Origin of the sequence: Gordonia sp. w5E2, assembly GCF_036540975.1 — a bacterium.
GTDB lineage: Bacteria > Actinomycetota > Actinomycetes > Mycobacteriales > Mycobacteriaceae > Gordonia > Gordonia jacobaea.
In genome coordinates, this window is record NZ_CP144213.1 from 748,569 (window position 1) to 805,490 (window position 56,922).

The 56,922-nt window shown below is 65.6% G+C and carries 57 protein-coding genes and 1 tRNA gene (2 of these 58 running past the window's edge); 36 read left to right on the top strand and 22 right to left on the bottom strand.

What is annotated here, in order from left to right; all coding sequences use genetic code 11:
* On the bottom strand, window positions 1–215 hold the 5' portion of the coding sequence (locus tag RND64_RS03345; RefSeq protein ID WP_235434286.1) for an SDR family NAD(P)-dependent oxidoreductase. The gene continues 586 nt to the left of window position 1, outside the view; the window shows 215 of its 801 coding nt (coding positions 1–215); the start codon lies at window positions 213–215; the stop codon falls past the left edge of the window.
* Between the two features lie 90 nt (window positions 216–305).
* Here RND64_RS03345 and RND64_RS03350 point away from each other — a divergent pair, with 90 nt between their 5' ends.
* The 3 genes from RND64_RS03350 to RND64_RS03360 all read left to right on the top strand — a co-directional run bounded on the left by RND64_RS03350 (window position 306) and on the right by RND64_RS03360 (window position 3,473).
* Window positions 306–1,424 carry an ROK family transcriptional regulator gene (locus tag RND64_RS03350; RefSeq protein WP_049697654.1) on the top strand — a complete coding sequence of 373 codons (1,119 nt, stop codon included), beginning with the start codon at window positions 306–308 and terminating at the stop codon, window positions 1,422–1,424.
* A 107-nt stretch (window positions 1,425–1,531) separates the two neighbouring features.
* Window positions 1,532–2,356, top strand: a complete 825-nt coding sequence (locus RND64_RS03355; protein WP_197494476.1) for a transglutaminase-like domain-containing protein — start codon at window positions 1,532–1,534, stop codon at window positions 2,354–2,356.
* A 4-nt stretch (window positions 2,357–2,360) separates the two neighbouring features.
* On the top strand, window positions 2,361–3,473 hold the full coding sequence (locus RND64_RS03360; RefSeq protein ID WP_049697655.1) for a zinc-binding metallopeptidase family protein: 1,113 nt from the start codon (window positions 2,361–2,363) through the stop codon (window positions 3,471–3,473).
* Between the two features lie 7 nt (window positions 3,474–3,480).
* Here the strand turns inward: RND64_RS03360 and otsB are convergent, their stop codons facing one another.
* The 4 genes from otsB to RND64_RS03380 all read right to left on the bottom strand — a co-directional run bounded on the left by otsB (window position 3,481) and on the right by RND64_RS03380 (window position 7,609).
* Window positions 3,481–4,260 (bottom strand): trehalose-phosphatase, encoded by a 780-nt coding sequence (gene otsB / locus RND64_RS03365; protein WP_049697656.1) that lies wholly within the window; start codon window positions 4,258–4,260, stop codon window positions 3,481–3,483.
* Window positions 4,257–5,780, bottom strand: a complete 1,524-nt coding sequence (locus RND64_RS03370; RefSeq protein ID WP_049698023.1) for an alpha,alpha-trehalose-phosphate synthase (UDP-forming) — start codon at window positions 5,778–5,780, stop codon at window positions 4,257–4,259. Before RND64_RS03370 ends, otsB begins: the two co-directional genes overlap by 4 nt.
* A gap of 123 nt (window positions 5,781–5,903) precedes the next feature.
* On the bottom strand, window positions 5,904–6,065 hold the full coding sequence (locus tag RND64_RS03375) for a hypothetical protein (protein WP_005172211.1): 162 nt from the start codon (window positions 6,063–6,065) through the stop codon (window positions 5,904–5,906).
* Window positions 6,066–6,169: 104 nt separating this feature from the next.
* Window positions 6,170–7,609: a threonine/serine ThrE exporter family protein gene (locus RND64_RS03380; RefSeq protein ID WP_049698024.1), complete on the bottom strand. Its 1,440-nt coding sequence runs from the start codon at window positions 7,607–7,609 to the stop codon at window positions 6,170–6,172.
* Between the two features lie 4 nt (window positions 7,610–7,613).
* Here RND64_RS03380 and RND64_RS03385 point away from each other — a divergent pair.
* The 7 genes from RND64_RS03385 (at window position 7,614) to RND64_RS03415 (ending at window position 13,950) form a co-directional block, all read left to right on the top strand.
* A tRNA-Thr gene (locus RND64_RS03385) sits at window positions 7,614–7,688 on the top strand.
* A gap of 138 nt (window positions 7,689–7,826) precedes the next feature.
* Window positions 7,827–8,231 (top strand): carboxylesterase family protein, encoded by a 405-nt coding sequence (locus tag RND64_RS03390; protein ID WP_083444299.1) that lies wholly within the window; start codon window positions 7,827–7,829, stop codon window positions 8,229–8,231.
* The gene (locus tag RND64_RS03395; RefSeq protein ID WP_331436418.1) at window positions 8,228–9,412 is read left to right on the top strand and encodes a carboxylesterase/lipase family protein; all 1,185 of its coding nucleotides are present in this window, start codon (window positions 8,228–8,230) and stop codon (window positions 9,410–9,412) included. The genes RND64_RS03390 and RND64_RS03395 overlap by 4 nt, the downstream gene beginning before the upstream one ends.
* 131 nt (window positions 9,413–9,543) lie before the next feature.
* Window positions 9,544–10,800: a hypothetical protein gene (locus tag RND64_RS03400; protein ID WP_049697657.1), complete on the top strand. Its 1,257-nt coding sequence runs from the start codon at window positions 9,544–9,546 to the stop codon at window positions 10,798–10,800.
* Window positions 10,797–12,161, top strand: coding sequence for a lipase family protein (locus tag RND64_RS03405; RefSeq protein ID WP_083444300.1), 1,365 nt, complete (start codon window positions 10,797–10,799; stop codon window positions 12,159–12,161). The genes RND64_RS03400 and RND64_RS03405 overlap by 4 nt, the downstream gene beginning before the upstream one ends.
* 186 nt (window positions 12,162–12,347) lie before the next feature.
* Entirely contained in the window at window positions 12,348–12,746 is a 399-nt protein-coding gene (locus tag RND64_RS03410) for a RidA family protein (protein WP_049697658.1), read from the top strand.
* Window positions 12,747–12,756: 10 nt separating this feature from the next.
* A complete protein-coding gene (locus RND64_RS03415) occupies window positions 12,757–13,950 on the top strand; it encodes a winged helix DNA-binding domain-containing protein (RefSeq protein ID WP_049697659.1) in 1,194 nt (397 codons plus the stop codon).
* A gap of 42 nt (window positions 13,951–13,992) precedes the next feature.
* On the opposite strand, the gene RND64_RS03420 is transcribed toward RND64_RS03415, so the two are convergent.
* Complete coding sequence (locus RND64_RS03420; protein ID WP_049697660.1) at window positions 13,993–14,382, bottom strand: VOC family protein; 390 nt, start codon at window positions 14,380–14,382, stop codon at window positions 13,993–13,995.
* 77 nt (window positions 14,383–14,459) lie between these two features.
* Between RND64_RS03420 and RND64_RS03425 the strand changes: the two genes are divergently transcribed.
* The 4 genes from RND64_RS03425 to RND64_RS03440 all read left to right on the top strand — a co-directional run bounded on the left by RND64_RS03425 (window position 14,460) and on the right by RND64_RS03440 (window position 18,520).
* The gene (locus tag RND64_RS03425) at window positions 14,460–15,182 is read left to right on the top strand and encodes a TetR/AcrR family transcriptional regulator (RefSeq protein WP_049697661.1); all 723 of its coding nucleotides are present in this window, start codon (window positions 14,460–14,462) and stop codon (window positions 15,180–15,182) included.
* 249 nt (window positions 15,183–15,431) lie between these two features.
* A complete protein-coding gene (locus RND64_RS03430; RefSeq protein WP_049697662.1) occupies window positions 15,432–16,112 on the top strand; it encodes a DUF899 family protein in 681 nt (226 codons plus the stop codon).
* A 102-nt stretch (window positions 16,113–16,214) separates the two neighbouring features.
* Window positions 16,215–16,976 (top strand): response regulator transcription factor, encoded by a 762-nt coding sequence (locus RND64_RS03435; protein ID WP_414652014.1) that lies wholly within the window; start codon window positions 16,215–16,217, stop codon window positions 16,974–16,976.
* Window positions 16,976–18,520, top strand: a complete 1,545-nt coding sequence (locus RND64_RS03440; protein WP_049697663.1) for a sensor histidine kinase — start codon at window positions 16,976–16,978, stop codon at window positions 18,518–18,520. The genes RND64_RS03435 and RND64_RS03440 overlap by 1 nt, the downstream gene beginning before the upstream one ends.
* A gap of 82 nt (window positions 18,521–18,602) precedes the next feature.
* Here RND64_RS03440 and RND64_RS03445 read toward each other — a convergent pair whose 3' ends face one another.
* Window positions 18,603–19,442, bottom strand: a complete 840-nt coding sequence (locus RND64_RS03445) for a hypothetical protein (RefSeq protein ID WP_005207421.1) — start codon at window positions 19,440–19,442, stop codon at window positions 18,603–18,605.
* 47 nt (window positions 19,443–19,489) lie between these two features.
* The gene (locus RND64_RS03450) at window positions 19,490–20,617 is read right to left on the bottom strand and encodes a DNA adenine methylase (protein WP_235434287.1); all 1,128 of its coding nucleotides are present in this window, start codon (window positions 20,615–20,617) and stop codon (window positions 19,490–19,492) included.
* 122 nt (window positions 20,618–20,739) lie between these two features.
* On the opposite strand from RND64_RS03450, the gene RND64_RS03455 reads away from it, so the two are divergent.
* Window positions 20,740–21,165, top strand: coding sequence for an HIT family protein (locus RND64_RS03455; RefSeq protein ID WP_005207423.1), 426 nt, complete (start codon window positions 20,740–20,742; stop codon window positions 21,163–21,165).
* Window positions 21,166–21,264: 99 nt separating this feature from the next.
* Here RND64_RS03455 and RND64_RS03460 read toward each other — a convergent pair whose 3' ends face one another.
* The gene (locus RND64_RS03460) at window positions 21,265–23,397 is read right to left on the bottom strand and encodes a RecQ family ATP-dependent DNA helicase (RefSeq protein WP_049697664.1); all 2,133 of its coding nucleotides are present in this window, start codon (window positions 23,395–23,397) and stop codon (window positions 21,265–21,267) included.
* A 114-nt stretch (window positions 23,398–23,511) separates the two neighbouring features.
* On the opposite strand from RND64_RS03460, the gene RND64_RS03465 reads away from it, so the two are divergent.
* The 7 genes from RND64_RS03465 (at window position 23,512) to purD (ending at window position 32,894) form a co-directional block, all read left to right on the top strand.
* Window positions 23,512–24,777, top strand: coding sequence for a bifunctional glycosyltransferase family 2/GtrA family protein (locus tag RND64_RS03465; RefSeq protein WP_049698028.1), 1,266 nt, complete (start codon window positions 23,512–23,514; stop codon window positions 24,775–24,777).
* A 67-nt stretch (window positions 24,778–24,844) separates the two neighbouring features.
* Complete coding sequence (locus RND64_RS03470; protein ID WP_049697665.1) at window positions 24,845–27,052, top strand: ArnT family glycosyltransferase; 2,208 nt, start codon at window positions 24,845–24,847, stop codon at window positions 27,050–27,052.
* Window positions 27,053–27,207: 155 nt separating this feature from the next.
* Window positions 27,208–28,425, top strand: coding sequence for a low temperature requirement protein A (locus tag RND64_RS03475; protein ID WP_049698029.1), 1,218 nt, complete (start codon window positions 27,208–27,210; stop codon window positions 28,423–28,425).
* A 110-nt stretch (window positions 28,426–28,535) separates the two neighbouring features.
* Complete coding sequence (locus tag RND64_RS03480) at window positions 28,536–29,123, top strand: TetR/AcrR family transcriptional regulator (protein WP_049697666.1); 588 nt, start codon at window positions 28,536–28,538, stop codon at window positions 29,121–29,123.
* Window positions 29,124–29,160: 37 nt separating this feature from the next.
* A complete protein-coding gene (locus RND64_RS03485; protein WP_160318037.1) occupies window positions 29,161–30,468 on the top strand; it encodes an MFS transporter in 1,308 nt (435 codons plus the stop codon).
* Window positions 30,469–30,524: 56 nt separating this feature from the next.
* Entirely contained in the window at window positions 30,525–31,568 is a 1,044-nt protein-coding gene (locus tag RND64_RS03490; protein WP_049697668.1) for an adenosine deaminase family protein, read from the top strand.
* A gap of 72 nt (window positions 31,569–31,640) precedes the next feature.
* Window positions 31,641–32,894 (top strand): phosphoribosylamine--glycine ligase, encoded by a 1,254-nt coding sequence (gene purD, locus RND64_RS03495; RefSeq protein ID WP_200903207.1) that lies wholly within the window; start codon window positions 31,641–31,643, stop codon window positions 32,892–32,894.
* A 1-nt stretch (window position 32,895) separates the two neighbouring features.
* On the opposite strand, the gene RND64_RS03500 is transcribed toward purD, so the two are convergent.
* The 4 genes from RND64_RS03500 to RND64_RS03515 all read right to left on the bottom strand — a co-directional run bounded on the left by RND64_RS03500 (window position 32,896) and on the right by RND64_RS03515 (window position 35,294).
* Complete coding sequence (locus RND64_RS03500; protein ID WP_049698030.1) at window positions 32,896–33,879, bottom strand: alpha/beta hydrolase; 984 nt, start codon at window positions 33,877–33,879, stop codon at window positions 32,896–32,898.
* A 26-nt stretch (window positions 33,880–33,905) separates the two neighbouring features.
* Complete coding sequence (locus RND64_RS03505; protein WP_049697670.1) at window positions 33,906–34,298, bottom strand: DUF302 domain-containing protein; 393 nt, start codon at window positions 34,296–34,298, stop codon at window positions 33,906–33,908.
* Window positions 34,299–34,342: 44 nt separating this feature from the next.
* Window positions 34,343–34,609 (bottom strand): metal-sensitive transcriptional regulator, encoded by a 267-nt coding sequence (locus RND64_RS03510; RefSeq protein ID WP_005207431.1) that lies wholly within the window; start codon window positions 34,607–34,609, stop codon window positions 34,343–34,345.
* Window positions 34,610–34,709: 100 nt separating this feature from the next.
* Window positions 34,710–35,294, bottom strand: coding sequence for a TetR family transcriptional regulator (locus tag RND64_RS03515; protein ID WP_049697671.1), 585 nt, complete (start codon window positions 35,292–35,294; stop codon window positions 34,710–34,712).
* An 88-nt stretch (window positions 35,295–35,382) separates the two neighbouring features.
* Between RND64_RS03515 and RND64_RS03520 the strand changes: the two genes are divergently transcribed.
* The 4 genes from RND64_RS03520 (at window position 35,383) to purB (ending at window position 38,906) form a co-directional block, all read left to right on the top strand.
* Complete coding sequence (locus RND64_RS03520; protein ID WP_049698031.1) at window positions 35,383–36,288, top strand: SDR family oxidoreductase; 906 nt, start codon at window positions 35,383–35,385, stop codon at window positions 36,286–36,288.
* Window positions 36,289–36,367: 79 nt separating this feature from the next.
* Window positions 36,368–36,979, top strand: coding sequence for a TetR/AcrR family transcriptional regulator (locus tag RND64_RS03525; protein WP_049698032.1), 612 nt, complete (start codon window positions 36,368–36,370; stop codon window positions 36,977–36,979).
* Window positions 36,980–36,996: 17 nt separating this feature from the next.
* Window positions 36,997–37,404 carry a hypothetical protein gene (locus RND64_RS03530; RefSeq protein WP_235434289.1) on the top strand — a complete coding sequence of 136 codons (408 nt, stop codon included), beginning with the start codon at window positions 36,997–36,999 and terminating at the stop codon, window positions 37,402–37,404.
* 74 nt (window positions 37,405–37,478) lie between these two features.
* A complete protein-coding gene (purB, locus tag RND64_RS03535) occupies window positions 37,479–38,906 on the top strand; it encodes an adenylosuccinate lyase (protein WP_049697672.1) in 1,428 nt (475 codons plus the stop codon).
* A gap of 91 nt (window positions 38,907–38,997) precedes the next feature.
* On the opposite strand, the gene RND64_RS03540 is transcribed toward purB, so the two are convergent.
* A complete protein-coding gene (locus tag RND64_RS03540) occupies window positions 38,998–39,276 on the bottom strand; it encodes a SelT/SelW/SelH family protein (RefSeq protein WP_049698034.1) in 279 nt (92 codons plus the stop codon).
* A 93-nt stretch (window positions 39,277–39,369) separates the two neighbouring features.
* On the opposite strand from RND64_RS03540, the gene RND64_RS03545 reads away from it, so the two are divergent.
* Together RND64_RS03545 and RND64_RS03550 are read left to right on the top strand one after the other, a co-directional pair.
* Window positions 39,370–40,260, top strand: a complete 891-nt coding sequence (locus RND64_RS03545) for a phosphoribosylaminoimidazolesuccinocarboxamide synthase (RefSeq protein WP_049697673.1) — start codon at window positions 39,370–39,372, stop codon at window positions 40,258–40,260.
* Between the two features lie 7 nt (window positions 40,261–40,267).
* Complete coding sequence (locus RND64_RS03550) at window positions 40,268–42,460, top strand: S9 family peptidase (RefSeq protein WP_049697674.1); 2,193 nt, start codon at window positions 40,268–40,270, stop codon at window positions 42,458–42,460.
* Window positions 42,461–42,535: 75 nt separating this feature from the next.
* Here the strand turns inward: RND64_RS03550 and RND64_RS03555 are convergent, their stop codons facing one another.
* Window positions 42,536–44,101: a DHA2 family efflux MFS transporter permease subunit gene (locus RND64_RS03555; protein WP_049697675.1), complete on the bottom strand. Its 1,566-nt coding sequence runs from the start codon at window positions 44,099–44,101 to the stop codon at window positions 42,536–42,538.
* On the bottom strand, window positions 44,098–44,625 hold the full coding sequence (locus RND64_RS03560) for a MarR family winged helix-turn-helix transcriptional regulator (protein WP_064868884.1): 528 nt from the start codon (window positions 44,623–44,625) through the stop codon (window positions 44,098–44,100). Before RND64_RS03560 ends, RND64_RS03555 begins: the two co-directional genes overlap by 4 nt.
* A gap of 128 nt (window positions 44,626–44,753) precedes the next feature.
* Between RND64_RS03560 and RND64_RS03565 the strand changes: the two genes are divergently transcribed.
* From RND64_RS03565 to RND64_RS03580, 4 genes are all read left to right on the top strand, one after another.
* Window positions 44,754–45,242 (top strand): glutathione peroxidase, encoded by a 489-nt coding sequence (locus RND64_RS03565; protein ID WP_049697677.1) that lies wholly within the window; start codon window positions 44,754–44,756, stop codon window positions 45,240–45,242.
* Window positions 45,243–45,407: 165 nt separating this feature from the next.
* Window positions 45,408–45,647: a phosphoribosylformylglycinamidine synthase subunit PurS gene (gene purS, locus RND64_RS03570; RefSeq protein WP_005207443.1), complete on the top strand. Its 240-nt coding sequence runs from the start codon at window positions 45,408–45,410 to the stop codon at window positions 45,645–45,647.
* Between the two features lie 30 nt (window positions 45,648–45,677).
* Window positions 45,678–46,358: a phosphoribosylformylglycinamidine synthase subunit PurQ gene (purQ, locus tag RND64_RS03575; RefSeq protein WP_005207444.1), complete on the top strand. Its 681-nt coding sequence runs from the start codon at window positions 45,678–45,680 to the stop codon at window positions 46,356–46,358.
* Window positions 46,359–46,363: 5 nt separating this feature from the next.
* On the top strand, window positions 46,364–47,674 hold the full coding sequence (locus RND64_RS03580) for a M18 family aminopeptidase (RefSeq protein WP_049697678.1): 1,311 nt from the start codon (window positions 46,364–46,366) through the stop codon (window positions 47,672–47,674).
* A 52-nt stretch (window positions 47,675–47,726) separates the two neighbouring features.
* Here RND64_RS03580 and RND64_RS03585 read toward each other — a convergent pair whose 3' ends face one another.
* The 3 genes from RND64_RS03585 to RND64_RS03595 form a co-directional block, all read right to left on the bottom strand.
* Complete coding sequence (locus tag RND64_RS03585) at window positions 47,727–48,545, bottom strand: lytic transglycosylase domain-containing protein (RefSeq protein WP_049697679.1); 819 nt, start codon at window positions 48,543–48,545, stop codon at window positions 47,727–47,729.
* Window positions 48,546–48,764: 219 nt separating this feature from the next.
* Window positions 48,765–50,030, bottom strand: coding sequence for a hypothetical protein (locus tag RND64_RS03590; RefSeq protein ID WP_083444303.1), 1,266 nt, complete (start codon window positions 50,028–50,030; stop codon window positions 48,765–48,767).
* Window positions 50,031–50,143: 113 nt separating this feature from the next.
* Entirely contained in the window at window positions 50,144–51,013 is an 870-nt protein-coding gene (locus RND64_RS03595; protein ID WP_049697681.1) for an SDR family oxidoreductase, read from the bottom strand.
* Window positions 51,014–51,126: 113 nt separating this feature from the next.
* On the opposite strand from RND64_RS03595, the gene RND64_RS03600 reads away from it, so the two are divergent.
* Window positions 51,127–51,546, top strand: a complete 420-nt coding sequence (locus RND64_RS03600) for a winged helix-turn-helix transcriptional regulator (protein WP_049697682.1) — start codon at window positions 51,127–51,129, stop codon at window positions 51,544–51,546.
* 73 nt (window positions 51,547–51,619) lie between these two features.
* On the opposite strand, the gene RND64_RS03605 is transcribed toward RND64_RS03600, so the two are convergent.
* From RND64_RS03605 to RND64_RS03615, 3 genes are all read right to left on the bottom strand, one after another.
* Window positions 51,620–52,948, bottom strand: a complete 1,329-nt coding sequence (locus RND64_RS03605; RefSeq protein ID WP_049697683.1) for a VOC family protein — start codon at window positions 52,946–52,948, stop codon at window positions 51,620–51,622.
* A gap of 4 nt (window positions 52,949–52,952) precedes the next feature.
* A complete protein-coding gene (locus RND64_RS03610) occupies window positions 52,953–53,459 on the bottom strand; it encodes an RNA polymerase sigma factor (protein ID WP_049697684.1) in 507 nt (168 codons plus the stop codon).
* A 114-nt stretch (window positions 53,460–53,573) separates the two neighbouring features.
* Window positions 53,574–54,134 (bottom strand): LppP/LprE family lipoprotein, encoded by a 561-nt coding sequence (locus RND64_RS03615; RefSeq protein ID WP_049697685.1) that lies wholly within the window; start codon window positions 54,132–54,134, stop codon window positions 53,574–53,576.
* A 244-nt stretch (window positions 54,135–54,378) separates the two neighbouring features.
* Between RND64_RS03615 and RND64_RS03620 the strand changes: the two genes are divergently transcribed.
* The 3 genes from RND64_RS03620 to RND64_RS03630 all read left to right on the top strand — a co-directional run.
* Window positions 54,379–55,161: a VOC family protein gene (locus RND64_RS03620; protein WP_049697686.1), complete on the top strand. Its 783-nt coding sequence runs from the start codon at window positions 54,379–54,381 to the stop codon at window positions 55,159–55,161.
* 38 nt (window positions 55,162–55,199) lie between these two features.
* Window positions 55,200–55,763: a dihydrofolate reductase family protein gene (locus RND64_RS03625; protein ID WP_049698035.1), complete on the top strand. Its 564-nt coding sequence runs from the start codon at window positions 55,200–55,202 to the stop codon at window positions 55,761–55,763.
* A 261-nt stretch (window positions 55,764–56,024) separates the two neighbouring features.
* Window positions 56,025–56,922, top strand: the beginning of a protein-coding gene (locus RND64_RS03630) for an ATP-dependent Clp protease ATP-binding subunit (RefSeq protein WP_049697687.1). Its footprint extends 1,646 nt past the window's final position; the window shows 898 of its 2,544 coding nt (coding positions 1–898); its start codon is at window positions 56,025–56,027; its stop codon lies beyond the right edge, outside the window.

Consider the following 56,922-nt stretch of genomic DNA (forward strand, 5'->3'; position numbering starts at 1 on the left):
GTGCCGCCGATTTCGGCCGCGAGCTCGGTGATGCGGTCGACGCGACGCGCACCGACGACCACGTGGTAGCCCTGCGCCGCGAGCGTGCGAGCGATCGCCTCGCCGATACCTGAGCTGGCTCCGGTCACCACGGCGACCTTCGCGTCGTCTATGTGCGCTGCGATGGGCTCGACGTCGGGCGAGGTCGTGGTCGGGTCGTCGGAAGGTGTGGTCATGGGCTTCACTTTATCGAGTCCGAGCCGTCCGACCGACGTCGCTGCGCGGGGTGCTGCTGTCAGTCGTCGGTGCGCTGCTACATTCAGCGCATGTTGCGTGGAGTCGTCCCGGCGACATTGCAGATAGGCTCGACGCCTGCTGCAGCCGTGCTGCACGCAATCCGGGTCAGTGCGCCGATCACCCGTGACCGACTTGCCGACATCACGGGGTTGTCCCCGGCAACCATCAATCGCCAGGTCACAGCCCTGGCGGGTCAGGGTTTGGTCACCGAGCGGCCAGACCTCGTCAGTCCCGGCAGTATCGGGCGCCCCAAGAATCCACTCACCCTCGACCGCGACACGCTGTGTGCTGCCGGCATGCATATCGGAGCGCGGCGCACCCTTTTAACCATCGTGGATCTGGGCGGGCGCCCCCTCTACAGCCATGCGGTCCTCACCCCGCACGGCGACGCCGACACCGCCCTCGCCGAACTCTGCGGACAACTTCGCGAACTCGCCGACCGCTTCTCGGGACGACGCCTGCTCTGGGGTGGGGCGGCCGTCGGCGGTTCGGTCGACGCGGCGTCGGGCACGGTCGATCATCCGATACTCGGGTGGCACCGCGCACGGCTCGGACCGGCGCTGGCAGACGCACTGGGCGTGCCGGTGTCGGTCTGCGAACATGTCGAGGCCATGGCGGCGGCCGAACTGCTGCTCGGCCAGACGATTGTCGACGCCGCTTCCGGCCTGTTCTTCTATGCGCGCGAGACCACCGGTATGGCCATGACGCTCAACGGGCGCGTCCACATCCCCGCACGGGGCGCGGGCAGCATCGCGCATGTGAGAGTAGACGCCCCGGTGCTGTGTCCGGGGCGAGCCGCAACACTATCCGACGTCATCGGCAGCGAGCCGACGTTGCGGGCGGCGCGGCGATTGGGGATCTCGCCGGACGCATCACCGATCGTCGACGAACGCGCACGCATTCTCGGCGAGGTTGTCGCGACGTTCCGTGATGCGCTCAATCCGGATTCGGTCGTCGTCGCGGGCGACGCCTTCGCCGCGCATCCCCACGGCCTCGCGCCGGTGCAGGCGGCGTTCGACGCCGCGTCGAAGACGGACTGGCCGATGGAACTCACGCCGTCCCTGTTCGGGGTCACGGTGCCCGAGGGCGCGGCAATTGTGGTGGCGCTCAGCGTGATCTACGCAGATCCGGTCGCCTCGCTCTCGTAGAGGTCCGTCCCGACCCGACGCCCAAACGGCGTGCGGTGCGCAGGGCAAGAGCGCAGATGTGACGCTCGATTACGCGTGATGGGCAATTCGCCCTTACAGTGAGCGATATGTCGAGCTCCCCCCTGACGCTGCCGCGTGACGTCTCCGCAACCATGTCGATTTCTGTGACCGCACCGACCGAACTCGAGATGCAGATTGCCGTGGCGAAAATGCCCGGCATCGAGCTCGACGAGAAGCTCGTCGTAGCCGTCAACGGCGACGAGATCACCCCGGAGGAGATCATCGATCCGCACGGCGGTCGAATCCATCGGCTGAACGTGGAGTCGGGTGTCGTCGCCGTCAATTACACCGCGTCCGTGACCGCACCGGCCGATCCGGTGGCGGTCGCGCCGACGGACCGTTCGATGTACCTGCGCCCCAGCCGATATGCCGAGTGCGACAAGTTCTTCGGGTTTGCCGCCGGACAGTTCGACGCCTCGCTCCCCGCGGGTGAGCTCCTCGATCAGGTGACCGCATTCGTCGAAGACCGCCTCGACTACATCCCCGGTGCCAGCGACCCGATCGACGGCGCCGTCGACACGCTGCTCGCAGGTGCGGGTGTGTGCCGCGACTACGCGCACCTCGTCGTCGCGCTGTTGCGCGCGTTGAACATTCCCGCCCGGTTGGTCGCCGTGTACGCGCCCGGGTGCGACCCGATGGACTTCCACGCGGTCGCCGAGGCGCTGATCGAGGGGCAGTGGGTCGTGGTCGATGCAACAAAGCTGTCACCTCGACAGAGCCTCGTGCGCATCGCCACCGGTCGCGACGCCGCCGACACCGCTTTCCTCGACAACCACAACGGCTCGATCTCGCTGGACAACTACCAGGTCATGGCGACAGTCCGTGGCGAGCTGCCCATTGACAGTGGAAAAGAGCGCATCAGCATACGATGAACCCATGCATGCACTGACATGTCCCATCTGTAATGCGCTGTCGGGCTTTCTCGGACAGCAATGCCCCAACTGCGGCACGACGGTCGGTATCCACCTGCCGAGTAGATCACTGGTCGTCGCCTCCGACGACGGCGTCGACATCGACGGCGCACGCTGGGTGCGCTGCATCAATTGGGACAGCGGCTGCAACTGGATGACCCCTGCCGAGTTCTCCGAGGAGGACGCGGGGATGCGCGGTCGGTGCTTCCCCGATTCGCTGCTGCGCAAGATCCCCGACGCCGACGACCCGATCGGTCGCGAGAAGCTACCATCTGCGCTGTCGGATCTGCGCATGCTGGTCTATCAGCTCGTCGACCTCGGCCTGCCCGTCGAACCGTTCTGGCGCACCGACGGCGGGCTGGCTTTCGATCTGCTGTCGAGCCAGACGCTCGGCAGGCCGGTGACGATCGGGCACGCCAACGGCGTCGTCACCATCGACCTCTCCGAGACCCTTGACGCGTATCGCGAGCGGCTGCGCGTGGATCTGGGCGAGGCGTACCGGACGATGCTCGGACACTTCCGGCACGAGGTGGGCCACTACTACGAGAGCATTCTCGTCGAGAACGGCGAGGGCGCCGACCTATACCTCGAGAAGTGCCGTGAACTGTTCGGCGACGAACGTGCGAGCTACAGCGACGCCATCGACCGTCACTACAAGTTCGGCGCGCCTGCCGACTGGGCCGAGTCCTACATCTCCGAGTACGCGACGATGCACCCGTGGGAAGACTTCGCGGAATGCTTCGCCCACTATTTGCACATCACCGGAACCATCGACACCGCACGGGAATCGGGCGTTCGGCTCGACAATGACCAGGTGCGTTTCGCGATGGACCGCGACATCATCCCGCTGGAGTCCTACGCCGACCAACCCATCGAACGTCTCCTGTACGACTGGAAGTGGTTGGGCACCATGTTCAACCGTGTCAATCAGGCGATGGGTGCGCGGCCCCTGTACCCGTTCGTCATCCCCCAACCGGTCGTCAGCAAGCTCGGCTTTGTCCACAAGGTGATCCGCGAAACCGACAAGCGCTCCGCGCACGACGACCCGCTGATCGACCCGGTCGCCGCACCGGCGTAAGTAGAGCCTAGAGGGCTTGCTTACGTAACTCGACGACGAGCGCGAGAAGTGTTGCGACGTCGTCGGTGTCGGCGATCCGGTAGCGGGCGCCGGTGTCGCCGTCGCCCACCTTGACGCTGATGTCATTCTCGCCGGTGAGGTGCGCGAACGCCTTCTCGTCTGTCACGTCGTCGCCGATGTAGACCGTTGCGTCCGAACCGAACTGGGTCTCCAATATGTCGAGTGCGTGACCCTTGCTGGTCTCGATGACCGCGAGCTCGATGACCATCTTGCCCTCGGTGACCTGAACCCCCGGCCACGACGCGGGCCCGGACCGCGCCTTCGCGAGGGCGTCATCGGCGACGTCGGGTTCCGCATTGCGCACGTGCAGTGCGGCGCTGATCGGCTTCACCTCGACCGTCGTACCCGGATGGGTGTCGGCGATCTCATTGAACGCCTTGACGATTCGATCGAGGAGCGCTCGCTCGTCGTCGGTGACCTGCTCGCCGAACCCGGTGGTGAACTCGGTGCCGTGGCTGCCGACCAAGGTGACCGAGTCGTCGTCGAGACCCGACAGTGCGCGTAGGTCGTGAAGCGATCGGCCAGAGATGACCGCGGCCTCGGTGTCGCGTAGCGCACCCGCGGCGCGGATCGCCGAGATCGACGCCTCGTTGGGCTTGGCGTCTTGCGGACGCGACACGATGGGCGCGATGCAGCCGTCGTAGTCGCTCGACACCAAGAGTCGAGACACGGTGACCGTGTGTGCGACGGCGTCACGCAGGTCGTCGGGAATTCCCGTGTCGCTCACGAATTCTCGTCCCCACGGTCGGTGTCGTCTGTGCTGCCGCTGGAGACGAGTTGGACTCCGCGATTGGCCGACGACGTGGTCTCCGTTGTCGACGTGAGGGTGTCGAGGAAACTCTTCGCCCATTTCTCGACGTCGTGGGTGAGTACCTGCCTGCGTAGGGCCCGCATACGACGCTTGCCTTCGGCCTGTGTCTGCTCGACGGCTGCGACGATCGCGTCCTTCACGCCGTCGAGGTCGTACGGGTTCGCCTGATAGGCGGTGCGCAATTCCGCTGCGGCACCGGTGAATTCACTCAGAACCAGCGCACCACCCAGGTCGCTGCGACATGCGACGTACTCCTTGGCGACGAGGTTCATCCCGTCGCGCAACGGCGTGACGAGCATGACGTCTGCCACCACGTAGTAGGCGAGTAGGTCGTTGCGGGGCACCGACCGATTGAGGTACTCCACCACCGGATGGCCCACTTCGCCGTACTGCCCGTTGATGTTTCCGACGAGCTGCTCGATTCCTGCCCGCATGCGGACGTAGCTCTCGACGCGCTCGCGGCTCGGGGTCGCGAGCTGGATCATGACGGTGTCGTGTGGATCGATGCGACCCTCGTCGAGCAGTTCCGACAGCGCGCGCAGCCGGACGTCGATGCCCTTGGTGTAGTCGAGTCGGTCGACGCCGAGCAGGATGGTCTTGGGATTGCCGAGTTCCTTGCGGATGTCGCGGGCGCGGGATCGGATGTCCTTGGATTTCGACTGGGTGTCGAGTTCTCCGGAGTCGATCGAGATCGGGAAAGCGCCGACGCGAACGGTCCGGAAACCGACCTGCACCACGCCGAAGCGCGACCGGACGCCGACAGTGCCCTTGCTCGTGGCCTGGCCGGCGAGGCGTCGGGCCAGGTAGAGGAAGTTCTGTGCGCCGCCCGGAAGATGGAACCCGATGAGGTCGGCCCCGAGGAGGCCTTCGATGATCTCGGTGCGCCACGGCAACTGCATGAACAGTTCGACCGGCGGGAACGGGATGTGGAGGAAGAAGCCGATGCGTAGATCGGGGCGCAGCATGCGCAGCATCTTCGGGACGAGCTGAAGCTGATAATCCTGCACCCACACGATCGCCCCGTGCGCGGCGGCCTTCGACGTCGCCTCCGCGAATCGGCGATTGATCTCGACGTAGGCGTTCCACCACTCGCGGTGGTACTCGGGCTTGACGATCACGTCGTGGTAGAGCGGCCACAGCGTGGCGTTGGAGAAGCCCTCGTAGTATTCGGCGATCTCCTCGGCCGAGAGCGGGACCGAGCGGATGCTGATGCCGTCGACCTCGGCTTCCTCGGTGTCGGATTCGGCAGCTCCCGACCATCCGACCCATGCGCCCTTGTGCTTGCGCAGGATCGGCTCGAGCGCCGTGACCAGGCCGCCGGGACTGCGCTTCCAGGTGACGTTGCCGTCGGCGTCGACCACCTTGTCTACGGGCAGTCGATTGGCGACGACGACGAACTCAGAACCCGGGTCGTCGGATGAACCGGCCGGACCCAAGCGGGAATCGCCGGGTTCGGGGAGGCGTGCGCCGAAGGTGGCCTCCGTGTTGTGCACGCCTGACGTTGCGGGTGCGTCGGTGTCGGAACGCTCGGATACCTCTTCGGATCCCGGGTTCACGACTCAGGCGTTCTCGCCCGGAGCGATCCCCAACATGGACAGCAGCATCCGGCACTCGTCGGCGTCGGTGGCGTAGGCGGCGACAACGCGGCGTGCGGAGTTGGCGGTCTCGTCGGCCACCGGCTCCAGCTCTTCGTCGGCGATGTCAGTGGTCTTGGGGGGCATCTCGTCCTCTCGGCTTGCTGTTGCGCGAGGTTGTGCTGTGCGCAACACCCGATCTTACCCGCTGGCGATGGGCTGTACTGCAAGACCTCGTCGGGCCGGACACCTTACCAGCGTCGTCGTGCGGCGCGTGCCTCGCGACGGCGGCGCGCCCAGTCGGGTGCGACGGGCAGGCGGGGGCGTCGCAGCGTGCGGGCGACGAACTCTCCGAGCGTGACGCCCGCGGCCAGTGCGCAGCCGACGCCGAGCGCCGCGGCCATCCAGGTGAGTCCGGTGAGCGTCTGGTCGTTGAGCACGCCGTAGAGGGCGCGGTAGACGGCGAGACCGGGAAGCAGGGGAGTGATGCCCGCGATCGCGACGACCAGCGGCGGAACCAGCGCGCGGCGGGCCAGCAGACCGCCGACGAGGCCGACGCAGGTGGCGGCGAGTCCCGCGGCGATGACGTCGCCGACCGGCAGGAACGACGCCGCTGCCGCGACGCCTGCGCCGATGAGACCGCCCAGGAACGCGATGGGCAGCGCACGACGCTCCGCATAACTGGCGAGCGCGAACGCGAAGGCCGCGATTGCGCCTGACGCGACGCGGATGGGGACGTCGACAGGTGCGAACTCCGTCGACGAGGTGATCGTCGGCAGGTAGATGCCGACCGAACTCATCAGGCGCAATCCGATACCGACGCCCGCGATGATGCCGCCGGTCATGAGCAGCAGTTCGAAGAAGCGCGCGACGCCGGTGATCGGCGCACCGGTGATGGCGTCCTGCACCGAACCGACCAGCGAGAGGCCGGACAGCAGCACGACGATCCCCGCGGCGATGACCTGAGACGGGGTGATCGACAGGCTTTGCCACCCGGTCTTCTCGCCGAGTTCGTACACGAGCGCAGCGGGTACGACGGCGATGAATCCGCCTGCGACCTGCTGGAAGAAGATCGGTGTGCCGATCCTGTTGAGTCGGCGGTTGAACGTGACCGTGACGACGGTGGTGAGCCAGGCGAGGACCGCCACGACCACGTCACCGCCGAGAAGCACCGAGATGCCCGACGCCATGAGGCCCCACGCGAACGTCGAGACCCAGTACGGGTAGGGGTGTTTGGCCGCGATGATCTGGTCGACGATCCGGTGTGCCGTCGACGGTGTGATCGCCGAGTCGCGAATGCGACGAACCAGCCGGTCGACGGCTGCGAGGCGCGTGAAGTCGAGCGACCGGTAGTGCACCGTCTGCATCGTCGTGATCGGGGGAAGGGTCGCACCACGTCGGGCTACGACGACGATCGTGTTGTACGTGACGTCGACGTCGACATCCTCGACGCCGTAGATGCTCGCGACGAACCGGATTTGCGAGGAGGTGTCTATCGCGCCGGTTCCCGAGTCGAGGAGCACGGCACCGATCTTGGTCGCGAGGTCGAGCACCTCGGTGATCGCGCCGACGTCGAACCGGTCGATCGGGCGGCGCGGTGCCACCATGATGCTGCCCGGTTCGATCGTGTCGATCGTCGCCTGCCTCGTCCCGGTGAGGCGGCGGACAGCGCGCCCGATATACTCACGCACGCATGCCTCCTTAGCTCAGTGGTAGAGCACTCGCCTTGTAAGCGAGCGGTCGTCGGTTCAATCCCGACAGGGGGCTCCACCCGTCCCGGTTGTGTCTCGCGACGCCTGATTCCCCAGACCGGGCCCCGTATCCGATGTCCCGCGTAAGTGTGGGGTCGGATGATCCTTTGGCACAAACCAGCAGGCCGAACCGCCAACGGCTCCCTATCATTGCGGCGTGAACAGTGCAGCCGACGCAGTGGCCGGCCAGACGGTCTACCGGGGTCAGACGACCGGCAACGTCGATGTCTGGCGTGGCATCCGATACGCAACACCGCCGACGGGCGATCTACGGTGGCGCCGCGCGCGACCGCTCGAGCCGACGTCGGGAACCGTCGACGCGACGACGTTCGGGTCTGTGGCGCCCCAGCAAGTGAACCCGGGCGTCCCCTTGTCACCCGACGCCGTCAAGAGCGAGGACTGCCTGTTCCTCAATGTCTGGGCGCCGCAGGGAGCGGCAGGCGATGGCCGTCGACTGCCGGTCATTGTGTGGATTCACGGTGGCGCATACGTTTTCGGCGCGGGCACACACCCATCTACGACGGCGCGCATCTCGCGTCGACGCAGAACATCGTGGTGGTGACGCTGAACTACCGTCTCGGTGCTCTCGGCTTTGCCGACCTCGGCGCTCCGGGGCCCGGTACGGCTGGTGCGGCCGGTCCCACTGCCTCCGCCGGTGGACGATACGAATCCAACGCTGGCCTCAGCGATGTCCTCACCGCGCTGCGCTGGGTGGCCGACACCATCGACGCGTTCGGCGGCGATCCGGACAATGTCACGGTCGCGGGCGAGTCCGCCGGCGGCGGAATGGTGACGACGCTGCTGACGATGCCGCTCGCTCGAGGACTCTTCCACCGCGCCGTCGCGCAGAGCTCCCCGGTGACCTCGGTGTACGACAGGGCGCGCGCACGGTTCGTCGTCGAGCGGTTGACCGCCGCTGTCGGAGGAACGTGTGGCGACATCGAGAGCTTTGCTGCGTTGGACACCGACAAGTTGGTTGCCGCCACGATGAAGGCATTCACCGGGGTGCCTGCCGCACATCCGGGCACCATCCCCTTCTCGCCGGTGGTCGACGGCGATCTGGTGCCGCGACATCCGATCGACGTCTACCGAGATGGCGAGTCGCTGCCGATTCCACTTCTCATCGGCACCAATCGCGACGAGGCCGCGCTCTTCAAGTTCATGAAATCGCCATTGCTGCCCATCAGTGAGCCCGCGATCGTGCAGATGTTCACCGCGATCGCGTCGGAGTATCCGGAGGTCTCGATCCCCACGGCCGAGCGCGTCGCGGCAGCGTATCCGGGCGCGAAGGCGAAGTCCATGGGCCTCGACGTCGCGCGCGACATGGCGTTCAGGATGCCGACGGTGTGGGCCGCGGAGGGTCACGCGGGAGTCGCTCCGGTGCATCTCTATCGATTCGACTGGTCGACAAGGCTGTTGCGGGCCATCGGGATTCGTGCGTCGCACGCCACCGAGGTGCCGTATCTGTTCGGCTACTTTCCGAGCGGCAAGGCCGGCTTCCAGTTCTGGCTCGGCGGCAGACGGGTCGGTGAGCGGATCGCCGCGGACATGCAGGCTCGGTGGGGTTCGTTCATCCGCGACGGCGACCCGAACTCCCGTCTCGACTCGGCAACGCCCTCGTGGCCGACGTTCACCACCGACCGTCGCGCGACGCTGGTCATCGACGCTCACGACAGCGTCGTCGACGATCTCGACGGACCGCTGCGTGAAGCATGGGGCGACGAGGTTCTCGGGTTTCGCTGAGCAACCGTCTCCCGCAGGCGAAAGATCAACCTGAGCGCAGCAGATTTGCGTTCTCGAATGAGACGGCATTAACCTCGCGTCTCAGACTCTTCTTACTTGCAAGTAAGTAGGGGATGACGTGGAGGGGAACAATGCGCAGATTCTTGGGGACATCTCTGCTCGCAGCAGTGGTTGTCACGCTCGGATTCGTCGGAGTGGTCGCGGCGACGCCGCAGGCGTCGGCGAGTGATCGACTCGACAGAGTTCTGAACCTGCCGCTCGTCAACCGAGACGCGTCGAACGGGCCCGGTGGTGTGAACCCCGCGTTGCCCACCGATCCGACGGTGCTCCGCTCGCTACTCGAAGAAGCGCGTAGTCGCTCGATCGCGCCGTCGTCGTATCGCGCGCTGCTCTTCCAATACTGGCTCGCCGACACCACGAAGGCCGCGGGGATCGATCTCGCGTCGTGGAACCCGCGGGCAGGTGTGAGCGCCAATCGGCAGAATCTGGTTCGCTCGTACCGGTTCTACGAGAACCTGCAACTGTCGCATCGTGAACTGCAGTGGGCGGGAATGGGTGGGCTCGTCGGCGCCGACTTCGGTGGCGGGCTCCTCGACTTCGAGCTCGCGACCAACATCTACGACTTCGCCCGCCTGCAGCCGATCGCCAATGCGATTGTCGGACAGACCAATACGACCCTCGGCCCGGTCTTCGTCGACAAACTGCCCCGCGGCCTGCGTGCGCTGGCACGTGTCGGAGCGACCATCTCCGCAGACGACCTGCGCAAGATCCAGGGCGACATCCTGGTGATGCAGAAGAACATCTTCTCCGACCTCATGCCGATGCACCGCGCCTACGTCGTCGGCGGACTGCCCGCTCTCGACGAGATGCACCGTGCGGGCCTGTTCGACGGCGAGATCCTGCGTGCCTGGCAGCAGATCGCCTCCAAGCAACCCGACGCGATCGCCGCGGGCAACGCGCGACTGCTGCGTCGCGAGCAGGGCGAGGTCATCAAGGCTCAGTGGGACGCGACGCGTGCCTACAAGGGCGACGTCGGCGAGGCGATGACGTATGCGAGCACCGTTGCCGGATCGCCTTCTGTGGCAGGCGTTGTCGCGCCGCGCTCGTTCCGCTCGATCGAGATTCACGGGACCGCGCCGAACGGGCGTCCGGCGACATTGACTGTGCCACTGCCGAATTGGAACTGGTCGGTCTTCCCCGAACGGTGGGCATACATCACCGATCAGTTGCTGCCCAAGTACAAGCTGCAGGTCAACAATCACTGGCCAGAGCTCTCCGCGACGCTGCGCAAACCGTATGACCAGCAGTTGGAGAGCCACCGGCCGATGTGGAACATCGCGCCGATGCTGCAGTCCGCCCTGGAGACGACGAAGGTGAGCTACCAGTGAGTCACACACCAAAGGTGTTGCGCGGCAACCGACGACGCGGCGCACTCGGCGTGGTTCTCGCCGTCGCAGCGCTTGCGGGAGCGGTGCTGTCGGCACCCGCCGCCCACGCCGCCCCACCCAATCGCACACCGGGACTCGATGAGATCTTCAACGGTTACGTCGTCGGCACGTTCACCAACGGCAGGCCGGCGAGTCCCGATGAGGTGATCAAGCCACTCACTTCCGGCGACCCGTTCTACGCCGAGCCGCGTCTGCGTGGCGACGAGAAGCCGGGCACCGTGCTCAAGGCCAAGAAGGTCGACGTCCAGTTCACCGGATTCCGCCCTGGCAACCTCGACGCCTACAAGTTGATGTACGTCACGCGCGGACTGCACGACGAACCCGAGCTCAGCACGGGAATCCTGATGGTGCCGGTCGACGGCCGCGACAACGCGACCCGGCCGCTCGTCGGCTATCAGTTCGCCAATGACAGCGTCGGTGCGTACTGCCACCCGTCGTCGATGTGGACCGGAGCCGATCCGCTCGACGGTGCGTCGTGGTCGGCGCTCGGACCGCTCGCGCAGATGTTCGGCAAGGGCTATGCGGTGATGATCAGCGACGTCGGCAACGACGGTGATCCCAATCCGCACGGCGTCTTTGCGGGCAAGTTCGGTGGAAACGCTCTGCTCGACGGCATGCGCGCAGCGCTCGACCATCGACCGGCGGGACTGTCGAAGAGCGCTCCCAAGGCGATCTTCGGGATTGCCGGGGGCGGCGTCGGCGCTGCGTTCGGCGCAGAGAAGGCCGCGGCTTACGCGCCCGAGTTGAACATCAAGGGCACCGTGCTCGAGGGCATGGTGGTCAACCAGCGCAACTTCATCCGTACCTCCGACGGCTCGGTCGGTTCGGGCTTCGCGTTTGCGACGCTGCTCGGGCTCGAGCCGCGGTACCCGGAGATGAAGATCGACGACAAGCTGACGCCCGCGGGCAAGGCGCTCGCCGACGTGTTCCGCACGCAGTGTCAGACGCCCGCCTACTTCGGCACGCCGTTCGTGCCGCTGCGCACGCTGTTCAAGGGCGGCAAGAGCCCGGCCGACATCCCCGAGTTCCAGCACGTCTACCGCGACAACCTGCTGGGTACACGGTCGCCGAAGTCGCCGGTGCTGATCGCCTCCTGCGCCAAGGACGACTCGCCGATGTCGCTGGTGCCCGCCGCGGATTCGCGCAAGCTCGCCGCGACGTACCGCGCGGGCGGCACCCGCGTCGACTACCAGCCGACGGACTGCAGCATGCTGCACTTCCTGACCAACATGTACGGCTGGGGCACCGACCTCTTTGGGATGCAGACGATCGACTGGCTCGACGCGCGGCTGAAGAGCTGAGGTCTCGCCAGGGGGTGATCTCGACAAGCTCGATCAGCGGTGGGGGCGCTCGATCAGCGGTGGGGGCGCTCGATCAGCGGTGGGGGGTGATCTCGACAGGCTCGATCAGCGGGTAGGGCTCGATCAGCGGGTAAGGCTCGATCAGCGGTGGGGGCGCTCGATCAGCGAGGGGCATACGATCGTGGCATGACCCGGATCACGCTCAACGGCTCGTCGGTGCTCCACAACGGCGGATTCCCCTACAGCGCGACAGTGAGCGCGGGGCCGCTGCTGTTCACCGCGGGAATCTCGCCGCTCGACGAAGAGGGCGTCGTCGTCGCGGCCAACGACGTCGTCGGGCAGACTCGCCGGTGTCTGGAGAACCTGTCGGCACTGCTCGCCGAGCGCGGCGCGACACCCGCTGATCTCGCCAAGCTGACGATCTATGTGGCCGAGCATCTCCAGGCCGACCTCGCCGTCGCGTGGGACGCGGTCGTCGCAGAACTCGGTGAGTCAGTGCCGCCGGCCATGATGGTGGGGGTCACGGTGTTGCCGTACGACGAGCAGGTCGTCGAAATCGACGCTGTCGCTGCACTTCCCGCGTGACCGCGGTCCGATGAGCTCGGCGCACCGACCGCACATCTCCGATTCCGAGCGTCGAGCTCGCCTCATGCGCAGGCACCGACTTGCCGAAGATTTCTCGGCCGCGACGCCCGTCGACGTCGCGCAGTCGATGGTCGGGCTGCACGCGACCACGTGGTCGACGGTCTATCTGTCGACGTGGGCGCGGATGCCGGGCTTCGTGCCCGCCGACCTCGACGCCGCACTCTACGACGACCGCAGCCTGGTCCGACAACTTGCCATGCGCCGCACCATGTTTGTTCTGCCGAGGGAGACCCTGCGCGACGCCGTCGGCGCTGTCGGTCCGCGCGTCACCGCGTCGGAACGGACCAACATGCTGCGAGACCTGCGGCGCAGCAGCGACTTTCCCGATCCCGACGGCTGGATCGACACGGCGCGGGCGGCGGTGGCGCGGCTGGTGTCCGACGGTGTTCCACGCAGCACGACCCAATTGCGCAAGGCGCTACCGGAACTCGATGGTCGAGTGACCGTCGGCACGGGAAAGTCTTGGGGCGGAACGATTCCCATGGCACCGCGTGTCCTGAACATGATGAGTGCAGCCGGCGAGATCGTCCGCGGCCCCAACGACGGTCCCTGGCATCGGTCCAAGCCGCTGTGGGTCGGGATGGAGCAGTGGCTCGAAGAACCGCTCGATTCGCCCGACATCGAGACCGGCCACGTCAGAATGATCGACAGGTGGCTGCGTGCCTTCGGACCGGGTACCGAGACCGATATCGTCTGGTGGCTCGGGAGTACCAAAACCGCTGTGCGAGCGGCACTTGCGCAGCTCGACGTCGTCGAGGTCGACCTCGACGACGGATCGGTCGGCTACGTGCACGCCGACGACACCGAAGAAGTCGGCGCCGTGGAACCGCAGGCGGTGCTGCTCCCCGAGCTCGACCCGACGACGATGGGTCACAAGCAACGCGCCTTCTACCTCGGTGAGCACGGCGAGCACGTCTTCGATTCGAACGGCAACGGCGGGCAAACCGCGTGGTGGGACGGTCGGATCGTCGGAGGTTGGTCGCGCCAGCCGGACGGATCGGTGGAGATCCATTCGTTCGAGCGACTGCCCCGCGCCGCGACTCGGGCACTGACATCGCGCGCGGACACGTTGGCCGAATGGCTCGGCGACGAGAACCCGCGGCCCGCATACCCGGCGCCGTTCATGCGTGGGGCGCCTCGATGAGAGCTACGGGCCGCTGACCACGACGGGTTGGGTGCTCTCGAACTACACCCACTCGACGAACTGCACGATGATGCCGTTCGGATCCTCGATCTGGAAGTAGCGCTCGCCCCAGGGTTCGGTCTCCGGTTCGGTCACCACCTGTGCGCCCGCGTCGCGCACTGCGCGGAAAATACCGTCGACGTCGTCGACCACGAATGCGAGGAGTAGCCCGTCTCCCGCGCTCCCCGCACGATGGGCGGGTTTGAAGGTTTCCAGGCCGGTCTTGAGAAAGATGACGTTCGGTGTCCCCGTCGGCGCATCGTCCGGGGCGGCCAGCGAGATAAAGCCGTCTGCCTGCATGGCGACGGTGTATCCGACGTGGCGGGATAGAAACTCGGCCGACGCCTGTGGGTCGGGCACGTTGAGGGAAATCGCGGTGGCTGTGATGGGCATGTGAGCCTTTCTCGTATGGGGTACGAGATCTAGTATCCGTATAGTGTACGAAAAGTCAAGGAACGGGAGATGCACTGGTGAGCACCATCGAACTGCTCTGGCGCAAGGTGGTGCCGTTGCCTGCGCGGCAGGGGAGGCCGCCGCGGTTCACGGCGGACGCGGTCGTGGACTCGGCCATCGCGGTCGCCGACCGGATCGGGTCGAGATTCACCCTGCGCGACGTCGCGCAGGAGCTGGGAGCGCCGGTGATGTCGCTGTACTCCTACGTCGACAATCGTGAGCAGCTCGTCGAGCTCATGGTCGACCAGTGTCGTGCCGACATGACGCATTCGGTGCTGACCGGAACGTGGCAGTCGCGCCTGCGGCAGGTCGCAGCCGACAACCTGAGCCTGTTCGACCGCCACCCGTGGATGGTCGACGTCGAGTCCGAACGCGCGATTCTCGGACCGGGAACCCTCGGCAAATACGAGCGTGAACTCGGCGCCGTCGAGTCTCTCGAGCTCAGCGACGCGGCGAAAGATGCTGCGCTGCAACTGGTGCTGAACTTCGTTCGTGCGTCGGCTCGTTCGCTGCATCACGCGATTGCGGAGCGGCGAGAAGAGACCCCCGAGCAGTGGTGGGAGCGGGAGGGCGCGCAGCTCGCGAAACTCGGTGTCGAGGAACGCTATCCGCTGGCATCCCGTATCGGTACGGCCGCTGGACAAGCGACCGGGGCGGCCGAGAACGCCGGCGCCGCCCGCGACTTCGGATTGTCGGCGCTGCTTCTCGGCATCGAGGCGATGGAGTCCTCGGGGGTGTGAACGCAGCGAGGAGGCCGCGAGCGCGACAAACTTGCGTACACAATCCGGTCGTCAGCGAGAGGCCACGACAATAATTGTCGCGGCGCCCCGCTGACGTCACAGTTGTGTACGTACCCAGGGGCAACGTGTTCGTGTGTCGGCGCGACGATGAGTTTTCCCGGTCACCGCGGTCAGTCTCTGTGACCGGACTTCTTCTCGGTTGAATTCGGCCCGACTTCCTCGGCCCAACTTCAAGGACAGGAGCACTGAATGTCTGCAGGACTCCCACCCGTCGTCGACGTAGATACCTGGCGTCGCGAACTCGACGAGCTGCGCGCCCGTGAGAAGGCCGCAACTCGTGAACTCGATGCGATTGCGGCGCAACGTCGTCGAATGCCGATGGTCGAGGTCACCGATCACACGCTCACCGGTCCGGGCGGCCCGATCGCGCTCTCGGACATCTTCGACGGTCGCTCACAGTTGATCGTCTACAACCACATGTGGACAGACGGAGCCGCGTTGCAGTGTGGCGGTTGCACCGGGTACACGTCGCAGTTCACCCGGCTCGACTTCCTGGACAACTACGACGCGCGTTTCGTGATCGTCACCAACGGACCGATCGGCGAGGCGCTGGACTACAAGCGGCGGGTCGGCAACCGGATGGACTGGTACTCGGCGGCGGGCACGACCTTCGGCACCGAGGTCGACGCGGCACCCGGCGAGGGCTTCGCCATCAACGTCTTCCTCCGCGACGGGCAACGGGTCTTCCGTACCTGGCACACCGCCGGCCGCGGCACCGAGCAACTCGGTCATAGCTTCTCGCTCCTCGACATCCTGCCGTGGGGCAGGCAGGAGGAGTGGCAGGACGTGCCCGACGGCTGGCCGCAGCGTCCGACGTACTCGGGGTGGGCGAGCTCGGCCGACATCGCACGCTTGTACGGAGAGGCGTAGGCCCAGGGCCCTGGGCCCGGCGTCGCAGAATGAACGCTCCCGAACGTGCAGGTCAACGCTCACAGGAAGCTGCCAGCTCGTCTCCAGACTGATGGCAGAATGCTGCGAGAAGGTGTATCTGTGAACGAGATGGGTCAGGGAACACACCAGTTGATCAGCAGGGGCGCCGGAACTGGGCCGCGAGTGCTCGTCGTCGACGACGAGACCAATATCCGTGAGCTGCTCTCGGTGTCGTTGAAGTTTCAGGGATACGACGTCGAGGTCGCCGCTGGCGGCCCCGAGGCCATCGACAGGTGCCGAACCTACAAGCCCGATGTGCTCATCCTCGACGTGATGATGCCCGGCATGGACGGATTCGGGCTGCTGCGCAGGTTGCGCGCCGACGGCGTCGACGCACCCGCGCTGTTCCTATCTGCCCGCGACAGCGTCGAGGACAAGATCAACGGCTTGACGGTCGGCGGCGACGACTACGTCACCAAGCCGTTCAGCCTCGAAGAAGTCGTCGCGCGCTTGCAGGTGTTGTTGCGCCGCAGCGGATTCGACGCGCAGGCCAAAGAGGCGTCGCGGGTCACCTTCGCCGACATCGAACTCGACGACGAGACCCACGAGGTCTGGAAGGCGGGCAAGCTGGTCTCGCTGTCGCCGACGGAGTTCACGTTGCTCCGCTACTTCATGGTGAACGCGGGCACGGTGCTGTCGAAGCCTCGTATCCTCGACCATGTGTGGAACTACGACTTCGGCGGCGAGGTGAACGTCGTCGAATCGTATGTCTCGTACCTGCGTCGCAAACTCGACTTCGGCGAGAAGCCACTCATCCACACGCTGCGCGGCGTCGGATATGTGATGCGAGAGCCGCGTACCTGATGGTGGCAACGCAGCCGCACTCTGCAGCGGCACGGTCTGCTCCGCAGAGCGCCGAGTCTGCGGGCGGACTATCTGGCGCAGTCGCCAGTCGTGCGAAACGCGGTGTACCACTGCGTATCTCGCTGGTTGCGCTGACGGTTCTGCTGATGGCCGTCGGCCTTCTGGTGTCCGGGATTGCCGTGACGTCGGCGATGAAGAGTGACCTGATGTCGCGCACGGACGCGGGTCTCGTTTCGGCGGTCGACACCTGGGCCAAGCCCCGCATCCACGTCAGCGACTCGCCCGGCCCACCGCCGGGGCCTCGCAGGCCGCCGTCGCCGTACTTCGTGGAGAACACCCTGTCCAACGGGACGGTGATCTCCAGCAATGACTTCGACGACGAGCCCGCCACCTCCGCTCTGCCCCAGGGCGATGACGGCCCGGTGACGGTGAATTCCGCGGACGGCAACGGGCCGCAGTGGCGGGTGATCAAGCGGTCGAGTCCCGAGGGGCAGTCGATCGTCGCGATCCCGCTGACGGATGTGAACAAGACCATCTCGCGTCTGCAGTGGCTCGAGTTCGGGATCGGTGCGGCGATCGTTCTCGTGATCGGGGTGCTGAGCTATCTACTCGTCCGCTCCTCGCTGCGCCCGTTGCGCCGCGTCGAGGAGACCGCGCACGCGATCGCGGCGGGCAACCTCAACATGCGCGTACCGCCTGCCGCGCCGAACACCGAGGTCGGCAGCCTGTCGTCGTCGCTGAACACCATGCTCGGCCAGATTCAGCACGCGTTCGCCAAAACCGCCGCATCCGAGCAGCAGGCCAGGGCGTCCGAAGAGCAGGCGCGCGCATCCGAGGAGAAGATGCGACGTTTCGTCGCCGACGCCTCCCACGAACTTCGTACGCCGTTGACCTCGATCAAGGGGTTCGCCGAGTTGTCGCGCAGCGGCGCGCTCCCCGACACCGGCGACGCACTTCGACGCATCGACGACGAGGCGGGCCGAATGGCTCTGCTCGTCGAGGATCTGCTGGTGCTCGCGCGTCTCGACGCGCACCGGCCGCTGAACTCCGAGCCCGTCGACGTGTTGTCGCTGGCCGCCGACGCCGTGCAGGCGGCGCGCGTCGCGGCACCCGAGCGGAGCATCCGGCTCGAGATCGGCGAGTCCGACGAGCCGCCGATGGTCCTGGGCGACTCACCACGCCTCATGCAGGTGATCCGCAACCTGGTGAACAACGCGGTGGTGCACACCCCGAAGGATGCGTCGATCACCGTCGGAGTCGCCGTCGACCGCGCAGGCACCCACGGCAACGGTGCGCCCGTCGACGACGTGGTGATCACCGTTGCCGACACCGGTCAGGGCCTCGAAGCCGGCGAACTCGAGCACGTCTTCGAGCGGTTCTACCGCGGCGATTCGTCGCGCTACCGCGGCGAAGGCGGCGGCAGCGGACTGGGCCTCTCGATCGTGGCGGCACTCGTCGGGGCTCACGGCGGCCGCGTCGGGGTCGAGTCGACACCCGGCCAGGGCGCGTGCTTCTGGGTGCGCCTACCCCGGCTCGCGGCCTGAGCTGCGCGTCGACCGTGCGCTCGAGACTGTCGACCGTGCGCTCGGGACCGTCGACTGGGCGCTCGGGACCGTCGACTGTGCGTCAGACCAGCCGGTGCAGCCGCGCGAACTCGGCGAGGTCGTCGCGGAATGTGTCGAGCGTTGCGAGCGTGTACATCCCGTCGATCTGGCGGTCGGCCCATAGTTGGTGGATGCGGCGGAGGTCGGACTGCCTCGACTTCCAGCCGATTCCGTCGATGACCGCCAGGACCACCTGGCGCGGAAGCCGGACCTCGGCCATCTCCTCGATCTCGCGCACGGCGTCGGTCAGCTTGCTGCCGGTTGAGTCGAAACCCTTTGCGGCGACGACGATGTCGGCAGCTCCCTCGTGTCCGACGATGAGATCGGCGGGGGCATCGCGCCCGCCTCGTCCGGAGAATCGGGAGCGGGTCACGTAGGGGAGTCCGAGATCGCGGGCGATGGCCTCGATCTCGTCTTCGATGTGTCGCCCCGACGCTCCCGCGCGGGTGGCCGTTGCGCGCGTTCCCGATCGCGCCACGAGGATGTCGGCAAACGTGTACGTCCGTGCCATCTGTACTCGCAGCATCCGGACCAGGTCGAACTCCCGGTCCATCCAACTGACCAGCTCGTATGGCTGTGTGCGCGCAACCTTTTGCCACGACGACGTCCCGAACTCGTGCCGCAGGTTGTTGCGCAACTTCTCTTGCGAGAGGCCGACGGCCAGCCGCAGAATGCTGTCCTCGTCGGCGTGATCGCGCGCCCAGACGGCGAGCCCAGTGAGGTCGGTGTCGAGTACCTCGGTCAGTGTCTCGACGGCGTCGACGATTTTTTCCGCATCGGGGGTCGACGCTGTCGGGTCGACGTGTGCGGTCAGCCGGCCCAGCGTCGACAGATAGTCGTCGAACTCTCCCGCGTCACTCATCGTCGTCGATCCCTGTGTGTCTCAAAGATGTTGTATTTCAACGATGTTCAGTCTCGGCCGATGAACAGGTACTCGCTCACGTCGCGACGGGTCGCGGCGGCGTGGGTGCCGAAGCTGTACTTGTGGTCGATCGCGATGACCTCGACCGACGGCTTGACCTTGCCAAGCAGGTCAACGATGCGGTCCGCGCCGGGCAGGGCGTTCGACGAATAGGACAGCACGATCGCGCCCGCGTCCTCGAAGTGCTCGAACGTGCGGACCAGGGCGTCGTCGATGGTCCGTTTGTAGGCGAACGGGGTGAACCGCTTCGGCAGCTTCTTGGTCTTGGTGTTCTCCATGATGCTCATGCCCTCCCAGTAGACCGAGAGGCCCTCGAGGAAGTGGTAGCGCTTGATGTAGTCGTTGTCGTCGGTGGGCGGTGCGTAGGGAGGATCGAGATAGACGAGGTCGGGAGCGGCGTCGAACAGCGGTGTGACGTCGAGGTCGAAGACGTCATCGCAACTGCTGCGATGCTTGCGGCCGTTGCTGAAGACAGTCGAGTTGTATTCCGACGCCGCGCGCAGCCGGAAGTGATCGCGTAGCGACATGCGCAGATCGCGCCGGCCGTCGGCGTAGCGGGTGGCGTCGGTGAACGTGAAGACGCCGCGTGGCTGCTTACGTGCTGCCGAGAGGACGAGGGCGGAGATGGCAAGGTCGCGGCGGTACCCACGCAGCCGCGCGATGTGTGACCACGCGGAATCGAGGAAGGCGCGGTCGGCGGCGTCGAAGTAGAGGCCGTCGAACGTGCTGCGGATGAAGTCGCGGTCGTCGAGGGGTGGGCCGCAGATCTCGTCGATCAACTCGGGCTCGAGACGCACCGAAGAATTGGCGACCGTCGCGCGGGCGATGATGCTCGGAAAGTTCAGAAAGTCGTTGCTCGCAACGGAGAACCCCTGCGCCTTGAGCAGATACGACACGACCCCCGACCCGGAGAACGCGTCGACCGCGGTGGTTCCGCCGATCTCGGCGAACGTCCGCTCGAGGTGGGGGAGGAGCCGGTACTTGGAGCCCATGTACCGCAACCGGGGGAAGCGCTGGGCGCGTGCCACCACCTCTGCGGAACCGACCGGCCGCGTCCCGGACGGCGTTACGGACTGCGTCGGGGGCGCGGCGTCGGTGAACTCTCGACGACTCACAGGAAAAGAATGTCACGGCCCACCGACAAGATCGCAGGCAACACGACTCGATCGCCGACAACGTCGCCGGGATTGCCCACAACACCCGCAGTATTGCCGCCCGACCGCCATAGAATGTCCTCATGGCATCGGTATTCACCAAGATCATCAACGGAGAACTGCCCGGTCGATTCGTGTGGAAGGACGGCCAGGCGGTCGCATTCCTCACCATCGAGCCGGTGACCGAGGGCCACGTCCTGGTCGTGCCGCGCAAGGAGGTCGATCACTGGGAGCAGATGGACACGGCATCGTTCACCCATCTCGCCGACGTCGCGCAGCAGGTCGGCCGTGCCGTCAAAGCCGCGTTCGACGCTCCGCGCATGGGTCTGCTCATCGCCGGACTCGAGATACCGCACGTGCACCTGCACGTCTTCCCCGCCAAGAGCATGGAGACGTTCGACCTCAGCAAGGCCCGCAAAGACATCACGCCTGAGGAACTCGACGCCGACGCCGAGAAGATCCGCGCCGCGCTCCGGGCAACCGGGTACGGCGAGTACGTCGCAGACTGAGCGTCGCGCCGCACAGTCGACGCGCTGGAGCGCCCAGTCGGCAGTCTCGAGCGCACAGTCGACAATCTGCAGTGCCCAGTCGTCGAGCGGCCCGGGCGGTCAGACGCTCCGGTGAATCAGCAGCGGCATCACCGCGGTGGCGCCTGCCTCGCGCAGTGCGGCGGCGGCGAGTGTGATCGCCCACCCCGACCGCGACTCGTCGACGACGAGCAGCACGTTCTGACCCGCGACCTCCGGGGGCGGCTCGCCCAGATGGTCGCGCCAATACGCGGCCTCGACGGCGCCGGGTGCGTCGCGATCGGGCGGGTTGCCCTGCCGCACCGGTAGATGTCCGCCCGGCCGCTTGCCGACGACGCGTAAGTGTTCGGCGAGCTGATCGGCCAGGTTGGTGCCGGTCAGGCGCAGCGACATGATGATGTCGGGGCGCACGCCCGACTGCCGCACCCACGACGACAGTGTCGCCACCGCAGCATCGCCGAGGTCGGCAAGCGCCTGCTGATCGTCGGCGCGAGCGGCACTGAGGAGGTCGGTCCACTCCGGGGCGTCGGCGTGTGCCAGCACTCTTCCCGGTTCGGCGGCGAGGTCGGCGGCGATGCGGCCGCGGCGCCCGAAATCGCCGCCCGGCCACATCTTTCGTGGTTCGAGAATCTGCGCGGAACGTCGAAGGTTGCCGGTGATCGTGCGTACGACGGCGGGATCGACGTCGGCGGTCAGCGGTGCGGTCAGAGCTCCCGTGCACACCGAACAACGCCCGCACGGCTGCGCCTGCGGATCGTCGAGCGATTCGGTGAGCAACTGCATCAGGCATTGACGGCCTGCGATGTAGCTGCGCATGATGTCGGCTTCGCGGCGCCGCACCGCGACGACCCCGTCATAGTGGGCGGCGTCGAACGTCCACGGCGTACCCGTCGCCGACCATCCGTCCGGCCCACGTTCGGTGGCCCCGTCGACCGCAAGCTGCTTGAGCATCAACTCGATTCGACCTCGACGCTGCCCGGTCGCCGCCTCCAGCGCGGGCACCGACATCGGCTCGTCGGCCTCGCGCAATGCCGAGAGCACCGACTCCATCTTCACCGGATCAGGGATGGTGGCGGTCGCGAAGTAGTCCCACACCGAGTTGTCGGTGGCCGACGCCAACAGCATCACGACGGCGTCGTCGAGTGCGCGGCCCGCACGCCCGACCTGCTGGTAGTACGACACCGGCGACGGCGGCGATCCGACGTGTACCACAAACCCGAGATCTGGCTTGTCATAACCCATTCCGAGCGCAGACGTCGCAACGAGCGCCTTGACCTCGTTGCGCAGCAGGGCATCTTCGAGATGGTGCCTGCGGTCTGCGTCGAGCTGCCCGGTGTACGCCTCGACGGCCAGCGAATCGCCGTGTATCGCGCGAATCGCGTCGACGAGGCGTTCGGCGTCGGCGACGGTGAGCACGTACACGATGCCTGATCCGGGGAGTTCTGGCAGGTGCTGTGCGACCCATCCGTACCGTCCGATCGGCGACAGCCCGTCGATCACGTTCAGGTGCAACGACTTTCGAGCAAGTGGACCGCGCAGCACCAAGGTCTCGGACTGCTCGCCGCCTGCGCTGAGTTGCGCGGCGACGTCGTCGGTGACCCGACTGTTCGCCGTGGCCGTGGTTGCGAGAACAGGAGTCTGGGGATTGAGCGACTGCAGGACGTCGGAGACCCGGCGGTAGTCGGGCCGAAAATCGTGACCCCAATCGGAGATCGCGTGCGCCTCGTCGATGACGAGCAGGCCCAGCTCGCCCGACAACGCGTCGAGCACGCGCCTGCCGAATCCCGGATTCGCGAGACGTTCTGGGGAGACGAGCAGGACGTCGAGTTCGCCGGAACGCAACGACGTCTCGATTGCCGACCAGTCGTCGACGTTCGACGAATTGAGCGTCGCCGCCCGCAGTCCGGCACGCTCGGCTGCCGACACCTGATCGCGCATCAGCGACAACAGCGGCGACACGATCAACGTCGGACCCCGCCGATGAGACCGCAGGATCGCCGTCGCAGTCCAGTACACCGCCGACTTTCCCCACCCCGTCGCCTGCACCACGAGCACTCTCGGCCCGCTCGCCTCGCTCCCCGAACTCCCCACCAGCCCCGCCACCGCGCTGAGCTGGTCGTCGCGCAGGCGCGCGCCGTCGCCCGCGAGGCTGGTGATCACCGCGTCGGCGACCGCCTGATCGTCGTCGGACAGTCCTACCGGTGTTGCCGTCATGCCCGCCAATCTAGTGATGGCCACCGACGATGACCTTTTCGCAGGCCAGACGCTCACAGGAAGCTGGCAGGTTCGACGCAGAGTTGCTGCAGTTTGGCACCCGAATCTGTACTCATGACGACAGAAGCCCTCCCGCAGGCCGCGGCACCCGTGACGATCGTCGCCGACACATCGGTCACCGCTCCGGTAGTCGACATCGTCGTACCGGTCTACAACGAAGAGACCGACATCGCCTTGTGCCTGCGCCGCCTCCACGACCACCTGCGGACACACGTCCCGTTCACCGCGCGCATCACCGTTGCCGACAACGCGAGCACCGACGCCACCGTCGCGATCGCCGCGGAACTCGCGGGCGAACTCGGCGACATCCGGGTGGTGCACCTCGACGAGAAGGGCCGCGGCCGGGCACTCAAGGCGGTGTGGACGCGCAGCGACGCACGGATCGTCGCCTACTGCGACGTTGATCTGTCCACCGACCTCAACGCGCTGATGCCGCTCATCGCTCCGTTGGAGTCCGGGCACTCCGACATCGCGATCGGCTCCCGACTGTCCCGCGGCTCACGGGTGGTACGCGGCACCAAGCGCGAATTCATCTCGCGCTCATACAATCTCATTCTTCGTACGACGATGCGCGCCAAGTTTTCCGACGCCCAGTGCGGCTTCAAGGCGATGCGCACCGACATCGCCCGTCAGGTGTTGCCCTACGTCGAGGACACGGGCTGGTTCTTCGACACCGAACTACTCGTCCTCGGTGAGCGCATCGGGCTGCGGATCGCCGAGATCCCGGTCGATTGGGTCGACGATCCGAACAGCACCGTCGACATCGTGTCCACGGCGGTCGACGACCTCAAGGGCTGCGCCCGGGTGGGCTACGCGCTGGCGCGTGGTCGGCTGCCCATCGTCGAGCTGCGTTCGACGGTCGGTCGTGAACGCGCGGCCGGTCCCGACATCGCAGGTGTTCCGCCGGGCATGGTCGGCCAGCTCGTCCGATTCTGCGTCGTCGGGGTGGCGTCGACGGCCGCGTATGCGGTGCTTTATCTGCTCCTGCACTCGATCCTCGGTGCGCAGGTCTCCAACTTTGTGGCACTCGCCGTGACCGCGGTGCTCAACACCGCAGCCAACCGCAAGTTCAGCTTCGGCGTGCATGGTCGCGAGGATGCTCTCAAACACCAGCTCTTCGGATTCGGCGTCTTCCTGTTCGGGTGGGCGGTCACCGCGGGGGCACTCGCGGGACTGCACGCGTACGCGCCGGAAGCGTCGAAGCATGTCGAACTCGTCGTGCTGATCGTCGCCAATCTGGTCGCGACGGCGACTCGCTTCGTCGGATTGCGGTGGGTGTTCCGCGCCCATCTGCGACGCACCGCCGAGGCAGCGGAATGACGTTCCACAGCATTCACGAGGCCAGCCACACTGCTGCCAGCCGCCCTACCGAGCAAGAATCGAGACGATGACCACCACAGCAGAATCGGCGACGGCCCCGGATTCCCGGGGCCGCGCGCCTGTCGACACCACGGCCGGTTCGACGGCACGCACGACGCTCTGGGAGCGCGGATCGCTTGCCGCACTATTGATCGCGACGACGATGATCAACCTCTGGAACCTCTCGGCGAACGGGTGGGCCAACTCGTTCTACTCCGCGGCGATCCAGGCGGGGTCGCAGTCGTGGAAGGCATGGTTCTTCGGGTCGTCGGACATGGCGAACTCGATCACCGTCGACAAACCGCCTGCGTCGCTGTGGATTCCGGCGCTGTCGGTGCGGATCTTCGGGCTCAACTCGTGGGCGATCCTGGTGCCCAACGCCTTGATGGGCGTGGCGTCGGTGGCGTTGCTCTACTGGATGACCCGCAGGTACTTCGGCCACTGGGCGGGCATCCTCGCCGGTGCGACGTTGGCGCTCACCCCGGTCGCCGCAATGATGTTCCGCTTCAACAATCCCGAGGCGCTGCTCATCCTGTTGATGGTCGCCGCGGTCTGGGCGTGTCTGAAAGCCGTTGAGACAGGGCGGCTTCGGTGGATGATCCTGGTCGGCGTGTTCGTCGGGTTCGGCTTCCTCACCAAGCAGCTGCAGGTGATGCTGATCGTGCCGGGACTCGCGATCACCTACTTCGCATTCGGTCCGGGCGGGTGGGGCCGACGCCTCGCGCACTGCTTCGCCGCGCTCGGAGCGATGATCGTCAGCGCGGGTTGGTGGCTGCTGGCCGTCGCGCTGTGGCCGGCGTCGTCGCGACCGTGGATCGGTGGATCACAGAACAACTCCGTGATGGAACTGACGTTGGGCTACAACGGTTTCGGCCGCCTCAGTGGCAACGAGACCGGCAGCGTCGGGCCGGGCATGGGTCGCGGTTCCTACGGTGGTTCGGCAGCGGGGCCCGGCGGAATGGGTGCCGATTTCGCGGGACCGGGCGCGCCCGGTGGCCGCGGCGGCATGTGGGGACAACCCGGACTGCTGCGAATGTTCCAACCCGAGCAGGGGGGTCAGATCGCCTGGCTGATCCCGTCGGCACTGGTGCTCGGTATCGCCGCGCTGATCATCATCGGTCGGGCCAAGCGCACCGACACACGACGTGCCTACCTCGTCGTGTGGGGGCTGTGGCTGCTCGTGACGATGGCCGTGTTCAGCTTCATGGCGGGCATCTTCCACAGCTACTACACCGCTGCCCTCGCGCCGGCCGTCGCCGCCGTGCTCGCCGGTGGTGCCGCGGTGGCCTGGCGTGCGCGCGACAAGGTGTGGGTCCGGTGTGTGCTCGCCGCTGCGGTGTGGATCGCGGCGATCTGGGGCTTCGCGCTGCTCGCGCGGTCGTCGGACTTTGTGCCGTGGCTGCGCTACGTGGTGCTGTTCCTCGGGATCGTCGGGGGTGCTGCAATGTTGTTCGCGCAGCGCGCCTACGTCGGTGCGCTCGCGATCGCGATGTCGGTGATCGCCGCACTCGCAGGCCCGTTCGCGTACACCGTCGACACCATCACCACGGCCAAGCAGGGGTCGATCATCAGTGCGGGACCGCGCGTCGAGGGCGGATTCGGTCCCGGAATGCGGGGCGGACCGGGCGGAATGCGCGGCGGCGGAGCCGGATTCGGCGGACAGCGTGGAGGCGGCCAGGGCGGATTCGGCGGCCAGGGCATGGGCGGCCAGGGCGGATTCGGCGGCCCGGGTATGGGCGGCCAGGGCCAAGGCCAAGGCCAAGGCCAAGGTCAAGGTATGGGTATGGGCATGCCGCCCGGCATGGCCGCGGGCGCCGGGTACGCGGGAATGCGTGGCGGAATGGGCGGTCCCGGTGGCGGTCTGCTGATGGGGTCGAAGCCCAGCGCCGAGATGCTCGCGCTGTTGAAGTCCGACGCCGAGAAGTACACCTGGGTTGCCGCGGCGGTCGGCTCGAACACCGCGTCGGGCTACCAGCTCGAATCGGGCTACTCGGTGATGCCGATCGGCGGGTTCAACGGCACCGATCCCTCGCCGACGCTCGCACAGTTCCAGAAGCTGGTGGAGCAGAAGAAGATCCACTACTTCATCGGCGGCGGTGGATTCGGCGGTGGCGGATTCGGTGGCGGTTCGGACAGCAGCCGGCCGTCGAGTCAGATCACTGCGTGGGTGGAGCAGAACTTCACCGCCAAGACGGTCGATGGTGTGACCACCTACGACCTGACAGCTCCGAAGTAGTCGCCCGGCGTCGGCGTCGGGACCTCGACAGTCGGGAGCTAATCGACAACCACCTGTTGCGATCGGTCCGGTCTCGCTTGAGTGTCCTGACGTCGACGTCCTCCGACGTTAAGGTTCTGATCGTGGCATTGACGATCGGACATCGACTGAGTCGGATGACGGGCAGAGACCCGCACGAGGAACGACGCTCGGCGACCAACCTCGAGTTGTTCTTCGACCTCGTCTTCGTGGTCATCTTCTCGGTAGCAGGCACGCAGGTGGCCCACTACCTCGCTGAAGGTCACTGGCGTACCGCCTTCTTCGGATACGTGCTGTGCACCTTCGCCGCGATCTGGGCGTGGATCAACTTCAGTTGGTTCGCCTCGGCATTCGACACCGACGACTGGTTCTTCCGCGTCATGGTGCTGGTGCAGATGGTCGGTGTCGCGATCCTCGCGTTGGGAATCGCGCCGGTGTTCACCTCGATCGAGAACAACGAGCACGTCGACATCCGCGTTGTCGTGATCGGGTACGTGGTCATGCGGCTGGGGTTGGTCACGCAGTGGCTGCGGGCGGCGTCGCAGAGTCCGCGTTACCGCAAGACCTGCCTGACCTATGCCTTGATGATCTTCATCGCGCAGGTCCTCTGGGTGATCGTTGCGATCGTCGATCTGTCGCTGTGGCCGACGATCATCGCGATCGCGGCGTGCGCGTTCGTCGAATACCTCGGGCCGTACGTGGCGGAGACGCGCTTCACTTCGACGCCGTGGCACCCACATCACATCGCCGAGCGTTATTCGGCGCTGACCATCGTCACTCTCGGCGAGGGTGTCGTCGGCACCGTCGCGATCTTGCAGGCGGTGGTCGAGGAGGAGGGCTGGACGACCGAGTCTGCGGTCTTCGGACTCTCCGCGATGGTCATGATCTTCGCGATGTGGTGGATCTATTTCACCGTCCCGGTTGGCGACGCGCTGCATCTGAACCCGGGCAAGTGCTTCCAGTGGGGCTACGGGCACACCGTGATCTTCATGTCGGCCGCGGCAACCGGAGCGGGCCTCGAGGTGGCAGCGCTGTGGACCGAGCACGAAGCGAAGATCAGCGCGGGCGCCGTCGTGGCATGCGTCGCGGTGCCGCTGGGCATCTACTGCCTCTCTGTTCTCGGCATGTACGACTATCTGGTGAGATTCGACCCGGTCTCGCTGCTGTGCGCGATCGGGGCCGCTGTCCTACTCGTCGCCGGGGTGTGGATGGCGTTCGCCGGGGTGTCGCTGACGATCTCCGTCGTGGTGGTCGCGTTGGCGCCGGTGTTCATCGTGATCGTCGACGAGGCGTTCCGCGTACCGCGGCGCGCGCAAGCGCTCGTCGACATGGGACTCGACGCAGTGGTGTCGTGACATCGCGCTTGATCGCAAGAACCTTCGATGATCACATGTTCTTAAACTGGGCAATGCTGGCGTAATAGTGACGTCATGACAGAGTCATGACTAAATGTCAGAGTCATGACATGACAACTCCTGAACAGTCTAAAGACCTTCGCGCCAAGTATCGTTTACAGACTGCTCACGCAATCGTCGAGGCCTACGTAAGCCTCGTTGAAGAGCGGGAAACCGACGCAGTGTCGATGGCGGATGTCGCAGCCCGGGCTGGTACTTCTGAGCGCACAGTTCACAGGCACTATCCGACTCGCGTGGATCTGTACGCCGCCGCGGGCGAATACATCAATTCCGAGGTCTTCGGGTTGATCGAGATGTCCTCGCTGCGCGACCTACCGGATGTCTACGCGCGCGTCGTCGAGCTCTACGAGCGCCGACCAAGGCTGGCGATGCTGATGGCGCGGTCGGCAACGTTTCAGCCCTTGCGGACAGGTTTCCGAGCCGCCTTGCATACGCGCTTGGAGCAGCTGTTTGATGCCGAGTACCCCGAGGCGGACTCCGCTATCCGTCGAAGAGCTATCGCCGGCCTGTCGTATCTCGACAGCGTTACGGCATGGGCAGCTCTACGCCAAGAATCGGGCCTCGACGGCTTCGAGGTCGCCGAAACCGTCGGATGGCTGATGAAACTCGTCCTCAATGATGTGGACCGGGACCTGTGATCTTCGGAACCGAACCCAATACTTCAACGAGGAAACTATGAACGATCAGAGAAAAGCACGGCGGGCCGCTATCGGAGCATTTGCGGGCACGACGATCGAATACTATGACTTCGTCATCTATGGGACAGCTGCTGCAGCGGTGTTCGGTTCCGTCTTCTTTCCCGAAGGAAATGATCTCGCAGCAACAGCAGCAGCGCTGGCCACCTTTGCGGTTGCATTTGTAGCACGTCCGATCGGCGGGATGATCTTTGGGGCGCTGGGAGACCGCGCAGGTCGAAAAACGACTCTTGTGGCAACCGTGTCGATCATGGGTGTTTCGACGTTTCTCATAGGCTGCCTACCAGGGTATGCGGTAATCGGGGCCACAGCTCCGGTGCTGCTAGTGGTGCTGCGATTCCTGCAGGGTATCGCGCTGGGAGGAGAATGGGGTTCGGCAACTTTGATGGCGGTGGAACATGCGCCCGCTCATCGTCGTGGCCTGTACGGGACTTTCGTCCAATTGGGATCGCCGGCAGGATCGATGATCGCTTCGTTGCTGTTTTTTGCTCTGTCGGCGACCAACGCTGGCCTTCAAGAGCTCTGGCGTATTCCCTTTTTATTCGCTGGTGTGCTGACCGTCGTCGCTCTGGTCATTAGGCTACGGGTGGGCGAGACGCCGGAGTTCACCAAAGTGCGCGATGCCGGAGAAGTTTCTAAGCAGCCACTGGTGGCGATTTTCAGAGAGGGCAGAGTTCGTGAGGTTGGTCTGGCTACCGGCGCTCTTCTGTTAGGATTCGGCGGATTTCAGATCACCTCTGTGTTCTTGGTACTTGTATATGCCCGCCAGGTCGGGTTCAGTCAACCCCAGACTCTGCTTGCGTCAGTAATACTGAGCGCTGCGAGTGTGTGCACGTTCTCGCTGTATGGCAAGCTTGGTGATCGATTTGGGATTCTCTCGATATCCATAGTGGGATGTCTGTATACCATCGTCATGGCATTCCCGATGTTCGCCATGGTCCATAGCGGCAATCTTGCGCTCTACCTTCTCGCCGTTCCGATTTGCTACGCGGGGGCTAACGCGGTATTCGCGCTCAACTCGTCGCTGGCGGCAAGCAGATTTCCGCGCGAGATCCGAGCGACTGGCATTTCGGTGAGTTCCACACTTGCCGCGTTGTTGGGCGGTGCGTTCGCGCCGTTGATCAGTACTCAACTCCTCCGAGCGACAGGCGGTTCTTACTGGCCGATTGTACTTTTCCTGATCGCACAGGCGACGATCAGCCTGGCCTGTATGACGGTCATGCTCATGCAGGCGAGGCGTGTTGGAGAAACCAAAACGCCGGCGTCGGTGCAGGCGGTCGCAGCATGACGCACCGGCCAAACTCGTCCGACGTTGATGCTGGTGCGTCAGGGTCAGGACCAGCCGTGCTGACCGATGATGAGTGGGCTAGCGTGCTTCCGAAGTTTGAGCTACACACGCACCTCGAGGGGACAGTCCGCCCTGAGGATTCGATAGCGATGGCAAAGCGAAATGGTATCGATCTGCCATTCGAGTCGGTAGACGACATGCGCGCCGCGCAGGACTACGGCGAACCCGCACTCCAGAATTTTCTGGCTTACCATTACGCCGTTTTCTCGGCGATTAGGCGTGTCGAGGATGTTGAACTCATTGCGCGGCGCTACGTCGAGCGGTGTGCCGAGAACAACATCAGGCACGTCGAAGTGCACGTGTGCTTACAGGACTATGTCGACCACGGAATCGATCTCGACGAGCTGCTCGATACGCTCCATGAGTCTGCGCTCTCCGCGACCCGCATGGGGGTGGACGTCGCGTACATCTACGGCATCAATAGGAGCCTCAGCGTCGCATCCGCCATCGCCGTCCTCAAGGTCATTGATCGTCACCCAGGTTCCGTTGTGGGTGTAGGTAGTTGTTCGGAAGAGACAGGGCATCCGCCGGTTATGTTCGCGGAGTTCTTCGCCGCGGCTCGCGACCGAGGATTGCGCCTGACGGCGCACTGTGACTGCGATCAACTGAACTCCGTCGAACACATTCGGCAATGTGTCCAAGAGATCGGGGTCGAGCGAATCGACCACGGCGTGAATATTCTCGATGCTCCCGAGTCCTTGTTAACCGAAGCGCGTGACCGCAATATTCATTTCACCGTTGTTCCCACTTGGCGGCCCTCGGACCCTGGCCCGCGAAGGATCGAACGGCTCATTGACATGCACGATAGGGGTTTGTCTGTCAGCGTCAATACAGACGATCCTGAGGAGTTCGCGAGTGGACATCTCAGCAAGCTGATCGCTGGCTTGCTGAATGACGGACGCATTACAAGAGAGCGCATGATCGCAATCATGCGAGATACCGTCAGGGCGAGCTGGGCCAGTGTGCAGGTCAAGGAAGACGCGTTAGCGGAACTGCAGGTGGTCGAAGATGCAAGCGCGAGCGACATTGTGGTGTCGTGACATCGCTGCGCCGCGTCGACGCCGCCCCACCTGTGCTGCTTCGCGCGCACCCCAACCACTAGAGTCGTGGGCGTGCGCGTACTAGTCATCGGCTCGGGCGGCCGTGAACACGCCCTGCTCATCGGCCTGTCCCGCGATCCGTCGGTCACCGAACTGCACGTCGCGCCCGGTAACGCGGGGACTGCGTCGATCGCCACCAATCACGCCGTCGACGTCGTGTCGGCCGACGGTGTGGTGGCACTGGCGCGTCAGCTCGACGCTGATCTCGTTGTCATCGGCCCCGAGGTGCCGCTGGTTCTCGGTGTGGCCGACGTGCTGCGCGACGCCGGGTTCGCGACGTTCGGACCCGGAGCGCAGGCGGCACAGATCGAGGGATCGAAGGCCTTCGCCAAAGATGTCATGGCAGCGGCCGGTGTCCGCACCGCGCACAGCGAGGTCGTCGACAACCCTGCCAAACTCGACGCCGCGCTCGATCGTTTCGGCCCGACCTGGGTGGTCAAGGACGACGGCTTGGCCGCGGGCAAGGGCGTCGTCGTGACCACCGACCGCGCGGCCGCACGGAGTCACGCGGCGGAGTGTCTCGAGATCGGCCATCCGGTCCTGCTCGAAAGCTTTCTCGACGGACCAGAGGTCTCGCTGTTCTGCCTGGTCGACGGCGAGACCGTCGTACCGCTGATCCCCGCGCAAGACCACAAGCGGGTCGGCGACAACGACACCGGACCGAACACCGGCGGCATGGGTGCCTACACGCCGCTGCCGTGGCTACCCGACGAGGTGACCAGCCAGATCGTCGACGATGTGGTCAAACCTGTTGCCGCAGAGCTGGTTCGACGTGGCACGCCGTTTTCCGGGCTGCTCTATGCCGGACTCGCGATCGGCAAGGACGGGCCGTCCGTCGTCGAATTCAATTGTCGGTTCGGTGATCCCGAGACGCAGGCGGTGCTCGCGCTGCTGAAATCGCCTCTGGGACAAGCGCTCAACGCGACGGCAACCGGCACCCTGGCCGACCTGCCCCCACTGGAGTGGGAAGACGGCGCGGCGGTCATCGTGGTTGTCGCAGCGGAGAACTACCCGGGCAAGCCGCGCACGGGCGACGCGATTACCGGCGCAACCGGCGAGGGCGTGCTGCACGCCGGAACAGCAGTCGACGCGTCCGGTGCCGTGGTGTCGTCGGGAGGTCGGGTACTCGGAGTGCTCGGTGTAGGTGCCGACCTCGCCGAGGCGCGCGCTCAGGCGTACGAGCGGATCGACGCGATCAAACTGCCGGGCTCGCATCACCGCACCGACATCGGCAAGGCCGCGCTCGACGGCGAGATCAGTATCTGATCTAACGGGCCAGTTCGCGCCCGAGAAACGCCACCTGATCGGGAAGAACGCTGCGCCAGTAGCGATTCGTGTGTCCGCCGGCCGCTGTCCCGAATGCCGCCGGTGGGTGTAGTCCTGCGGCCCATTGACGCGTGTAGGTGTAGAACTGATCGCTCGAACCGATGGTGATCAGCAGCGGGATTTTGTCGAACGCGCGCTGCTGGCCGAACAGCGAGTTGCGCTGATAGTCGTCGAAACTGTCGAAGGCGCGCTGCGGGAAATTGTTCGGATCTGCCCACAGCGCAGGCGAACTCACCGCGATCGCAGCGACGCGGGGCGCGCCGAGTAGCGCTCCGAGGCGCAGTGCTCCGTAACCGCCCATCGACCAGCCGAAGAGCCCGAGTCGATCGGTGGACAAGTCGAGTTCGCGATTGCTCGCCAGCATCGGGATGAACTCGTCGAGAACCATTGCGCCGCCATCGGTTCCGTCGGCGCGCGCGTGCCAGTAGTTGCGCGCGCCGTCGACCGCGGCAATCGCGAACGGCGCATTGCCCGCGTCGACGTACTCCTGAAGCACGGTCTGGACGCTGAGCTTATTGGTGAAGATCGACTGCTCGTTTGTGTTCAACGCGTGCAGGACCACCACGACGGGGAGCGTGCCGGTCACACCCGACGGTCGTGCCACGGCCCAACGCGTCGGCCGACCACCCATCTTGGCGGAGACGAAGCTACCCGTGATGAGCTTCGGACCCTCGGCGATGGGCGCGGGCGAGGTCTCGATGGGCAACTCGTCGTCGGCGGAACGGGGGACCGCAGCTCGCCGCTCGTCGACAGTCACCGCATCCGAGCGTGAGCACGACGACAGTGAGAACGCCGACAGCGCTCCGATTGCCGAGACACCCAGGGCGGACGCGAGAACGGCCCGACGGTTGGGCTGCGCCGACGGCGCGTCGGAGGCGGGGTCGGCGCGCGGGGTTGCGGCGTTCGGCCGGTGATCGGTGCTCATCGAGTTCACAGGATAGTGGGCACCGATCAGATAGCGGCGATTGCCGCCTTCAGCTTGGTCGACGCGTCTGCGGCGACGTCGGGTAGCCCCGGCGCATCGGCGACCGCGACCATGATGTCGGGGTTCATCGCTTCGACGATCACTTCGCCCGTGACCTCGGGATTCGCCCGGACGACCACGTTGCACGGCAGCAGCAGACCGATCTGCCGTTCGATGCCGAGTGCGCGGTGCGCGAGACCGGGATTACACGCACCGAGGATGAGGTAGGGCTCGATGTCTTCGTCGAGCTTCTTCTTCAATGTCGCGGTGACGTCGATCTCGGTGAGCACGCCGAATCCCTGCTCTGCCAGCGCTGCGCGGGTGCGGGCGACGGCGTCGTCGAACTCCGTGGTGAGGGTGGTGGAGTAGCCGAGTTGCATGGCGTTTCCTTTCTTGTGTGCCCGGCGATTCTGTATGGCCGGGTTCAGGCCAGAGCGAGGAACAGCTTCTCGAGCTGTTCTTCTGTCATGGGTTCCGTCGTTGCCTCGTCGCCGGTGAGGCATTCACGCAGGCCCGTGGCGACGATCTTGAACCCGGCGCGGTCGAGTGCACGCGAGACCGCGGCGAGCTGCGTGACGACGTCCTTGCAGTCACGACCTTGCTCGATCATCGAGATCACGCCCGCGAGCTGACCGTGCGCACGGCGCAATCTGTTGAGTACGACGGTGATCGCTTCGTCGTCGCCGACCATGTGCGCCTCCTCGGGGTGGCTGGATATGGCTCCAATATACCCCAGGGGGTATCCGCCAAACCGTGAACCACCGTACTCGACGTTGCACCGTGCAACGCTGTTACGGCCGCCGAACGGTGGATTCGCCTGCCACGCTTCGCAACTCGTCGACTGTGTCGAGGACGAGTGCGCCGAGTTCTGTGTCGGTGTCGTCCGAGAGCCAGCGATCGAACGCTGCGGTGAAAGCGGCAATCGCCATGTCGGCGGCCAGCCGTGCGCGCACGGGGGCGTGGCCGCGGGCTTCCAGTGCCACGGCCAGTGCGTCCGCGAGCGAGGTCATCTTGAGTAGCTCCCGTTCGTGTAGCTCGGGAGTGGCGTCGATGATTCGCTGCCGGATTCGAGCGTGGTCGAGCCTGTCGACGAAGAACCGGCTGCTCGCCGCGGCGAGGGCGTGAGCAGCGGCGTCGAGCGGAGCAACGCCCGCGGGAGTATCGGCGACCGCTTCGATCGTCGCCCGCTCGAGGGTGCGCTCACGGTCGAACAGCACCTCGCGTTTGTCGCCGAAATGCCGATAGAAGGTCCGCTCGGTGACGTCCGCGCGCTCGGTGATGTCGGCGACCGAGGTCTCGTCGAAACCCTTCTCGAGGAACAACTCGACCGCGGCTGTCTGCATCCGCTCCCGTGATCCCGTCGGCCATCGACCCATCTGGCCAGAATAGCGTCGATGACAGAACCTGACATCAGGGGTAGCGTGAGTGATGTCAGATCATGTCATCACTACGAAGAGGCTTGTCATGCGCGTTTTTCTCACCGGTGCGTCGGGACACATCGGGTCCGCACTCATACCGGAGCTCATTACGGCTGGCCACAGCGTCGTCGGACTTGCTCGCTCTGACGACGCAGCCGCGCTCGTGGCCGACCGCGGGGCGGAGGTCGTCCGTGGTGGACTCGACGACCTCGACGTGCTGCGTGCCGCCGCGTCGGACTGCGACGGGGTCATCCATCTCGCCTTCCGACACGACCTCATGCAGGTCGGGGATATGGCAGGCGCCGCAGATTCCGACCTCGCGGCGCTCGCCGCCATCGGCGACGCCGTGCGCGGCACCGGCAAACCCCTGGTGGGTACATCCGGAACGCTTCTCTTGGCCGCTTCCGGCATCACCGGACGCCCCGGCACCGAGGAGGATGCGCTTCCTTCGGGGTACCGGATCGACTCCGAGAACTTCGTGATCGGACTCGCCGACGACGGTGTGCGGTCGTCGGTCGTGCGTCTACCTCCGACAGTGCACTCCGACCTCGACTGCCATGGCTTCGTCCCCGGGTTGATCGGATTCGCGCGTAACGCTGGCTCGTCGGGATACCTGGGTGACGGACACAACCGGTGGCCCGCGGTGCACACCCGCGACGCCGCGCGCGTCTATCGCCGTGCGCTCGAGTCGGCACCGGCAGGCACCCGGCTACACGCGGTTGCTGAGGAGGGTGTGCCGTTCCGGGAGATCGCCGCGGCCATCGGGCGGGGACTCGACGTCCCGGTGGTGTCGGTTCCCGCGGACAGGGCTGCTGACGTATTCGGTTATCTCGCAGGCTTCGTCGGTATCGACAATCCGACGGCTTCGACGCTGACTCGTGAACTGCTCGACTGGGAGCCGGAGTTCCCCGGTTTACTCAGCGACCTCGCGGCCGGGCACTACTTCACCTGAGTGCGCAATATGCCCAACGCGTGTGATCGCGAGGTCGAGATTCGCGAAAGCCAACCGTGCAGTGAAATCGCTTGGCAGCATGGGGGCCATGACGGCGGCGACCACTCCCAAGGGAGAGCGCAGGCGGTCGCGCCTCATCGCGGCTGCCGGAGAGTTGTTGCTGGAGGGCGGCTTCGACGCCGTGCGTCACCGAGCAGTTGCCGATCGTGCGCAATTGCCACTCGCGTCGACGACGTACTACTTCGGCTCGCTCGACGACCTGATGGCCGAGGCCGCGGGCTTCGTGTCGCGGGCAGACGAGCAGGCGATCGTCGATCGGGGTGAGGCGGTTGCACGGCGTCGTCGAGGAAGTCATGCGACCGCAGAGATCCTCGCCGACGTGTTCGTCGGTGAGAACACCCCCCACGACGAGTTGGCGGCCCGCTACGAAATGATCGCGCTCACACCGAGGTACCCGCGGCTCTACGACGTCGTGGCCGCGCGACGTGCGACGCTCGCCGCAACACACCTCGTCGTGCTCGACAGGTCGGGACGGTTGGCACGGGCCGCACACATCGAGAATCTCATCGCCATCGAAGACGGCGCCGTTCTCGGTGCGCTCGGCAGCGGATCGTCGCCGGCCGGCGCGACGCGCGACGCGCTCGGCGAGGTCGTCGACGTGCTGGCCCCGCGAGTGGAGGAACCACGGTGAATCAGCGGAGAACTGTCGTGGCGTGGCGCCACGGTATCGCTCGGGTTGTGGCGACCGTCGTCGTCGCGGTGGGCGTGCTCGTCGCAGCGTTGTCGGCGCAGGGCGCGGCGTCGGCCGAACCGGTCCAGGCGCCCGATCCGGGAGTGCCGTTCTCCTCGGTGGTCTACGGAACCGGATGCACGTATTGGCTGACGGGCTTGGTGAACTCGCGCGGGACGGTCACGTTCTGGGAGGGCAAGAAGGGCTACACACCACGGCTCATCGGGAGCGCCGAACCTGCGGGCGGCCAGGCGACGATCAGATGGATTCCCCGCCGGATCGGCGACAGATACCTCTACACCAAACAGAACGGTGTGCGGTCGAAGCTGACGCTTGCACGAGTGCACCAGGGCTACGGCTCGGGCGGGACGTGCATCGCGATCTGAGTCGCCGCCCGTGGCCGGTCGACGGCCAGACGCCCGTGACAGTCGAGTGTCGAGTACACGACTAGACTGTTGGCGTGTCGAAACCTGCCATCACCAATGTTCTGGCCAGCCGATATGCGTCTGCCGACCTCGCCGAGATCTGGTCGGCGACCAACAAGATCGCGCTTGAACGCCGCCTGTGGCTGGCTGTTCTGAAGGCGCAGCAGGACCTGGGGATCGAGGTCCCCGACGGCGCGGTCGCCGACTACGAGGCAGTCATCGACCAGATCGACCTCGCGTCGATCGCCGAGCGTGAGCGCATCACCCGCCACGACGTGAAGGCGCGCATCGAAGAGTTCAACGCGCTCGCCGGCCACGAGCAGATCCACAAGGGCATGACGAGCCGCGACCTCACCGAGAACGTCGAGCAGTTGCAGATCCTGCAATCGCTGCGTCACGTGTACGCGCACGGGATCACGGTGCTCGCACGACTCGTCGAGCATGCTGCGCAGTACAGCTCGACGGTGATGGCCGGACGTAGTCACAACGTTGCCGCGCAGGCCACGACGCTGGGCAAGAGGTTCGCATCTGCTGCCGACGAGCTCATGATCGCGTTGCAGCGCGTCGACGAAACGATCGACCGCTATCCGCTGCGTGGCGTCAAGGGGCCGATGGGTACCAGCCAGGACATGCTCGACCTGCTGGGCGGCGACGCGTCGAAGCTCGCCGACCTCGAAACGCGCGTCGCCGGGCACCTCGGATTCGCGCGATCGCTGACATCCGTCGGCCAGATCTACCCTCGCTCGCTCGATCACGACGTCGTGTCCGCGCTTGTGCAGGTGGGTGCGGGGCCGTCGTCGTTGGCGCACACGATCCGGCTGATGGCCGGCCACGAGCTGGTCACCGAGGGTTTCCAGCCGGGCCAGGTCGGGTCGTCGGCGATGCCGCACAAGATGAACACGCGTAGCTGTGAGCGCGTCAACGGCCTGCAGGTGGTGCTGCGTGGCTACGGCTCGATGGCTGCCGAACTCGCGGGCGCGCAGTGGAACGAGGGCGACGTGTTCTGCTCGGTTGTGCGACGCGTCGCGCTGCCGGATGCCTTCTTCGCGATCGACGGCATGCTGGAGACCTTCCTGACCGTGCTCGCCGAGTTCGGTGCCTACCCCGCGGTCATCGAGAACGAATTGGCCCGCTACCTGCCGTTCCTGGCCACCACCAAGGTGCTGATGGCATCGGTGCGAGCGGGCGTGGGGCGCGAGGCCGCGCATGAGGCGATCAAGGAGAACGCCGTCGCGGTTGCGCTCGCGATGCGTGAGGAAGGTCGCGAGCCCGACCTGCTCGACCGCTTGGCCGCCGACGAGCGCATCCCCCTCGACCGCGCCCAGCTCGACGCGCTACTCGACGACAAGGAGGCGTTCGTCGGAGCCGCAGGCCGCCAGGTCGCCGACGTCATCGCCGCCGCGGAGAAGCTCATCGCCGACAACCCCGAGGCCGCCAACTACGTGCCCGCACCCATCCTCTAGACGCTGGTTGAGCGGCGCTCCCGCTGGTTGAGCTTGTCGAAACCACCCGCTGGTTGAGCTGCCCCCCGCTGGTTGAGCTTGTCGAAACCACTCACTTCTTCTCGGAGTGCCCGAGTTGCCAGTCGGGCAGCGCGGTGTCGCGCAGGCGGCGCTTGAGCTCGGCGGCGTCGGGGAAACCGCCGTCGGCCTTGCGTTCCCAGAGCTGTGTCCCGTCGACGTCGATGCGGAAGATGCCGCCGGTGCCGGGGACCAGGGTGACCGAGCCGAGGTCGGTGCCGAAGGTGCTCAGGATCTCCGAGGCCATCCAGCTCGCGCGCAGCAGCCAGTTGCACTGCGTGCAGTAGGTGATGGTGATCGCGGGTGGGGTCATCTGCCTACGGTCCCACATGATGTGCCGGGGCTCCGAAGTCCGGCTGTCAACCCGAACATGTCTGCGCGCCGACGCAGCAACTAAGGTCGAAGCATGCGTCCAGCTCTCGATTCGTACACCTTTGTGGCCTCGGGCAAGGTGCGCGAGATCTATCAGATCGATTCCGACACCCTGCTCATGGTCGCCAGCGACCGCATCTCGGCGTACGACTTCGTGCTCTCGCCGGAGATACCCGACAAGGGTCGCATCCTCACCGCGATGAGCTTCTTCTGGTTCGACGCGCTCGGCGTGCCGAACCATCTCGCCGGTGGCCCCGACGACGAGCGCATACCCGCTGAGCTCGTGGGTCGGTCAATGGTGGTGCACAAGCTGCCGATGGTTCCCGTCGAATGCGTCGCCCGCGGCTATCTGACCGGGTCCGGTCTCATCGACTACAACAAGACCGGCGCGGTGTGCGGCGTCGTACTCCCGTCGGGTCTGCATGAGGCCGACAAGCTGCCGGAACCGATCTTCACTCCCGCGACCAAGGCGGAGCAGGGTGATCATGACGAGAACATCACCTTCGAGCAGGCTGCAGATGTCGTCGGCACCGACCTCGCCGAGTCCCTGCGCACCGCGACGCTCGACATCTACGGCAGGGGAGCCGATCTCGCCGCAGGGCGCGGAATCATCCTGGCCGACACCAAGTTCGAGTTCGGTCAAACCCCCGACGGCTCGCTCGTCCTCGCCGACGAGGTGCTGACCCCCGACTCGTCCCGATACTGGGACGCCGCCTCGTATTCGCCGGGACACGTACAACCCAGCTTCGACAAGCAGATCGTCCGCAACTGGCTGACCTCGGCGGCGTCGGGCTGGGACCGATCGTCCGACGACCCGCCGCCCAGCCTGCCCGCTGACGTCGTCGAGCGCACCCGCGCACGTTATATCGAAGCCTACGAACTGATTTCGCAGAAGTCGTTCGACGACTGGCCCGACCACGCATAGGAGACCCGTGACCGACGCACAACCCGGCAACGCTGCCACCCCGACCGCGTCCTCCCCGGCGGTACCGCCGGTCGCGAAGAAGGTTCGTACCGAGCGCACCCACCATGGCGACACCTTCGTCGACGAGTACGAGTGGTTGCGCGACAAGGACGACGCCGAGGTGATCGCCTTCCTCGAGGCCGAGAACGCCTACACAGAGGCGAATACGGCTCAGCTCGCAGACCTGCGCGCCACCATTTTCGGTGAGATCAAGTCGCGCACCAAGGAAACCGACATGTCGGTGCCGGGCCGACGCGGCGGCTACTGGTACTACGGCCGCACGCAGGAGGGTAAGCAGTACGGCATCCAATGTCGTTGCCCCATCGTCGATGTCGACAACTGGACACCGCCCGAGGTGTCCGACGACGCACCGCTGCCGGGCGAGGAGATTTTGCTCGACGCCAACGTCGAAGCAGAAGGCCACGAGTTCTTCAGCCTCGGTTCGCTCGCCATCAGCCACGACGGCAAGTGGCTCGCGTACAGCACCGACGTCGTCGGTGACGAGCGATACACGTTGCGGTTCAAGAACCTCGAGACCGGCGAACTGCTCCCCGACGTCATCACCGACACCGCGGGCGGAGCGTCGTGGTCACTCGACGCCAAGCACGTGTTCTATCAGACGGTCGACGCCGCGTGGCGCCCGGATACGGTGTGGCGCCACGACATCGGGGCTGGCACCGACGACGTGACGGTGTTCCACGAGCCGGACGAGCGATACTGGGTCGGCATGGGTTCGACGCGCAGCGACAAGTACCTGATGATCGTGACGGGATCGAAGATCACGTCGGAGTGCTTTGTGCTTGCCGCCGACGATCCGACGGGTGAATTCCGCAGTGTCGCACCGCGTGTCGATGGCGTCGAGTATTCGGTTGAGCATGCCGAGATCTCCGGTCGCGACTACTTCTTGATCGTGCACAATGACATCCGCGACGGCGAGAAGGCCGACGACTTCGCGATCGACATCGCACCCGTCGACGACCCCTCTGCCCGAACCGAATTCATCGGTCATCGCCGCGGCGTCCGGATCGAGGACATCGACGCCTTCCGCGACTACCTCGTCCTGTCGTATCGCGCCGACGCGCTGCCCCGGGTCTCGATTGCCGATCTGCGCCGTATCGACGGCATGCCGGTCGCGGAGGACTTCATCGAGGTCGCAGTCGCGCAGGAGCTGTTCTCGCTGGGGCTCGCCGGCAACCGCGAATGGGCAACGCCCCGTCTGCGTTTCGGATACGGCAGCTTCATCGAACCCGCCGAGTTGTTCGAGCTCGACGTCGAAACAGGTGAACGCACGCTGCTCAAGCGGCAGCCTGTACTCGGCGGCTACGACCCCGACGAGTACGAGCAGTCCCGCGAATGGGCAACGGCCGCAGACGGAACGCAGATCCCGCTGTCGATCGTCCGACGCAAGGGTGTCGGAGTCGACGGCAGTGAGAGTTCTTCGCCCGCACCGCTGTTGCTCTACGGCTACGGCTCGTACGAGGCGAGTTTCGATCCCGGTTTCTCGGTGTCACGATTGTCGATGCTCGATCGCGGCGTCGTATTCGTGCTCGCACACGTGCGCGGCGGTGGCGAGATGGGGCGTCACTGGTATGAGAACGGCAAGACGCTCACCAAGAAGAACACCTTCACCGACTTCGTCGATTCGGCGCGATACCTGGTCGACAAGGGCTGGACCACGCCGAAACTGATGGTCGCAGAAGGTGGTTCGGCAGGCGGACTGCTGATGGGGGCGGTCGCCAATCTCGCGCCCGAGTTGTTCAACGGCATTCTGGCGTCGGTGCCCTTCGTCGACGCACTGAACTCGATCCTCGATCCGTCGCTGCCGCTGACGGTCATCGAATGGGACGAGTGGGGAGATCCGCTGCACGACGCGGAGGTCTACGAGTATATGAAGTCGTACTCGCCGTACGAGAACGTCACCGCACAGCCCTATCCGTCGATCCTGGCCGAGACGTCGCTCAACGACACCCGCGTGATGTACACGGAAGCGGCGAAATGGGTTGCGAAGCTTCAGGCGTTGAGTACCTCCGATGCTCCGATCATGCTCAAGACCGAGATGTCGGCCGGCCACGGCGGCGTCAGCGGTCGCTACAAACAGTGGGAAGAAGTCGCTTTCGAACTGGCCTGGATTCTTCAGCAGACCGGCGCGCTGACCGAGTAGACCACAACGACAAAGTTGCCCCTGGCCGCGATCTCCGCAGCCAGGGGCAACTTGTTTGGTGACCAGCCGATCAGGTCAGTGCATGACGATCGGCGCGCGGTCCATGTCCTCCTCGACCAGAGGCGACGCGATCTTCTTGCGCGGCAGGAAGAACGCCGGGATGATCGTCACCGCGATCAGCGCGACGGCCACGATGAACGTGGTGCCGAAAGCCTCGGCGGCCCAACTGAACCACTGATCCGGCGGGTCCTGAGGTGCCATTCCGGCCTTCACGGCCATGTCGTACTTCTCGGGAGCCGCATTCGACGCGATCGCCAGTTGTGACTCGGCATGCGCCTTGAGGTTGGTCGCGAGGATCACCGAGATGATCGCGGTACCGATCGACGACGCGGTCTGCTGCACGACGTTCATCAGCGTCGAGCCGTCGGGCACCTGCTTGTTGCTCAGTGTTGCCAGCGCTGCCGACATGATCGGCATCATCGTCATACCCATGCCGAGGCCCTGGACGAACAGCGCGCCACAGAGCAGCCAGTACGGCGTGTCGGAACCGAGGAACATGAACGTGCCCATACCGAGTGCCATCAGGACGATGCCCACGAGTACGAACTTGCCCGGGCCGATCTTGTCGGTCATCCTGCCTGCGATCGGCATGGTGAGCATGGCGCCGATACCCTGCGGTGCCAGCAGCAGGCCTGCCGCGAGCGTGCTCTCGCCGCGGACTCCGATGAAGTACTGCGGATAGAGCAGCGCCGCACCGAAGAAGGCGATCATGAAGAACGTCATCGTGATGACGGCGATCGCCAGCACCTTGTTCTTGAACAGTCGCAGGTCGAGCAGCGGATGGTTGGTGTGCAGTGCGTGCCAGACGAATCCGAGGATGAGGATCAGGCCGATGATCGACGTGGTCAGGACCTTCGTGTCGATGAACGTACCCGCCTCGGTACTCGACGAGATTCCGTAGAGGAACAACGCAAGACCAGGGGACAACAACAGCAGCCCGAGGATGTCGATCTTGGGTTTCGATTTCTCCTCGTCGTTGCGCAGCGCGAACCACGAATAGACAAGGGCCACGATGCCGATCGGCACGTTGATGAGGAACACCCAGTGCCAGCTCGCCTTCTCGATGAGCAGGCCGCCGAGGATCGGTCCCGCGATGGGACCGAGCAACATCGGGATACCGAGAACCGCCATCACCGAACCGACGCGCTCGGGGCCCGCCGCCTTGGTGAGGATCATCATGCCGATCGGCATGAGGAGGCCGCCGCCGAGACCCTGCACCACGCGGAATGCCACGAGGGAGCCGATGTTCCATGCCAGGGCACAGAGCGCGGAGCCGATGGTGAACAGGATCAGCGACGTCATGTAGACGTTCTTGGTGCCGAATCGTGCTGCAGCCCAACTCGACAGCGGGATCACAGCGGCCAACGCCAGCGTGTAGCCGGTCATCGTCCATGCGGCGCCCGCGGCGTCGGTGTTGAACTCGTTCTGGAAGGTGTTCTGCGCGACCGAGACCACGGTGACGTCGAGGATCGACATGATCGCGCCGAGCACGACCACACCGGCGACGATCAGCACATGGCGATCGAGCTTGGTGTCCGGTGGGCCGGCGTGCGCGTGCGCGCCGGCAGAGGAACTCGTCATGAGGGATCTTTCGGTTCGGAGGTGGACGGTGTCGCAGTGCGGGTCCTCGAGGACTCGCGGTCGAGAGTGAAGTAGTCGACATCGGCGTCGACGATGTTCCGTAATGCAGACGTCAGCGCGGCCCGGAATTCATCGGGCAGTCCGTCGATGAATCGTCCGACGAGGTCTCGCTTGATGTCCAACTGTTTTTCGACGGTCTCGCGGCCCTGGTCGGTCAGCGTCACGAGCTTGACCCGACGATCGCCCGGATCCTCGCGACGATCGACCAGCCCGGCCTGCACCAGCCGGTCGACGGTGCGACCCGCGGTCGCAATCGAGAGGTCGACGCACTCGGCGATCTCGTGGACGGGCATCGGGGCGTCGTGCATCGATACGACGAAAAGGGCGCGGAACTGCGTGAACGTCAGCTCCGACGCCGCGAGAGTGTCCATGGCCTCGGCGGTGCCGAGGCAGGAGAGTCGCTCCAGAAAACTGCTGAGCGCATCACATGCGGCGTCGTTCTGGAGCTGAGCGGGAGCGGACACTTGAAAACACTAACGCCCCTGCAACTATCTCACCAACGCAAATATATGTGAGATGTAACCATGGTCGAGGCCTATTGTGATCTGCGACATATCTCGGTGGATGGCCGCCGGTGACTACTCTCGATCCCATGTCGGAAACCAACATCAAGAACATCCCGGTCACCGCGCTCGACGGCTCGGCGCTGAGCCTCGCTGACTTCTCCGGGCCGCTGCTCGTGGTCAACGTCGCGAGCAAGTGCGGCCTCACGCCGCAGTACGCGGGCCTCGAGGAGGTCGCCGAGAAGTACGCAGACCGCGGGCTGACCGTCGTCGGCGTGCCCTGCAACCAGTTCATGGGCCAGGAGCCCGGCAGCGCCGAAGAGATCGCCACCTTCTGCTCGACCACCTACGGCGTGACCTTCCCGCTGCTGGAGAAGACCGACGTCAACGGTGACGACCGGCATCCGCTCTACGCCGAGCTCACCAAGACCGAAGATGCCAACGGCGAGGCGGGCGACGTGCAGTGGAATTTCGAGAAGTTCGTCGTCGACGCCGACGGCCACGTGACCACTCGCATCCGCCCGCGCACCGAGCCGACAGACCCGGTCGTGATCGAAGCCATCGAAGCGGTGCTCTGACCGGGTCGACTCCAAGACCGGGCCAACTTCAAGCCAGGTCAACCCAGAACCGGCAAACCGCGACCGGAGAGTGCAGGTTGCGGGTTGAACGGTAAGGTGAGAGCCGTCGAAAATCCGTCGGCGTCTCGTCGAGCGGATGTCACGTGAGAAGAGGAGCGCTAGCCGATGGCACGAGTGGTGGTCGACGTGATGCCCAAGGCCGAAATCCTCGATCCGCAGGGGCAGGCCATCGTCGGAGCCCTCGGTCGGCTCGGATTCGACGGCGTCTCCGAGGTACGGCAGGGCAAGCGATTCGAGCTCGAGGTCGACGACTCGGTCGATGACGTGACCCTCGGCCGGATCGCAGAAGAACTGCTCACCAACACGGTGATCGAGAACTTCACCGTCTCCCGCATCGCCGACTGACGGCACGAGATCGAGTCGAGTAGGACCCACATGACTGCACGTATCGGTGTCATCACCTTCCCCGGAACCCTCGACGACGTCGACGCATCGCGTGCGGTGCGCATCGCGGGCGCCGAGGCCGTCGAACTCTGGCACGGCGACGCCGACCTCAAGGGGGTCGACGCGGTGATCGTTCCCGGCGGCTTCTCCTACGGCGACTATCTGCGTGCCGGCGCGATCGCCAAGTTCGCTCCCGTGATGGGTGCGGTGATCGAGGCGGCCGAGCGTGGAATGCCGGTTCTGGGAATCTGCAACGGTTTTCAGATCCTGTGCGAGGCAGGATTGCTGCCCGGCGCGCTCACCCGCAACGAGGGTCTGCACTTCATCTGCCAGGACCAGTGGCTCAAGGTCGAGAACAACACGACGGCGTGGACGTCGCGGTTCGACGCAGGCGCCGAGATCCTCATCCCGCTGAAGTCGGGCGAGGGTCGCTACGTCGCGCCGGAGCGCAAGCTCGAAGAACTCAAGGGTGAGGGCCTGGTCGTATTCACCTACGCCGGAAGCAATCCCAACGGTTCCGTCCTCGACATCGCCGGCATCTCCAGCCCCAACGGACGCATCGTCGGACTCATGCCGCACCCCGAGCACGCGACCGAAGCGCTGACCGGCCCCAGCGACGACGGTCTCGGGCTGTTCTACTCCGCGATCGACGCCGTACTCGCCAACGCCTGATCCCAATGCCCACCCCGTCGCTGGCAACGTCCGCCACAGCCGAGGGGCTCGGTGAGTTCATCGACGCCTCGCCGTCACCCTTCCACGTCTGCGCGACGGTCGCCGCCGAGCTCGAATCCGCAGGATTTCAACGCCTTTTCGAGGATCAGGACTGGTCGACGGAGGAGAGCGATGCCTTCGAGGGCTTCGTCGACGACGCGGGCCGTCGGTTCTATGTCATTCGTGGCGGGTCGATCATCGCGTGGGATCTCGGCGATGGCGACGGATTCCGGATCGTCGGTGGCCACACCGACAGCCCCAATCTGCGGCTCAAGCAGAACCCCGACCGTGAATCAGCCGGGCTGGCAACGGTTGCGCTCGAACCCTACGGCGGTGCGTGGCTCAACTCGTGGCTCGATCGCGATCTCGGGCTCTCGGGCCGCCTGGCTTATCGTGCGGACAGTGGCGTCAGCAGTGTGCTGGTCAACGTCACCGAGCCGGTACTTCGCGTGCCCCAGTTGGCGATTCACCTCTCCGAGGACCGCAAGGGCGTCACACTGAACCCCCAGCGACACGTCGACGCGATCTGGGGTGTCGACGCCGCGACCCCGATCCTGCAGTGGGTTGCCGAGTACGCGGGCATCGACGCCGACGCCCTGCTCGGGTGGGAGTTGATGACCCACGATGTCACGCCATCGAGGCTCATCGGACCCGAAGACGAATTGCTCAGCGCCCCAAGGCTCGACAACCAGGGCACCTGCTACGCGGGACTGCACGCGCTGCTCGACGGCGAGCCGACGATCCACACGAGAGTGCTCGCGCTGTTCGACCACGAAGAGGTGGGCAGCGGCTCGGAGCGGGGCGCGGCGTCGGACTTCCTGGCGACGACGTTGGAGCGAATCGTGTTGTCGCAGGGTGGTTCTCGCGACGATTATCTACGGTCCATGGCATCGAGCGTATGCGTCTCGGGCGACATGGCGCACGCCACTCACCCGAACTACCCGGACCGGCACGAGCCGACGCACCGGATCGCGATCAACGGCGGACCGGTTCTCAAGGTCAACCAGAACCTGCGGTACGCGTCGGATGCGTTGGGGGAGGCCATATTTGCGCTCGCCTGCGACACCGCCGGGGTGCCGATGCAGCGCTACATCCACCGCGCCGACCTGCCGTGCGGCTCGACGATCGGACCGATCACGGCGACGCGGACAGGGCTGCTCACCATCGACGTCGGTGCACCGCAGCTGGCCATGCACAGCGCACGTGAACTGATGGGCGCCGCCGACGTTCCGATGTATTCCGCTGCGCTGCAGGCGTTTCTGAGTTCACCGGCCTGATCCCGCCCGCCGGGGCCACCCCTCACGCCCCGGCGGACGGTCGGTGTGCGCGTCAGTAGCTGCGCGCGAAGCCCAGGACGTTGTTCACGTAGTCCATCGAGTTGTTGTACCGCAGAACGGCTGTGGCCTCGGAGGCCTGGTTGCGCAGGTCGAGGTGGCCGTCGCACAGGTACCGGGCTGTGGTCAGCGCACCGTCGAAGAGGTTTTGCGGGTCGATCTTGCCGTCGCCGTTGCCGTCGGCGCCGTACTTCTCCCACGTGGCGGGGATGAACTGCATCGGTCCGACGGCGCGGTCGTGGACGGAGTCGCCGTCGAGGCGTCCGCCGTCGGTGTCGGTGATGACCTGGTTGCCCGCGAGCGAACCGTCGAGCATCGGTCCGAAGATCGGATTCTTCAGCGTGCCGTCGGGTGTGGCGTCGCCCTCGTTGGCGTGGTGCGATTCCACCTTGCCGATTCCGGCGATGAGCGTCCACGGGATGCCGCAGTTCGGCTGATCGCGTGCCATCGTGTCGGCGGCCTTTCGGTACGCCTCGAACGCGACCTGCGGGACGGCGCCGTCGGTGACGCTGGCGGGAAGCGGTGGGGGAGGCGGGGGCGTCGCTGTCGCCTTCTGGGTCGCGACGACCGGCTGTGCGGGAGCGGGCGTCTTCTTTTGCGCCTCAGCGTCCTTCTGCGCGCTCGGAGTGGCGGCGGACTGTGTGGTGGACTGGCTCGGTGTGGGAGCGCCCAGGGTGCCATGGTCGGCGTTGGCGCCCGCGGCAACAGTCAGGGCTCCGACGACGGGGATCAACGCGGCCCCGATCAGCGGCGCCCGCGACTTGGTGAACGCATGCGGCAGAATTGCTCGCCGCTGCTTCGAATGCTTACCCAAAACTGAACCTCACACGTACGTCGGTGGATGTACCGAAAGAGACCGTACATGCGGACGTGTCCTTACCGTTATCGCAGCGTTATCGAAAACTGAGTGATCGCTGAACGTCGACGTGCGACATCGCTGGTCGTTACGGGGATGTTTCGTCGAGTGTGACGTCTGGCACACAGGGGCTTTAGGCCCTTGCTGATGCAAGGATTTCGGCCCTTCGTAAAACCCCTAGTTGGGTCGCAACACCGACAGCGAGGTGCCCTCGGTGAGCACGATGTAGCCGTCGACGTCCGTCGCCCGCCCGAGGATCGGACGGGTCCAAGCGACCTTGCCCGCAGGGACGTCGAACGCTGTCAGTTGGCCGCTGCTGCCGAACACCAGGTGATCGCCGGACGAGCCGACACAGCTCAACAGGTCGAGGTTGGTGTCGGGGTCGTCGATGCTCGGCACCGGCAGGGTTCCCGCGCGCTCGCCGTCGTCGAGTTGGTAGACGACTCGTGAGCGGTCCATCTGCGCGAAGGCGACCATCGATCCACACGGTCGGGTGTTGGATTTCGAGAGGTTCGGATCGGTGATCTGCCAGAGCGCGCCCCCGCGGGCCGGGTCGCGCACCTGGTAGAAACCCTGCGTCGCCTGCATGGACGCGTCGCCGACCGTCGTGAGCACCGGAAGGGTCGACGGTCCGTCGACCACCTCGGCTTCGGCGGACTCCGACGTCGGGTGTCGGGTGGGGGTGCCGCCGACCACGGCATAGGTGTCGACGGACTCCTGATCCCCGTCGCGTCGAACAACGGCGAGGCCCGAGGAGTACGTCAGGATGTCGCACTGGCGGCAGCGCAGAGTGTCCTTGCCCCGCGAATCGACGACGAATCGGCTGCCGTCGGCCGTCGAGATGATGAGCATGTCGTGGTCGAACGTCGCCTGCGCAGCGGACGCGAAGGTACGACCCCAGACGCGCTTGCCCCCCGCGGTGCGCATCGAGACCTCGTAACCGGCCTGATCGATGCGCACGAAGTTCGCGCCGACTCCGACCACCCGGGCGGTGTCGTCGAGGGCCGACTTCGAACCGACGCTGCCCGAGTCGTCGACGATATAGAAGCCGTCCGGCTGATCGCCGAGCTTGATGGCACACCCGACGTTCCCCGCGGCGTCGAACGCACACGAACCGAGCCCTGCGACGACGGGCTGCGACCACAGTGCGCGTCCACTGTGGCGATCGACGAGTTGGTAGGCGCGTCCGATGCCGCGCGGATACGAGAGCAGCCAGTGATCGCCGCGGGCGTCGGCGACCTCGATGTTGCCGGTCTGGTTGTAGCCGGGCAGTGTCTCCGCCGATGCGGTCCACGCGACCTCTGGCTGCTGTGTGTAGCCGCGGAGCTGGGCGTTCTCGTATGTCCGTGCCACCGTGGGTGTTCCGATGGCTAGCACTATCCCGACGGTCGCGACGAGCAGTGCGATCAACACCAGGGTGACTGTGCCGATGCCAAACGGCATGCGTTGTGCAACGCGCCTCACAGCGGAGCGGGCAGACATGGCCAACAGTCAATCACGGACGCGTTCTGCGCCGAGCGGCCGACCGGCCCCGCGTGAGGTCACGCTCTCCCGAGTCAGGCGCCGGTCGCAGAAAGCGCGCCGCTGATCACGTCGGCGAGCGGCGTCGAGGGATGGCCTGCAAGGGTCTCGAGGTCGGTGGAATCGGAGTCGAGTTCACCGCGCGCGATGCCCGCATCCGAGTCGGCCAGGACCTTCGCGAAAGCCTCGGGGACGCCATTGCTGGTCAGCGCCGCTGCAAAGTCTGCTTCGGGGAGATCCTGGTAGTGCACGTGACGGCCGCTCACCTTCGCGAGCGTGGCAGCGATGTCGCTGAGCGTCAGATGCTCCGAACCCGCGAGCTCGTAGATCTCGCCGCCCTTGGCGTTGATCAGGGCCGACGCCGCTGCGTCTGCATAGTCCGAACGCGACGCGCCCGCCACCTTGCCGTCGCCAGCGCTGCCGTAGAGGTTTCCCGAGTCGATCGCGGCCGACGCGCCCGCCAGATAGTTCTCCCAGTACCAACCGTTGCGAAGGAGCACGGTGGGGATTCCGCTCTCGGTGAGCAGTTGCTCGGTGGCCTGATGCTCCTCCGCGAGCGCCAAGGTGCTGGTGTCGGCGCGCAGGATGGAGGTGTAGGCGATCAGCGTGATCCCGGCTTCCTTGGCTGCGTCGATCACGTTGCGGTGCTGCGGGATTCGACGGCCCACCTCGCTGCCGGACACCAGCAGCAGGCGGTCGACGCCCGCCAGTGCCGCGCGAAGTGTCTCGGGCGATTCATAGTCGGCGACGCGGACGTTCACTCCCACGTTCGACAGCGTGCTCGCCTTCTTCTCGTCGCGCACGATCGCCACGATGTCGGCGACGTCGACGCCTGCGGCGCGCAGGCTGCCGGCGGCGAGTCCGCCGAGCTGCCCCGTTGCTCCGGTGATTGCATAGGTGGTCATGTGATCTCCTGGTGTTCTGGTGGATCAAGCTGTCCATCTCATCGTGCACTTACTTTTCGTATAGTGCAACAGTTTCTGGAAGCGCTGGCTGTAATGTGCAGTACACTGAGGCCATGACCAGGGCAGAAGACCGCTCGGCGCGTGACTCCGACATCGATCCGGCACTAGAAGATCCGGCGCTCGAAGCCGACGTGTTCGCGCGGGATTGCGGATCGCGCGAAGTGCTGCAGGATGTGACGAGTCGCTGGGGCCTGCTCGCGCTCGGAGCTCTGTACGACGGTGACCTGCGGTTCAGTGCCCTGCGGCGTCGGGTACAGGGTGTCAGCGAGCGAATGCTGTCGGTGACGCTGCAGACGCTGGAGCGCGACGGATTCGTCAACCGCACTGTGCTGCAATCGATTCCCCCAAAGGTGGAGTACTCCCTGACCGATCTGGGTCGCGAGGTGGCTCAGCGCCTGATGGCTGTCATCGAACTGGTCGAGGGGCACCTACCGGACGTCGAGCAGGCGCGCGAGCGCTACGACAGCCGCTGACGGCAAAGTTGCGTGGGACATACGGAGGCATTTTTGTACCCGCACGTCCCACACAACTTTTCGGTTCGTCGCCTCAGAACAGCTGCCCGAGGTAGAACTGCGCTCCCTGGTCGTCGGCGCACAGTGCCACGATCCCGTACGCCGCGCGCTCGGGTTCGGAGATCACCGAGCCTCCCGCTGCGCGGACCCGCTCGACGGCGGCGTCGACGTCGACGACGTTCCACATGGGCACCGCAACGTCGGAATCCGCTCCGCCCGCGATGCCGATCTGCGGGTGTGCGTCGTCGACCTCCCAGCCGTCGGCGATGCGTCCGGGCGTGAACGTCCAGCCGAGCGTGGTCCCGTAGAACTCGCGCAACCGTGCGCTGTCGCGGGTGTGCACCGTCAGATACGACAGCTCTCCGACGCCGCGCGGATGCTGAGCCGCGCGCGGTTCGTCGGGAGCTGCGACGTACACCGCGAATTCGACGCCCTGATCGTCGACGCAGTCGAGGCCGTGCCGGTCGTCGCGTGTCGTCCCGCCGGCCGCTTCGATTCGACGCCGCGCGGCGTCGAGGTCGTCGACCGCGTAGGCGCAGAAGATCGTCTGCGGCCCAGACGTTTCCACCACGGCGGTGGGGTGACTCGCGGTGGTCACCATGCGCAGCTCGTCGTCGAACTTCCAACCGAGGACCGCGCCGTAGAAGGCGCGGGCGCGGGCGGCGTCGTGGGTGTTGACCGAGATGAAACCGATGTCGCCCTGAAGGATTCGCGCGGCGGGCGGCTCGCTCATCGACGCCCGCGCCGCGAGCGTCGGACCGGTCAGCATCCATCGGTGCCCGTAGGGGTCGATGATGGTCGCGGTGCGAGAACCATACGCCTCGTAGGGTTCTCGGGTCACCGCGGCTCCGCCTGCCGTGGCGCGACGCAGAGCCTCGTCGGTGTCGTCGACGGCGAGCATGAGGCTGACCGATACCGCTCCGGGCTGCGGTGCCCGCAACCCCATGTCGGGGAACTCTTCGGCCAGGTAGATCGCCCCGCCCCCGACCTCGAGCTCGGCATGTCCGATCGTGTTGTCGTCCATGAGGATCGGCTCACCACGAACGGTGGCGCCGAGCCGATCGACGTACCAGTCGAGCGCCGAGCGTGCGTCGTGCACGGTGAGATAGGGCAGCGCGCCCGGACGTTCGACGAGCTCCTGCGGTGCGCTCGTGTCGATGTCGGTTGCGGTCAATTCGTGTTCGAGTTGGACGGTGTTCATGTCGACTCCTTCGGGAAGTGACACTCCACGCTCGAGTCGCCTGCGTAGTGCTTCGGCGAAATCGTGTGCGGGAGCGAGGGGTTCGTTCCAGCCCGGCGTCGTGGCGGAGCTCAGAACGCTGAGCGGGTCGTGCGATGTCGGCGTCGCGTCGTCGGCGTTCATGCGATCACCCCTTCGCGGACTGGTTGAGCGGATAGGCCTCGCGGAATGCTCGCTTGGCCCTGGTGAGCAGTGCCTCGGTGGCGCCGACCGTACGGCCGAGGATGTGCGCGCAGTCGGCGACCGGCAGGTCGTCGACGTAGCGCAACGTCAACACGGCGCGGTTGATCGGTGAGAGTTGCGCCAGTGTCGCGTGCGCGACCATGCGGTCGAGGTGGGCATCCCACCCGTCGTCGGGGTGTTCGGGTAGTTCGTCGACGGGTTCGGGTGTGCGCTGCGCCCGCCGCCAGTGGTCGGCGAGCTTGTGCCGGGCGACGCCGATCAACCAGCCGACATTCGGCGAGGCGGTCCGGTCGCGGCGCATCGTGTCCATCGCGGCCAGGAATGTCTCGGAGGTCACGTCCTCGGCGATCCGCCGATCCGAGCAGCGTCGAAAAACGTACCCGTAGACAGCGGGTAGCGCCTCGTCGTAGACCTCGAGAATGGCCTCGGGGCCGGTGTGTTCGCCGCTCACACCACCATCATCGTTTGCCGCCACCGAAACCCGACGGCCGTTGGGAGAACTTTTTGCCACAGCACACCGCCCCGCAGCGTCAACGTAGCGGGGCGGTGGTCGGGCCAGGTGGGATCAGGGGCGCGGTGGGAAGTGTCCGACGCGGATGATGTGGGTGCCGACGGTGTACGCCGTGACGAACGTCGGTCCGCCGCTGGCGCAGCACAACGGGTCCGACGGCTTGAGCCAGCGGTACCGGACCGTCACCGAGTTCTTGGTGTACTTCGCTACCCAGGTGTAGCCGTACGGCCTCGGATCGACGGTTCCGATGAATCGACCGTGCTTGAACAACAGGACGCGTGACTGATATGTCGCATCGCCGATTCCGTTGCCGTTGACCAACATCCAGTCGAGGTTGCACCCATTCCTCAACGGATTGTTGCTCGCTCGGTACGGCGACCAACCGCCACCGTTGGCGTCACGCCCGATCTTCGAGAGTGACGACTTCGCCAGCGGGGAATTGATGTCGAAACAGAGTCCGTGGCCGCTGCCGTACGGCGGTGCGGCCGAGGCGGCGCCCGAGCCGAGCGTGGTTGCCCCCAGCGTTCCCGCGACCAGGCCCGCGAGGGTCAGTGTGAGGACGATGAGACGTCGCGTTCGGAGGGAGAGCCGGGTTCGAGTGGCGAATGAGTGCATGAGGGGTGCCTTCCGCTCGGGGAACCAGTGGACGCTGGCCGCCGGCCGTGCGATCGGCCCGCTGTTGAGGTGATCGGTCGGCGGGCAGGGCAGTCGTTAGCAGGAGTCATTCATCGATGGGACGCCGTCTCGGCCGGGTCGCGCCCGGGGATCCGAGTTGCGTGGGATCCACGGGGGCATTTTTGTACCCCGCTGTCCCACGCAACTTCGATGAGTTTTCGGCTGCGGGCCGGTCAACACCTGCATGGCAACCGCAACCATTTCCTCCATGCTCCTGTCCACCGACGATCCGCAGCAGCTCGCGCGCTGGTACGCGACCGCATTCGAAGCCGAACCGATGTCGGCACCGGGCGGTCCTGACGGACCGGGCTACACAATCATCGAGCTCGACGGCTTCTACCTGATGTTCGACAAGCGCGACGACGTCTCGGGGCGCAACCCGCAGGGAGCGCGCACGCTGCTCAACGTCGAGGTCGACGATGCTGCGGCGACGGCCGCGCGCCTCGACGCCCTCGGGGCCACCTGGATCAGCCCGCTCGAAGACCGCGACGGCAACCAGTTCGCGACGGTCGAGGACCCCGACGGCAACTGGCTGCAACTCGTCTCATTGTCCGACGAGCACGAGGCGCAAATGAGTTCCCCGACATCGCCCTACTCCGGCTTCGCGGTTCGCGATACCGCCACGACCGAGCAGTTCTATCGCGACGTACTCGGCATGCGAGTCTTGCGATTCCCCATGGGAGACAACGACATTCTGGGTATCCGCATCAACCGCGGTACCACCGTCCTTGCCTACCCGAAGCCCGATCACCAACCCGCGACCTTCACCGTGCTCAACATTCCGGTGCCCGACCTCGCCAAGAGCATCGACGACCTGGCCGCGCGCGGCGTCGAATTCCTGCGCTACGACGGCTTCGAGCACGACGAGCGCGGCATCGTGCACGGCAACGGTGTCGGACCCGACATCGCCTGGTTCACCGATCCCTCGGGAAACGTGATTGCACTTGCGCAACGAGGTGAGCAATGAGCGCGAGCGCGGCATCGGCGGATCAGTATCCTTCGCCCATGCGGCCACTGCGATACTCCATCAACATCACGATCGACGGCTGTGTCGACCACACGGCCGTCAACCCGACCGAGGCGATGCATCGGCATTCGGCACAGCTACTCGCCGACGCCGACGCGCTGGTCTTCGGTCGGGTGATCTACGAAATGATGGAAGCAGGTTGGCGCGAGGTCGCCAGGAACGACGAGATCACCGACGGCAGGCCCGAGTGGATGGTGCCCTTCGCCCACGTCATCGACCGTGCGAAGAAGTACGTCGTCTCCGACTCGCTTACCAGCGTCGACTGGAATGCCGAACTGATCCGTCGCGACGACCTCGAGTCGACGGTCCGCGAACTCAAGGCCCAACCGGGCAACGGGCTGGCCACCGGGGGCGTCACGCTGCCGCTCGCGCTTGCCGAACTCGACCTCATCGACTCCTACGAGTTCATCGTCCATCCGCGCATCGTCGGCCACGGCCCACGGATCTTCGAAGGGATCTCGCAGCACGTCGACCTGCGTCTCGTCGAGCGCTCTGAGCTCGACACCGACATCGTCGTGCTCCGTTACGAGCCGGTCCGGTAGTACACAGAGCCTCGTTCGCTCTCGGCGTAGCCCACGTCACCATTTGCCGGAACATGCCCGTGTCCTGCGGAGTTGTAGCTGTCAGATCCCCGCCGACACCTGTTTTCGTTGCGACCTGTGCAGACGTTAAGTGCAGGTGCACTCCAGTTGACCACTACAGTGGAAGCCAGGCTGGTCGTCGTATATCCGACACCACCGCAGTTGTCGCCAAGAGGCTTGAAGACATCGACGGCCGGGGCGCTAGCAATGTGAGGGAGAACAATGTTCGAACGGTTCACCGACCGCGCACGCCGGGTTGTGGTTCTGGCCCAAGAAGAGGCGCGGATGCTCAACCACAACTACATCGGCACCGAGCACATCCTCCTGGGTCTGATCCACGAGGGTGAGGGCGTTGCCGCCAAGGCACTGGAGTCTCTGGGGATCTCCCTCGAGGGCGTCCGCAGCCAGGTCGAGGAGATCATCGGCCAGGGTCAGCAGGCGCCGTCGGGGCACATCCCGTTCACGCCGCGTGCCAAGAAGGTCCTCGAGTTGTCGCTGCGTGAAGCGCTGCAGCTCGGCCACAACTACATCGGTACAGAGCACATCCTGCTCGGCCTCATCCGCGAGGGCGAGGGCGTTGCCGCGCAGGTTCTGGTCAAGCTCGGCGCCGACCTCAACCGGGTCCGCCAGCAGGTCATCCAGCTCCTGTCCGGCTACCAGGGCAAGGAGCCGCAGGAGGCGGGCACCGGCGGTCGTTCCAGCGAGGCAGGCACGCCGTCGACCTCGCTCGTCCTCGACCAGTTCGGCAGAAACCTGACCGCGGCCGCCGCCGAGGGCAAACTCGACCCCGTCATCGGGCGCGAGAAAGAGATCGAGCGGGTCATGCAGGTCTTGAGCCGCCGCACCAAGAACAACCCTGTTCTGATCGGCGAGCCCGGCGTCGGCAAGACCGCCGTCGTCGAGGGACTGGCGCAGGCCATCGTCAACGGCCAGGTGCCCGAGACGCTCAAGGACAAGCAGCTCTACACGCTCGACCTCGGTTCGCTGGTCGCAGGCAGCCGTTACCGCGGCGACTTCGAGGAACGCCTCAAGAAGGTCCTCAAGGAGATCAACACCCGCGGCGACATCATCCTGTTCATCGACGAGCTGCACACGCTCGTCGGTGCCGGTGCCGCAGAGG

Bases quoted from the DNA above. Each gene is read 5' to 3' on its own strand.
- RND64_RS03350 (WP_049697654.1), top strand. From the start codon at position 306: ATGTTGCGTGGAGTCGTCCCGGCGACATTGCAGATAGGCTCGACGCCT.
- RND64_RS03355 (WP_197494476.1), top strand. From the start codon at position 1,532: ATGTCGAGCTCCCCCCTGACGCTGCCGCGTGACGTCTCCGCAACCATG.
- RND64_RS03360 (WP_049697655.1), top strand. From the start codon at position 2,361: ATGCATGCACTGACATGTCCCATCTGTAATGCGCTGTCGGGCTTTCTC.
- RND64_RS03375 (WP_005172211.1), bottom strand. From the start codon at position 6,065: ATGCCCCCCAAGACCACTGACATCGCCGACGAAGAGCTGGAGCCGGTG.
- RND64_RS03400 (WP_049697657.1), top strand. From the start codon at position 9,544: ATGCGCAGATTCTTGGGGACATCTCTGCTCGCAGCAGTGGTTGTCACG.
- RND64_RS03410 (WP_049697658.1), top strand. From the start codon at position 12,348: ATGACCCGGATCACGCTCAACGGCTCGTCGGTGCTCCACAACGGCGGA.
- RND64_RS03415 (WP_049697659.1), top strand. From the start codon at position 12,757: ATGAGCTCGGCGCACCGACCGCACATCTCCGATTCCGAGCGTCGAGCT.
- RND64_RS03420 (WP_049697660.1), bottom strand. From the start codon at position 14,382: ATGCCCATCACAGCCACCGCGATTTCCCTCAACGTGCCCGACCCACAG.
- RND64_RS03430 (WP_049697662.1), top strand. From the start codon at position 15,432: ATGTCTGCAGGACTCCCACCCGTCGTCGACGTAGATACCTGGCGTCGC.
- RND64_RS03440 (WP_049697663.1), top strand. From the start codon at position 16,976: ATGGTGGCAACGCAGCCGCACTCTGCAGCGGCACGGTCTGCTCCGCAG.
- RND64_RS03445 (WP_005207421.1), bottom strand. From the start codon at position 19,442: ATGAGTGACGCGGGAGAGTTCGACGACTATCTGTCGACGCTGGGCCGG.
- RND64_RS03455 (WP_005207423.1), top strand. From the start codon at position 20,740: ATGGCATCGGTATTCACCAAGATCATCAACGGAGAACTGCCCGGTCGA.
- RND64_RS03460 (WP_049697664.1), bottom strand. From the start codon at position 23,397: ATGACGGCAACACCGGTAGGACTGTCCGACGACGATCAGGCGGTCGCC.
- RND64_RS03465 (WP_049698028.1), top strand. From the start codon at position 23,512: ATGACGACAGAAGCCCTCCCGCAGGCCGCGGCACCCGTGACGATCGTC.
- RND64_RS03470 (WP_049697665.1), top strand. From the start codon at position 24,845: ATGACCACCACAGCAGAATCGGCGACGGCCCCGGATTCCCGGGGCCGC.
- RND64_RS03475 (WP_049698029.1), top strand. From the start codon at position 27,208: ATGACGGGCAGAGACCCGCACGAGGAACGACGCTCGGCGACCAACCTC.
- RND64_RS03480 (WP_049697666.1), top strand. From the start codon at position 28,536: ATGACAACTCCTGAACAGTCTAAAGACCTTCGCGCCAAGTATCGTTTA.
- RND64_RS03485 (WP_160318037.1), top strand. From the start codon at position 29,161: ATGAACGATCAGAGAAAAGCACGGCGGGCCGCTATCGGAGCATTTGCG.
- RND64_RS03500 (WP_049698030.1), bottom strand. From the start codon at position 33,879: ATGAGCACCGATCACCGGCCGAACGCCGCAACCCCGCGCGCCGACCCC.
- RND64_RS03505 (WP_049697670.1), bottom strand. From the start codon at position 34,298: ATGCAACTCGGCTACTCCACCACCCTCACCACGGAGTTCGACGACGCC.
- RND64_RS03510 (WP_005207431.1), bottom strand. From the start codon at position 34,609: ATGGTCGGCGACGACGAAGCGATCACCGTCGTACTCAACAGATTGCGC.
- RND64_RS03515 (WP_049697671.1), bottom strand. From the start codon at position 35,294: ATGGGTCGATGGCCGACGGGATCACGGGAGCGGATGCAGACAGCCGCG.
- RND64_RS03520 (WP_049698031.1), top strand. From the start codon at position 35,383: ATGCGCGTTTTTCTCACCGGTGCGTCGGGACACATCGGGTCCGCACTC.
- RND64_RS03525 (WP_049698032.1), top strand. From the start codon at position 36,368: ATGGGGGCCATGACGGCGGCGACCACTCCCAAGGGAGAGCGCAGGCGG.
- RND64_RS03540 (WP_049698034.1), bottom strand. From the start codon at position 39,276: ATGACCCCACCCGCGATCACCATCACCTACTGCACGCAGTGCAACTGG.
- RND64_RS03545 (WP_049697673.1), top strand. From the start codon at position 39,370: ATGCGTCCAGCTCTCGATTCGTACACCTTTGTGGCCTCGGGCAAGGTG.
- RND64_RS03555 (WP_049697675.1), bottom strand. From the start codon at position 44,101: ATGACGAGTTCCTCTGCCGGCGCGCACGCGCACGCCGGCCCACCGGAC.
- RND64_RS03565 (WP_049697677.1), top strand. From the start codon at position 44,754: ATGTCGGAAACCAACATCAAGAACATCCCGGTCACCGCGCTCGACGGC.
- purS (WP_005207443.1), top strand. From the start codon at position 45,408: ATGGCACGAGTGGTGGTCGACGTGATGCCCAAGGCCGAAATCCTCGAT.
- purQ (WP_005207444.1), top strand. From the start codon at position 45,678: ATGACTGCACGTATCGGTGTCATCACCTTCCCCGGAACCCTCGACGAC.
- RND64_RS03580 (WP_049697678.1), top strand. From the start codon at position 46,364: ATGCCCACCCCGTCGCTGGCAACGTCCGCCACAGCCGAGGGGCTCGGT.
- RND64_RS03590 (WP_083444303.1), bottom strand. From the start codon at position 50,030: ATGCCGTTTGGCATCGGCACAGTCACCCTGGTGTTGATCGCACTGCTC.
- RND64_RS03595 (WP_049697681.1), bottom strand. From the start codon at position 51,013: ATGACCACCTATGCAATCACCGGAGCAACGGGGCAGCTCGGCGGACTC.
- RND64_RS03600 (WP_049697682.1), top strand. From the start codon at position 51,127: ATGACCAGGGCAGAAGACCGCTCGGCGCGTGACTCCGACATCGATCCG.
- RND64_RS03605 (WP_049697683.1), bottom strand. From the start codon at position 52,948: ATGAACGCCGACGACGCGACGCCGACATCGCACGACCCGCTCAGCGTT.
- RND64_RS03615 (WP_049697685.1), bottom strand. From the start codon at position 54,134: ATGCACTCATTCGCCACTCGAACCCGGCTCTCCCTCCGAACGCGACGT.
- RND64_RS03620 (WP_049697686.1), top strand. From the start codon at position 54,379: ATGGCAACCGCAACCATTTCCTCCATGCTCCTGTCCACCGACGATCCG.
- RND64_RS03625 (WP_049698035.1), top strand. From the start codon at position 55,200: ATGCGGCCACTGCGATACTCCATCAACATCACGATCGACGGCTGTGTC.